The sequence below is a fragment of the Pseudomonas sp. GM30 genome (genome assembly GCF_000282275.2).
In the GTDB taxonomy this organism is placed as follows: Bacteria; Pseudomonadota; Gammaproteobacteria; order Pseudomonadales; family Pseudomonadaceae; genus Aquipseudomonas.
This window is the reverse complement of sequence record NZ_AKJP02000007.1, coordinates 54,134-111,804: the sequence shown is the minus strand read 5'-3', so window position 1 is coordinate 111,804 and position 57,671 is coordinate 54,134. Positions and strand designations below refer to the sequence as shown.

The window sequence follows — 57,671 nt, the reverse complement described above, 5'->3', positions numbered from 1 at the left end:
AATTCAGGGCAAAGCCACGAGATGCCAGACGATCCGCCACTTCCTGAAGGTTGCTACGTAACAGTTTAGGATCGAGCATATCGTTATCTCGCTGTGGTTAGTGCACGTCGCTTCGCATATGGCTGGATTGATCGATGATTCAAACCTGATGTGAAACCGAGATCATTTACCCAGAAGCAACCCTAATTTGGTCAAGGCATCCATCTCGGTGGCGTCATGGACGTGTGCGTAATCCTGTGGTGTCCACGTCGCAATTTCCGACCGTAACACCTCCAAAGATTTAAATGGCATGGTGGTCACGGCATCGAGCATTCCGACGCGTTTGTTGCTCCACCGATCGACGTCGCTCAGGCGAAGAAAGTAGGCATTGATATCTGGCGCATAAACCATTTCGGCATGAGCGCTCAGGCATAAAAACTCCCTCAGAAGTTGTAGAGCTGCCCCTTTCCACGCACAGCCTCAACCGTTTGTATGTAGTGGCCGGCGCACATAGGAAGCTCATTTCTTGGGTCAAACATTCGCGTTATCCGAGGATGAATAATGGAGAAAATTCTGGATAGCGCTCTGGCGAAACGAAGGCGTCAGGAAGGCTGCTATGCGCGAATACCAGTATTTCCATACGCATTCAGCGCTTGAAAAGCAGGCGAACTCACGTGCTTGCGAAAGCCTCTACCGGCCAAGATAAAGAGGGTCTCTTCGCTTTCAAGAAAACATCCGTAGTAGTCTTTTTGAAATCCAGTGATGAAACTGTCGCGTGCTGCAATTCGCCCTTCGCTGTCGAATACTGCTTCGTGGACGAGCAGAACAGTAGGTTGCAGGCCTCGTTTTCTGACGTCCCTCTCTTCGTTTTCAGGGAGCAAGATGTCCAGCATCATCCAGTTTCGAACGATGCAAAATGGTTGGCCATCGAACTCCTCGCGGGCCAATTTGATCAGCTCGTCATTCTCCAGTCGCGATCCTCCTAGCATGAGGGCCGGGCCGTACAGCACATCTTCAATCAATTTGGTTTGCACACTGCTGCCTAGTTCTTTGGAAATTTAAAGCTGCACGAAAGCCATCCAGGCTCCTGCTGGTGTTACATCGTTAGCTGCGCCTGCAGATCGAAAAGCCGGGGCTTCGTCAGTGGATCATGTTGATCTCCGGCATGGCACCATTTTCATGCCACCAATGACAGATGACATAACAACTGCCGTTGTGCGTCTCGCAAAGCTGATACCCCCGAAGCTCATACACTCTTTCGACAAACGACGTACGGATTGTCTTCCCATCCGCAAAACGCCCTCTCGTTTCAGAAAAAACGACTCCAGTCATGCATGGAAGCTGAAATTCAGCGCAGCATAGGTACCCACTAATCGGCACACCGAAATCGATTTCCTTTGCGTCCAGCACACATCGTGGAAGCCCCATTTTCCTGCCTTTTTTTGCCTGCAAACGCCATCAAATTTCAATAGTGAAATCCGGGATGAAGCCCGTGTCCTCCCGGGGGTAACCTCTTGGATTTGAGATAAGCCGGCACCCATCCAGTTCGATATCCACTGAACGATGCGTATGGCCAAAAATCCAAACGTCCACCTGCGGCAGAAGCGAGTGCCATCGATTTGTATAAGCCGCGTTCAGATGGCCATCGTGCTTGTCGCCTGCAACTTCCAAGATCGGACAATGGTGTGTCACTACGACGGTTTTACCCTCGAAAGGTTTGGCGAGTTCATCGCTCAGAAACTCAAACGCAATCCGGTTTCGCTCAATCACATCTGCTGGACGTAGCCGTCGAAAGCTCTCTTCAGCTCTGATCACCTGGAAGTCATTCATCCATTGGCCACACATCTTCGTCGCTGCCACAACATCTCCGCTCGATGAGAAATTCGTCCAAGCCGTCGTGATCAAAAAACGCGTTTGGTTGCAAACCCACGTCTCATTTTCCATGACGTGCAAATGAGCTGCTGCGTCTTTCATTTTGCGCAGGGTGTGGTCGATGTGGCCTCAGTAAAACTCGTGGTTGCCGGCGCAATAAATGACGGCTGGCTGAACACCTCGTTTGCCCACGCCACGCCTCGCGCCTTGGTGTCGATATCGCCGGCCAAGACGATTATGTCTGCGTCAGTCGGGGGTGGTTCGAATGGAGCGAATTCGTTGTGCAAATCTGAATAGACCAACATTTTCATGGCGCTGCCCCTTAGGGCTTGCTGGAATTCCCGTTCGACGATTAAGCGATATATTGGTAGTTCTCAACTCAAGATGCTCGGTGTCCGTCCGAGCACGAGGCTAGCCCAAATAGTTCCTTGTTTGACTATACGACATTGAGTGGAACTGCGCAAACCGGGCATACAGTCGTATTTTAGAGAATGGCCCAAATGCTCAGGCAATCCATCGCCGCTGCGTTGAGACATGTTCGCCGGCAACAGCAGGTGCTGCTGACCGATCTGGAGGAAGGCATAACTGCTTCCCACTTAAGTCGCATAGAGCGCTCAGAGCGTGGCGTTACGGTTGAAAAGCTAGATGAAATCGCTCGGCAACTGGGCGTTCATCCTCTGTCCATTCTTGCTCTGGCATACGGTGCTGAGGAAGTCGTACGCCCTAGCGAGCTCCTGAAGCGTCTATCTAAAGAGGTGTCTGCCCTTGGCGGATTGATAGACCCGCTCGCTGTCAAACCGGAAGACAGTCATTCCAGGGTCGTAGCTGCTGCAAAACGCCGTGAAGATGTGCAACGTTTAAAGGCTGAAGGACTATCAAAGGCCGAGGTTGCTCGAACGCTGGCCATATCGAAACAAACGGTGGCGAGACATTGGTAAACCGCTGAACCTGGCTCCTCGGTTTACTTTCTTGCAAGGTTCAAGTTTGACTTGCCCGCCAACCTCGAAGCCCTGGCAAGCCAGTACCCCAACCTGACATTCAAAAAGGATTCGATCCACAGCTCCAAAGGCAAAGAAGCGGACTACGTGATCATTTTGGGTCTCGGGAAGCCGCAGCCAGTGACGTCATTGCGCTCAGCTTAAGGCACGCTCTGGTGATCAATTCAGGCGTTCAGGGCCTGCGCAAGTACGGCGTCTGAGCAAGCGACTGGTAACCAGATTTGGCATTGGGAAAGCGTGTGAGGGAGGGTGCAGCTACCACCTAGGTACGTTCAATTAACGGCGCGGAAGGGAGCGCATGTGCGTGCACACGATCTCCCACTGCCCCAGCCGGAAACGGTTGTACTGGCGAACCAGGACAACTTTTCCATGATCGGTCATGGCGTATTCTCCATCTGATCTCAGCGGGCCGCTGATAGCCTTTACACGCCACGTGCAAAGCGAGCAGATGAGTGCCAGGCAGGAAGGAGAGTCCTTTGATGGTAGCTGCAGGCGCAATGCTATCAGTGCAAAGCCCGCGTGAAAAGGCCAGTATTTGCCTCGGTAAAATTTGCCCACTTACCCCTGATTGGCCTTCCAGCTCCCCTCCCCCCTGAACAACCTCACGCCATCATCTTGTCGAAATGCGCTTCGAAATTCGTTTCCACGAACACGTCCTTGAAGCGGTCGATGAAGGTGACAGGGTCGATCTCACCGAAGTCCGTGATGTTGACCGAGTCCGTATGGGACTCACGGTTGATGTAACGGAAAAACGCCCTGAATTCTGGCTTGTCCTCGCTGAGCTTCATCAGCGCCTGCCGCAGTGTGGGTGTCTGGTGCACGAAGCTGAAGTAATACTCCAAGATGTTGCGCATCATGTTCGGCAACACGTTGGGAGACGTCCTCCCCTGAAGGGCATCCTTGATCGTCTGCCAACACGCCTGGTAGTCATTTTGTATTTCCCGCTCCTCCATCGCCACCACCGAGCTGTATTCGGACTTGGTGATACGGAACAGCGCAAACGCTTTCTCTCCATCCTCTTTCAACAGCTTGACCATTTCATGGAAGAAGAAGAGGTTGTGCGTCAGGATGATCACCTGCTTGAAGCGCTCCTTCGGCATCAGCACCTGGCGCCTGATCAAGGACGCGATGTCGTAGACGTAGTTATGGGAAAGGCTCGAAATCGGATCGTCGATGACAATGATCCGGTCACTCTTGAGCTTCCCAGCCCCTGAGCCCATCTCTCCGTTGCAGACCTCCAGGAAGTAGAGGAATGAGATCAGCGTTTTCTCGCCCTCGCTCAGGGTCTTGAACACCCCTTCAGTCTGGGTTGGACGCTCAAGCCGATACTGGGGTACAGAGCCCTCCTCCTTGATCAGCTCGAAGCCTTTCAGACCCAACATCCGCAACCAATACCTAATGTTCTCGACCGCTTGGTCGGTATTGGTGATGGATGCTCTGGACGTCCTCACGATCTCCTGTTGCTCCTGGATACGACTTCTGAGGGTCTGCACCTCATCTTTGGCCGTCTGGCGTATGCGACCCTGGGCCTTCTCGACTTTGTCGAACGTTACGATGAACGCATTGCACGCCCCCCTGTACCAGCTCCAGAAGCGTTGCTTGATGCTGTCTTCATGCTGCTTTCGGTTCTTTATCTTCGCGTTGATCTCGTCGATCTTCTGTTGCTCAGCCGCGATTTCGCCATTCAACTTGGCCACCAGTGGGACAGTGGAATCCAGGGTAGTGATCAAGGATGGACTGGCGACTTTCTCTGCGATGGCTTGCAGGTTCTTTTGGAACGCCGCCTGCAGCTTGGTGACATACAGCTTGATCGCTTGGTGCTGGTACTCCGGGGCTTCGCACCGACGTAGAAACTGCTCGACACCGCCCCGGTACCGGGCTTCGAGTTGTCGCAGCACATCCAGACGTTCCTCGTAGGTTTTGTCGAAGACCTTACGAACCTCAGCATAGAAATCCGGAGGCAGGATTTGCTGGCAAAGAGGGCATTTGTCGTGCGCCTCTGTCTCATAGCGCAGGGCATGCTTGACCCAATCAGAGTTTCCCAGCTGCTGGATAAACTCTGAAAGATAAGAGTCACCTGACCCGGTGATGACCTCTTGCAGAATCGGATCGCCCTCCAGGCTCTGCACTTGAAACGCCAGCGGCGGAATGCCCGGCAGCTCCTGATCGCTGGTCTCCTTTAACGCAGCCGCCTCAGCCAACAGCCCTTGGGAGGTATCGGTAGAGGCCACCAGCGGCACGTTGCGAACGGCTTCCAGCAATCGCTCCTTCGTGTTGAGCAACTTGAAGCAATAGGCCAGTGCAGTCCCATCAAACTCGCGCTTCGGCTTCCAGACACTTTCCAGCAGTACTTCATACGCAGCGTCATGAACCTTCTTGCTGCTAACTCCCTTCTCCATTTCAGCATCATGGGCGACCGTTAAATCCGCAATGGATGCCTCTGCTGCTGCCAATGCCTCTTTGGCCTCAATGTTTCCCTCGTTGAGCGTGAATACCCCTGGCTGAGATGCCGCCTCCTGGAAGTTTTTCTCCATGAAGTGGTGGTTGTAGACCAGCACCTCGCGACCGGCCTTGACCGGCTCCACTCCGCAGACGCCATAACAGGCCTCGCCAGGGGCCTGTAGGAAGTTACCGATTGTGGTCTTGCCTGTACCGTTCTGGCCATAGAACAAGCTCACGCGCTTGAGCGGAGCAATGGACACGGCAGCGTCGGGCGAGTAACTGGAAACATTACGGAGAAGTATTTTTTCGAGCATGGCACAGTCCCTGGCAGAGGCAGATCCAGCTCAAAGATAGGCAGAAAGCTTGCGATTTCATAGGGCCACCATGCGCTTGAAATCAATTATTCGTTTCGCCTGGTGAGAGTTGCGGATGTGGCAAGTTCAACAGGCTCGCGCCGATCTGGCTCAGCGTCCATTCGCAGGGCTTATCCAGCTGACTCCACTGGGGGTCGGGTCGCTTGAATGGATGGTCAACAGAGGGCGCTCTGGGCTGAGCTCTGGTTTGCTCTGTGCATAGTTCGATCTCCAATAGCCCGAAGCTTTTTAATCGAAAGTTTAGTAACGGCAGCTAGAAGATAAGGGCTGCCGTTACAGTGAGATGAGTTGTGTGAACTCACAACTCAGAAATAGCCTCATGTCCCTGAATCAATCCTCACGATGAGCAGAATCTTCCGCTTGAGAATGCCAGAAGCAGCCAATCAGGCACGCAGGCAGCATCACCAGCCTGCGTAATGAGTTACAAGTAGTCCCCACTCCCTTAGCGCAGTTCCATCTGCTCGCAAAACTCGGAGCGCTTCAGCTGCAGAAATCTTGGTCGGGCAGCCACCTATCAGGTAGAAGTCGTCCTTTCCAGGGGAGTAGAGGTGAAGCAGCGTCAGAACCATCACACGCTGTAAATCGGTCATTTTTCTGTACGCACGGCGCATCGCTTTTAACCCCTCAGGGTCAGGCTCTGACCGATCATGATCGAAGCCGCAAGGACGCATGGTGTAATGACTCCCTTCTTGGATCCCCCACGGCCTACTTTGAGTAAAGCAGGCATCCAGCTCGTATCTCTTAACGATGTGCCAAGCGACATCTCCGAACTTTTTCCCTCGCTCCACGGGTGACCAGTCGATCGGTTGAGGTACCTGGCAAATCATCGCCAAGGCGGCATCTTCAGTGCCGTCCATGCAGCGCACTTTTTCAACCAGCTCGATCAGCGTGTATCCGGGAAAGCGACCGGCTGCAAACGTCGGATTGATGGCGGCGTAGGCAGCAAGAGCAACCGGCTGCTGAGAGTGATGCACATGGCCGTGGCTCGCGACCTCCACGTCCGTGAAAGCCCAGATCCCCGAAGACACTTCATGGACACCCAGTCGGTGTAGCAATGCCATCGCTTGTTCCGATAGGTCGTCGAAGATATCCATCTTGGGAATGCTCCTGATAAGGGTAAGAGATGCTGATCTGCCCTCCCCACACTACGCTACCAGCCAATTGCTGACGCTCGCTTCCTGCCCGATCTCGGAATGTGAGGCCAAGAGAGCCTGCCGGGAGGGAGCATGCGTCAGATAGGCAGCCGTTCAGCCGGCATAGATTCATATCGAATCACAGCGCGTGCCCATAGATCGCCCTTACTCGCTGCCCTTTGAATAGATGAAGGGGTTGTTACCAGCCACTTCCCAATTTTCGGTTTGACCAGAGGCTGACACATCCGGACTTGGCAGGCTGCCAGGAACGGCACCATCTTTTCGATGATATGCGGTTCGAGATGAGCTACCTCTGGCGATGCATATCGAGCTTCAGGAGCGTATTTCAGCCCTTTAGGCATGCGGTACCCCTTGTCCCAGTAAAGCGCCGGCATTTCAGAGGCCAGGAAGCTTGAACCGATAGGCAAATAGTAAGTGCCCAGGTCAATGATCCATCCATCGAGCTCAACCCAATAGTGTGAGTGTTCGCCGGAATCGGATGCATACCCTTGCATGGAGGCCTGGCGCTGATCCCGCGAGACGACAAAGGCTAAGAAACTTCCGCCCACTACCGCAGGGCTGTGCCCCAAGGCTCGAAGGAGAACGTGCACACCAAAGGATGCGTACAGGCATCGCTTGTAGTAATCCTCGGGAAACTGGCCCCTTAGGCATCGATCAACCACACACAGAACACGCTCAACAACCGCCGCATCAACCAAAGCAAGCTCCTTCTCGGAAACGATGACTACAAACGAATGCCGTGGCCATTACATGGCAATGGCTTGGTAAAATCTACTTCAATGGCTCTAGCACAGTCGCTTCCGCACCAGAGATCATGTTGGGATATTGGTGAATCTGGAGACCATCAGCCGCGCTAGTCGGACGTAAGCGGTGCGTATTTCGCAAGACCACAGATTGGAGGTTCGGCATGCAAGACTCGGAAGAATACATGTCGGAAGAAGCCTTTACTGACATGATGCAGGGCCACGTTCATCCGGTGATTCTCAGCAGTGAGCGCTACGACGAGTATTACTCCCATGGTGGGATTGGCACTGCTTTTGTGCTGGAGTACGAAGGTGAACTCTTCGTCGTAACCGCCCTGCACGTACTCAACAACCAATGCGCAGCGCATGACGATTTGCGGATTCTGCTGCGCAACGCCCATATCTCCATCGTGTTCGACTAACGCGCAGTCTTCCGTGATGAATCTAACCCTGATCTGGATTCAGATCTGGTCATTCGACGGATCGTAAAATCGCAGCATGCTGATTTGTACGCGGCAGGACTCACAAGCCTGGATGCGGCCCGCTATGTTGAGACCGAAGACTTCTGCCGCGCTAATATCTTCCACGTCTTTGGTTATCCGGACGAGGGCTGACACTACGACCACGAAGAAAGGGTTTTGGGGGCGAAGTTGCACTGGCTCAAAGGGCAACTTATCGAGCCAGGAATTCGGGGCCTTTCAACCATAAAAATCGTGGACGATCGTCCAGACGATTTCAATGGCATGAGTGGCTCGGTCGTCATCGCAGATGTCGATGACCTTTGGAAATTCGAAGGCTTGGTCACGCTCGCAAGCGAGCAACACGGGCTTCTGAACTTCATTCCGGCAGAGAAGATTGCGTACTACTTGAATAAAATGGTGATGATGGAAATGATCGGCGCCATGTTACCGGAGGATACGGACGTCCGACGTTGAATGGATGGAGAACGCCGCCTGGCAACTGATTGCGGTCGGTTGCGCTCGGGGAGTAGCTGGCGCACAACCGCCTGAAGACAATCCCCATAGGAAGGGCATACAAGAATGAACTCGCCGCTTTGGATAGCCACACGTGAAGGTCAAGATTGGATCGACCAACCTTGTCTTGATGCAATTGCGTGGTTTCGCTCGCTGCTCGAACAGCGTGACTGGGACGCCCGCATGGATACCGTGCAGGCTAACTACGAAAATGCCCTGACGAAGTGGGCACATGGTGAGCAGGTTCCACTGTTTGACAAGAACGACGCCGTCTTTTGGTACATCCATCAGACCAACGCTTTCGCTCAAGATCGGCGGAATTTCTTCGCACCTGAAGGTTTCCGTATCGCCCCATTGATGCATCGAATCGGGCATCTCTTGGTACATCTTCAGCGGGTAAAGGGAGTGAACGACAGAGTCGAAACTCTGCTCAAGAAAGGACGAAAGACCCCCGATGCTGGCCTCTACGAAATTCTGGTGGCAGGTGCATACAAAAGTCGGGATTGGGCAACCGTTCAGTTCGTTCCGGAGCAGTTGGGGGGTTCCAAGACACCCGACTTGCTCGTCAGCAGTAATCGCCGGCGCTGGGCGGTGGAGTGCAAGCGGATCAACCGTTCGGGCTACGAGGTGGAGGAACACGAATGCGCCGAGGCCTTGGCCAAACCTGTCCATGAACTGGCTCGACGCTTGGGCCGTCGGCTGGTCATAGATGTGCAATTCCGTCGCGAGCTCAAGCAATACCCGCCCGATACCCTGGTCAAGCACGTGGAGCGGTATATTGAAGACCCGCGTGCGCGCCTGGTACTGGAGGATGACATCTTGGCCGCGCATATCTGGGATGCCGACTGGACGAATCTGAACATGGTCATGGCGCATGACGACGTCTACTTTGGCTCAAGCCGGATGGTCGAGCTTATCAAAGGTGAGTACGACCTCTCGTACGACCATAGTTTCAGTGGCGAATGGGTACCCTCGACACGGATGCCACTGCATGCCGATCGGGTTCTTCACGCTAGCATCGTGAGTTGGCAAAGCGCGTCGTTTGACGCTGCAATGGCGAAAGCCAAGCATTTCCGAAGCACCGTTGGGCGTGCGGCTCAGCAGCTGACTCTGGGATTACCGGGTGCGGTGCATGTGGGCTACGAAGCGTTGGGCGGCTCATCGGAAGATGCGCTCCGTCATCAACTCAACGCGATGGAAATGCGCAACTTTGAGGCCGAGGGATCAAGGCTGCGTTATGTCTATGCCAACTACTTGCGCCCCGAGAATTCGACGGCTCGCATGGAGTCCTGGGCAGTGAGTGAAACCACCGCCTTTTACCGGATTGGGAAACATCGGACGCCTGAGCCCCTGCCTCACCACCTGCTACTTGGGGATGGTGATGGCACTCCGGGTAATCACTGGTAGAGAGCTTTCTCAAAGAGGGTTTTGAAGATACCAAAAGATTTAGTCTAAACGCGCAGCGCCTACTCCCAGTGTGGGAATAGGCACGACGCACTTCAAGCAATCGCGTCAGCTGCACGCTCTGCAATAAAACCTCGTTTTCTCCAAGTTGCACGCACGAATGATTGAAAGTTGGCCTCACCTTTCAGTGTCAAATCATCCGCATGGTCGGTCACGATGATCTGCGGCATGATCCCCGTGGACTTTTGGGTTTGCTCACAAAATTCCACGAGCCTATTGAACATGTTAGTGACCGATCTTAGGTCATCATCCAATCGATCAGTACTGGCTGTGAGCTCGGCCAAAGTTTTTGCATCAAAAGTCTGTCCATGATCGATTTTGGAGGGAAAGTAGACCTGCGTTGGCTGATCGAAAAACAAAATGGGTGGAATCTTGCACCCTTCTTCGTGCTTGAGTGCGAACACGGAATGCAACGCAAGGAACAACGTCAAATGGGAATAGAGCCAATTCGCCCCACTACCCATCGAGCGCAGATAAACGTTGCCCATGGTTGAACTCTCATGCCACAGGTCGAAGGTGTGAAGATCAAATTTTAAGTTTATCGGTTGGTAGGCTTCCTCAAAGTCAAAACCTGCGCCAATCCGCGCCATTTCACTGTTAATGAGATCACTCAGATCATTCATCTTTCCAGGGACATTGTAAGCATCCAACAGGGGCTTAATCTCGGAAATCCTGGATTTAAGGTGCTGGAGAGTCCCTTCAAATTCCGATTTTTGCTTATTTGCGTAGTCTTCAATGACGCCCTCAAGACGATGTTTGACACGCAGTGCGATCTCGTCAACTGTTTTGCTTTTCTTCAAGTCTTCAACTTGTTTTACGAGCTGCGTGATTTTCGCCTGGATACCAGAAAGAACCTCTTTCTGTTTATCAAGCGACTTCGCCAACTTGCTTTCCTCTTCTCGGAAGCTTTCGCGAGCATAAGAGGTGGTCTTCAGCTCCGTGTTCATCCATCCGATGGCCGCCGTTAGTTTATTCGCCTCATTCTCAACATGGTCACTAGGCGCAGCGCAAAATGGACATTGCGAGTCACTTACCTCTGCATACTCGGGAACTGGGATCTCGCTGATATTTTTGGCGAAGTCTTCCGTGAGGCTGATTGAGGACTTTACAGCGTGAAGTTTGTCCTGCAACTCTCGAACGACGATAGTCTGTTTAGAACGTTCATCTTCCAGAATTTTTTTACGCTCAGTGTAAGTATCAGCGATACTGTCGATTCGAACATTAGCATCCCTGATCCTCTTGAAAGAGGTTCTTACGCTGCCGGCGATCTGATCACCCGTCAATGCAATAAGATCCGTACCACTAATAGTTTTGTATTCAGCAAGCAGCTCATTGACCCTTGCAATGAACCGGTTTTTTTCCTCCTTGGTCTTGGGTATCTGAGCTTCAATTTTTTTTATTTCTGCTCTGAGCTGATTATTTTCCTGCGATAGCCAGAAATACTGCTGATCAACAAAATTCATAAAAATCTTTAGGTGCTCGATCGCCTGATCACGTTTTTCCTTCTCATCGAAGCGATAGAACAGTGCGTGTTTATTCGCCACCAAATTTTGATGCTGGAGCATATACGATGCGAAACTTCTAACTGAAGGGGTCGCGCTCTTCGACTTCCCGTACTCTCGGGGACTGAGATCCTCATCGATGTCGGTCATCGTAACCGCGAAATATCGGCCCAATTCTTTTTTGAAATCACGCAAAGGCAAGAACAAGCTGGGAGAGAAGAATTTTTTAGTATTCTTCATATTGAAAAATATTTCATCCAGCGATCCGCTCACCTCACCAATGAAAAGCCTATCGACATCTGGGTCGCGAGCGAGAAGAAGAACCTCCTCTTCGAACTCCAGGATGGTGAAATACATCTTGGATCGAGCAGTGATTACGCCCTTAGGAATTGTGTCGTCGCCATTTCCGAAGCAAAAGTCAAAAATCTCGATGATGGCACTTTTTCCCATCGATGATTTTCCGGTAATGACATTCAACCCTGGCTTAAATGTAACTTGATGAACCTCATTATCCCTATCAATCACACCAACAGACTTGACGAAACATTTCATAATTGAATAATCCCTAACGACTTGTATACACGCGGTGCTTCTCGATCCTCAAGAAGTTTTGCAAGATTGCGAGCGGACGTCACTTTTTGCCCCATACCCTGCAGGGGTGGAAAGGTCTTCCTGGTGGCTCTTACTACCATATCATCATCAACGGTTAAGTACTCTGCACTCACCAAACTCATCAGCGTAGTGTTGGTAATTTCCCTAAGAGAATGAATCCTTTTGTGCACACCCGCGATTCGTGTTTTGTCCGAAATCATGGTTCGCCAAGTGTTCCGCTCGCTAATACGGTGAAGATAAGATGCCGTGGCGTCATGCAGAACCAAGGGAAGAACGAGATAGCTAAACAGGATATTTTTCTGAGTGACCTTTAATTCGCTGTAAAAAGCATGAAGAATCGGTGCCATAATCAAAGGACTGCGATGCAGCGTATGAAGATGGTCAGTTGTCGTCAGCGCCATTACCAAAGCCTCCAGTGCAGCTTCTCATCATTATCTTCATCTTCGTCATCAGCGAGCATATGCCAAATTCCATTTCGAAAATCCACGGAAGTGTTATCAAAGGTAGGCATACCATCGACCGTCTCTCCACGACGCGTGTCGAAGAAAATTTGCGACTCGAAACACCAGTCTTGTTGAGGTTTTCGAGAGCAAAGCTTTACTTGTGCCGCCCTGATACTTCTGTGCCTTTTCAGCTGATCTAGCTTATAATTATCGACATCAACCTTCTCTAACGCGAAACGCTTGAACTCGTTGCTGATTGTGTGAACCGTCAACATATGCTCCAAAATGGCGGTAGGCACAATCTCGGCATATTCAATCTCATGCAGCTTTTTTACAAAAAGTCGATTTGAATAATCGGACACATCAACATTTTCAAATACAGACTTGTCAACAACAGGAAACTTTCGTGAGTTCCTGCCATAACGAGAGAACAACGTGGCAATTTTTAAATCAAAATCGTCGTAAGTGACTTTCCAGCCATCTTTTGATAGACAGGGTTCAATAAGATATCCCAATAAAGCCTCAAAATAATCTCCCCGCTTTGACGGATCGAGTCCTTTGCCATAGCGACTCTTAGCCTCCTCGGCACGCACCTCAAGACCTGGCTCTCCTGAAACAATCTTCACCTTTTCAATGATATCCAGTAAGACATTACGCCTCTCATTTGCCATTACAAACCTCTGCGTTTGTACAGCTTTCGATGCCTTATTGGCAGACGCAGCCAAGCGCGCCTCGCTATAAGTCAGGACATTTTCAAGAAGAGTCAGACGTTCCCCGGCAGTCAACTGGTTCCAATGACGAAGTTCCGCCGTTGCGCCATATGCTTGGGTTGTGAGCAAAATAAGCTCAGAATATTTATCTTGCTTAAACTTTGGAGACATCCAGTTTTTCAGAGTATTCCAAAAATTGATGTGTCCATCTGTGAGGTCTTCAATGAAGTTTTTTACTTCGACCTGAACACTTCTACTGACTGTGACATCGCCGAACACCTCCAGCCAAAGAGTCTGCCCTTCGACCAAGTCATGGCAATACTCCAGTGTCACTATCAGCTGATAGCCTATTGCTTCGAGCAGTCTAGTTGCATCGTTGGCGAGCTTTGCCACAACATTCTCCGCTTATTGCTTCACCGTTGCGGTACGAGTCGATTCGCGAGGAGAAAGTTGGCCATCCTGGCAAATCTGCTACCGCACCTGGAAAAATCGATTACGGTACAGTCATCGTGTACCTCGAAAACCCAAGCCACCAATACTGGATATATAATCAGCAATTTATGGCAATAGATTCCTGATTGTAGCGTGATGGCATTTTGTTGGCAAAAGGCCTTATTGTGCTATATAGGTGAATGTCTAAGGCTTGTATTCAAAGCGTTCAGCGAGGAGGACTGATGTCTTTCACAACAGACAACGGTGGTTTCAAATTCAAGTGTGAGGACGCCAAGATGTCGTATAACGCGAGCACTTGGTCAACGCGACTCAGCCAGCTCGCGAAGACCAAGGGACGTGTGAGCATACTGACGAGTGAGCTTCCGGATCCCGTTTATGTTTTAGAAGTACTGAGCAAGCGTCCACGCGACATTTACATCGTCACTCACATTAAGGCCCGAGCAGCAGCGGAACACATTAAGGCCGCGCTCCCCGAGGTTCGAATTGCCCTCCACCATGACCTCGGGGCCAAGGCGTTGATGGTTGCACCAGAGACTGTATGGATCATGAGCTCTGACTTTGGGGAAAAAAAGCACAGAATCGACTCAGGCGTGGGATTTCACTCACCTGAAATCTACGAGCAGACAGTATCGGAGTTGTTTGAAAGGGCCTGGCGAGAAGCGCTGGAAATCTACTAGGCCCTGCAAAGCGAGACATCACTCTGTGACAGCATGCAAGCCCTGCCATCTTTTAGCATGACGGCCATCGTTGACAACCAACTCAAAGGTTCTCCCGTCAAGCGACTCCATCATTTCCAATCGAAAGAGCGGGCTCACTTCACTCAACTGCTCAGAGGTAGCGGCTCATCAAGATCGCTTGTGTTTCTTAGAACAAGCCACGAGTCCTCCTCCCGAAGCAGTGTCGTTATTGTTGTTTTTTCAGTTGTGTACAGATTGATCTTGGGCTTGTCGCGAGCATCCAGATCACTGTGTAGGGTGAACTCTACTTCGGTGTAGATCGTCTCGACTCTTGGGGCAGTGACCACCTGACCAAACAGATCTAAGGTCATGCTATCTCTCTGAGCAAGCCGGATCACTTGCGGTACATCTGAAGAATCGAAACTAGATAGGTCGAACCCTTCGTGATAGGCGAACTCACCACTGCACAACCAACCGGCCTTACGAGTCGTAGCTACCGTTCCTGCGAGCAACCTTGCGTATTTTCGAAGTGCTGAGTACACATCATTGTCAAAATCGAAAGTTTTCAGGATGACAGGCTCTCTACACTGCTCTGCTACCTTGCGGGTGAAATCCAGATACTCAATCATCCAACGCAACTGAGCGTGGTACTCCTCATTGATAGGACTGGATTTGGTGTCGAAGGATGCAACGTTATTGCCAACCTCAATCTCCACGACCAAACGCCCCTTTCCAAAATATCGTGCAGCTCTTGCCAATCGTGGAAAACCTGGCAGTTCAAGGATGTTTTGGTCACGCCACGCGTCTAAGTTGAATGTCAGATCGAATTTCGTGTTTAGGCCATCATGGGCGAATGACGCTTTGATCCCAAAAAAGCCGCCCAATGCAGTGCCGTTGAAAACCGTACGAAGACTGCCAGAGGTGTAATGGCACGTGAACGTATCAATAGCCCATTCACCATCGGGAGTACGGACGTAGAGGTTGGCGGTCAGCGCGCGCTTTGGTGCTCCCATCGTGACCACACCCTGCCCTAATTGATTGGTTCTTTCATGGATGGCATCGAATAGCTTGGAGCCTTCAATCTTAAAATGAGCTCCAGGGATCTGCAGCTCTCTGCCTTCTTCAAAGAACGCTCTTTCCGCCTCCCAGAAGCCTTCCAGCTGATCCAGATCGCGCAGGATGAGTTGCAGGCTAACATTGTCCTGCGCAGCGCTGATGATGTGATGGGACTGGCCGCCCACTCTATCAACCTGGACATTGAATCGGGGATCAAGCTTTTCCAATCCAGTTTCATAGCCTTTCATGATCTCGGCTATGGGCGTATCGAAAGGGTCGTCGGATCTGTTCACCCAGCGCTGCAAAACCGAGACTGACCCATCTTCTACCGCAGCTTTCACTTCACTTTCTGTGAAGCTCTTCTGGTTGATGAGGCCGTTTGATCTTTTTTCTGCTTTTTGCTTCCAAACTCGTAACGTCTCGACGCTGAAAGCCGAATCGTCAGCGTCAACCAACTTCGAATGCGTTTGACACATCCAAATGCCGTTGTCCAAGTGACGACGCTCGACCTTGGTCTGTTTGGGGTCGTACCTTGGGCCGCCAGGCGCAGCCGCTTTGATATGGCAAGCTACCCCGACCCCCACAGCCTTATCACCGGTGAAAGCTGAGCCGTGCGTGTGTACATGGCAATCAGGAAATGAACAGACGTTACCGGCACGATCTCGCAAGCGTTGCACAGTTGACTGAAGAAAATCGTGACGTTCGTGGGCGACCTCCTCGGAAGCTTCGCCTGCTTTTTTCTGCTCGGATTTAGCGCCGCACATATCCATCCCCCCTCCTCTCTTTCCAGAACAATGCCGGTAAATCGATCCATTGCAAACGCTCAGCAGCTTTGCCGTATTCTCTATTATCCCATGGGCAAAGGGCGTGGACTGGCCTATTCGGAGCCTAAAGCTTGAGGGAGACCCTTTACTGAAAACCAGACTGGCGCGCGCGGATGCCGTGGAGATCAGAGGTTACCAGCGAAGGTTTGCTCTGATTTCAGCTCCCGTCAGCGATCCACCACACAAGTCTGATCTAAAATGCCAGTTGGGTGAAGCTGTAGCACTGCGCGCCACAGCATCACCATGATCTGACCGAGGCAAAGTGTTCTGAAGATCGATCTCAAGGAGTGAAGAATGGCTTTCAAGACCCCGCCCACCGCCTCATCGGTGCCAGAGACACCCGACAAGCTTTTTCGAGAGCTGACCCGTCGCAAATTCCCCGACGTACTGCCGCATCAGGCGAGCATGATGCAGGCTTATGCAGCTAAAGCAGTTGGCACCCCAGATGTTGCTCTCCAGCTACCGACGGGCAGTGGCAAAACCCTTGTAGGGTTGCTGATTGCAGAGTGGCGCCGCCGCAAGTTCCGAGAGAGAGTTGTGTACCTGTGCCCTACACGACAACTGGTTTACCAAGTCGTTGAACAAGCGAATGAGAAATACGGCCTCTCTGTGGCAACCTTCGTGGGCAAGAAGCGCGAATTCTCACCAGCGGATAAAACGGACTACCTGCAGGCTGAAAAAATTGCGGTCACAACTTACTCCAGTCTGTTCAACACGAACCCGTTCTTCGACCAAGCCGATATCATATTAGTCGACGATGCTCATGCTAGTGAAAACTACATCGCATCTCATTGGACATTGCGCATAGGCCGCATGGACGAGCGCTATGCAGGCCTTCACCAAGCGCTGTGCAACGCTTTCACCCCTCACCTGTCCGCTACCGATCTCTCCCGGCTGCGCGGTGTCTGGGAAGACGTAGTGGATCGTACCTGGGTCGACAAACTCGCGACGCCCACGGTCACTGCTCTGACTCCACAAATCATTGAGATTCTGGACGCACACACACCAGGCACCGACCTGACCTACCCCTGGTCACTGATCCGAGGTCACCTTGATGCCTGCCATATCTATCTGTCCTCCCAGGAAATCCTGATCCGCCCGCTGTTGCCTCCAACGTTCTCTCACCCTGCGTTCGAAAACGCCAAGCAGCGCATCTACATGTCGGCGACATTGGGTGCTGGTGGCGATCTAGAGCGTCTGACCGGACGAAAAACCATCCAGCGCCTTCCAGCCCCGGAAGGCTGGGATACACAAGGCGTCGGTCGCCGATTTTTCATCTTCCCCGAGATGTCGCTCACCACTGATGAAACCGCCGAGTTGCGAAAGCAACTGATGCAACGCGCGGGTCGTAGCGTTGTGCTTGTTCCCAGCGACAAGACCGCAGATGCCATCGCCGAAGAGATCGATGAGAAGCTCAAGTTCCCCGTATTCCGTGCGAGCGACATCGAAGAATCCAAGGCGGACTTCGTCGGACTCCACCAGGCAGTAGCCATTGTGGCCAACCGTTATGACGGCATTGATTTTGCCGGTGATGAATGCCGCTTGCTGTTCATTGAAGGGTTGCCCAAGGCCATGAACGCTCAGGAACGCTTCCTTATGACCCGCATGGGGGCAAATGCCCTGTACAACGAACGAATCCAGACACGAGTCGTACAGGCTATTGGCCGATGCACTCGATCGCTGGAAGACTATTCAGCGGTGGTTGTGTCCGGTGAGGAGTTGCCTGACTACCTGGCAGACCTTCGCCGCCGCCCGTTCTTCCATCCAGAGCTACAAGCCGAAATCACGTTTGGTGCCCTTCAATCAAAAGACACCGAGTTGGCCGATTTGGTAGAGAACTTCGAAACCTTTCTGGACAACGATCGAGATTGGGAGTACGTCAACCGGCAGATCCTGGACGAGCGAGATCGGGCACACCAGAAATTTCTGCCTGCGATCAACGAACTTTCCCAAGCAGTCCGGGCAGAAATTGACTACCAAACGGCGCTATGGCGACATGACTATGACGGCGCTGTAGCGGCTGCCGATCGTGTCCTGGGAACGCTGACAGCATCCGATCTGCGGGGCTATCGGGCGCTCTGGAATTACCTCGCGGGTTCCGCATGTCATCTCGCAGCTCAACGCGGCAATGGTGCCATGGCTGCAAAATCTCGGCAGTACTTCAAAGATGCCCATGGCTGCGCTCCAAACATTCCTTGGCTCACAGCCTTTGCGCGTAAAGAGGTTGGCGAAGCTGTATCAGCTCAGGCTGATGACCTCGCACTGCAACAGCAGGTGGAGCGCGTGGGAGCAGAACTGACACGGTTGGGCCCCACCCATGACCGCGATTTCGCAAAGCTGGAGCAGTCCATCCTTCAAGGGCTGCGGCACCACGAGACCTTCGAGCGTGCTCAGAAGGATCTTGGATCGCTGTTGGGCTTCAATGCAGGAAAGGTCGAAAGCGAAGGTTCTCCAGATCCTTGGTGGATCTCGGGTGGGCGGTGCATCGTGTTTGAGGACTACGTGAACACCGTTGACGGTACGCTCAGTGTCACCAAGGCTCGCCAAGCCACATCACATCCAGACTGGATGCGAGCAAACGTGGCCGAGTCCACAGAGTGCGAATTCCAAACGGTACTCGTTACGCCGGCAACCAAGATCAGCGGTGCCGCGACAGTCCACGCTGCAGGGCTGCTCTACTGGGGGCTCGAAGACTTCAGGGCCTTTGCCGCCCATGCATTACAGGTGATCAGGCAGTTGCGGACAACCTTCTTCGAACAGGGTGACCTAGTCTGGCAGGCTGAAGCCGCCGAGCAACTCAAACAGCAAGGCTTGGATTTTGCCTCCATCTGCAAGCGCTTGCAGGCCAAGCCTGTTGTGGAGTGCATGCAGGCGGTCTGAGCCAGCGAGAAGGCAACTTCAGGGGAAGGCTGCCCTTCCCCTTTTTTGATGATGGCGCCATGACAGGAAGGCACAAGCGCCGCCCCCTTGAGCTTGACCTCGACCCAGTTACACCAAGCGACGGGGGATCGCAAACCGGTGCCGGCCTGTTAAACGCCGGAGGCTTCTCGGCGTTGCCACAATTTCTTGGCTACCAGTTGTAAAATGTGCCCCGCTCGGTGATTGTCGAGCTCAGCAGTTGCACCCATCAGCATCGATAATCGACCTGGCCGTGCCTCAAACCGCTCCATGAGGGCTCTGCGCTCAATCTGAGCCAAGGCATTGAGCTTCACTGAACGAATAGTCCTGATCCCCTTCCTGGATTTGCCGATAAAAATCCAACCTTTCTGGATTTCAATGTTATCCGAGTACTGATCAAAGTAAGGATGAACCCAACGATAGCTTTCGGGCGTAGTGGGTAACGGTGCATTGGCAGGAATTTTCACGGCAAGCGCAGGGCAGTGCTTCTCAGCTTCCAGCTCCTTACGTTTTGCACGCTTTCTAATCAAACCATTTAAAGTTCGGTTGTACCCTTGTTTTTTCGAATTGCACGTCCCGCAGGACAAAGATAAATTTCTTACCTCGAACGTGTAATCTCCATGTATATTTTTTTCGATGAAGTGCTCCAAGTGGACGGCATAATCATCGTAGAGCATACGCCGACAGAGACTACATTTTGCCTTTTGCACCTTGCGCAACAATGGCTTCAAGGCACTCTTGAATGCCTTAACTGCGTTACCCTGACTATCCCAATCAAGACCTAACAGGTCTGCAACCACAATACCATCGGGCAGAACTGGGATCGGATGAATCCGTTCAAAACCAATATTAATCATCTCCAGATGCTCCAAGAATCGCCTCGATCACTTCAACGAGGGGGTCTTCGGATTTCAGAGCCGACTTAATAGACACCAATTCATCGGTCAAGGCGAGCAAATCTGGATGTTCAAACCCATCTTTTTCTATAATAGACACCGCGCGCTGAACCACATCCACTACGATCCGGTTTCGGCTGGAAGTGATACCGAACTGCTCCAGTAGAATGTCATCAGAAGAAGCGCCAAATGAAGCCACACTGACGATGGGCTCATCATTTGACAAGTCCACAATCGTGCTACCTTCCAGCGCGGCACCGACAATAAGCGGAGAATGGGTGCATACAATCAAATGCCCAAACTTCATCCCTACTTGGCAGATCCCATGGACTGCGGCCATGAAATCTCGCTGCCACTGGGGGTGAAGGCTATTATCGGGCTCATCCAAAAGCATCAGCGAACCTTCTTCCACACCAAAACCAAGCCCCATGAGGTTCGTGTACATATGATACTCACCAGAGCTTAACTCAAATATTGAGAAAGGCTGTTGGCTACCTACCCTTTGAACTTTCACATCTCGAAGCGAAAAAATATCAAGCATAAAGCCTAGGCGAACCACATCATTAGACGCAGTTTTACAGCGTATACCACCACTACCCATATTCAAAACAAATGTAGATCTAGACGAACGTATGAATTCGGAAAACTCCTTAAACACATGCTCATCAAACTCATTTAAAATGTTAATAGCCACGCTTTCTGAGAAATACCGCGAAAACTTAAAATCGTCAAGATCCAATGAGCGCCTCAGCGCCTCAACTGAAACACCCTGCTCTATTCTTGAAGGAGCTTTCGTAGTCCGAGTGATTTTATCTTTGTTCACAAAAACTGAAACTTCCAGCTCCGGAACAATATTGGCAAACTCATGTGCTCTATTATAAAACGGCCACTCATAGCGCTCGGACTTGTTTCCATCCAAAGCAAATACTAGCACCGTCTCAAAGGGTCTTTTCTTGCTGAGCAGATTCGCCCCAACCCTTTGCCCAATGTAAGCATACTGCTCTGTCGCGAACTCGGTGCTACCGCCACCCGCCTTTTCCTTAGAGGGGAATCTGTCTGCAACGGAACCTGAGGCGCAAATGACATGCTTCATGCTCAAGCCATCACTTACACTTACCATGGCCGACGTAGATTTAGGAGCAATCACCCCCGCGACCAACTCTCTCAGCATCGTACTTTTATAGGAACCGTTCTGCCCAGTAACGATGGTGCTTCTAAATCCGTACTGACCTAATAAGTCCTCCGCAGCCACGAACGGTATTGTTCTCCAAACCTCACCCCAATCTTGAAATTTGATAAAATCAATCATTCAGCTGAATTCCTTTTTCTAGACTTTACGCAATTAAAGACACTGACTTAAGAGCACTCTGGACACCCGCCAAGCTGTAGATCTGTATCGCCTCGGACTCTTCAGGCATCTTGCAAGATTACTGTGAAACGCTTTTAAAACTTTACCATCGGCAACCGATTGTTAACACCATGGCGACGCTTAGCGTTGAAGAACATCTTGATAGAATCGAATATATCAATGCGCACCTTGAGGTTTGCTGAAGTCCTTATCCAGAAATTCCGACTCAAAGCGCCCCCCAGATCAAAGGCAGAATCTTGTCGTCTCAACACCTCAACCAACTTCGTCAGAAGCTGAAGAAACCTGGCACCGCAGGTCGAGAAGCTTCGCCCGAGCCGGTGTGAAGAAGACGTGATGCGGTGGGCGATCGCGGAGATGAGATAGTCGTAGGGACTCTCCTACAGCAAGAGCTTGGGCGTACGATGGCTTGGTGGAGTACCTGTGTATGGTGATTACAGGTGCTCAGTTGAGAGGGGCGTCAGTGCTTGCGGGATTGGACGGATGAGCGGGGTGTCCATCGATATCGGGAAATATGGACATTGGACAGAAAAACTTAACCTACTGATCTGTAATGCTTTGCCATGTCCATTTCTGCTCCGAGCTCACACGTACAGAATTTCGACAAGACCATCGTCTCGATCCCGACCTGGCGCTTGATGTCCGAATCGTTCCGCAACTGGCGCGGCATGCAGCAGTCCGGCGGGCGACGGATCAAGCGCAGCCTGTTCATCGACGCCAGCGGCGTGCGCTTCATCCGCGACGATGAGGAGGAAAAACTCTCCCAGGTGCACCTGCTGACCGGCTACATGGGCCGCAAGAAAGCCGAACTCAAGGCGTGGAACGAAGCGCAGGGCAATGTCGCGGCGATGTCAGCCAACCGCCGGCGCATGACCAACATCGGCACCTTCCGCGCTTATGCGCTGGCGTATTTGAAGAGTCACCCGGAGGTGCAGCCGAACATGACCTGCATGGTTCGGCAGATGCAGACCACGGCGCAGGGCATTCCACTGGAAATCTACTGCTTCACCACCACCACGGTGTGGGCTGATTACGAGCGGATTCAGGGCGATATTTTCGATTATCTGCTGGCGGTGCTGCCGGAGTTTGGCTTGAGCCTGTATCAGCAGCCGAGTGGCGGGGATTTGCGTACCGGGTTGCTGCCGGCGGTGTTGGGTTCGGCGCACATTCCGGAACCCCAGAAACACCTGATGTAACGCACGCTTACCGTGTAGGAGCTGCCGCAGGCTCGGGCCGCGTTCGGACGATCTTTTGACTTTGATATTTTGAAGATCAAAAGATCGCAGCCTTCGGCAGCTCCTACACCGGGTTACGCGGTGCGTCTGATACCCAAACGGCTGATCCATACTGCGGCGAGGATGACGCTGCCGCCGAGCAACAATCGCCCCAGCTCTTCGTGCTGATTCCAGATCAGCAGGTTCAGCAGCAAGCCCACCGGCACATGCAGGTTGTTCATCACCGCCAGCGTGCCGCCGTTGACCATGCACGCGCCCTTGTTCCACCAGTACATCCCCAGCGCCGTCGAGACCAGTCCGAGGAACAGCAACACGCCCCATTGCAGCGGTGCTTCGGGCAGGAAGTTGGCTTTGCCGAACAGCAGAAATGCCGGCAATACCACCGCCAGTGCGCCGAGGTAGAAAAAGCCGAAACGCCGGTAATGCGGCAGATCGCTCGGGTGTTTCGCCACCAGATGCTTGTACAGCACCTGGCCTGCGGCGTAGGTGAAGTTGGCCAGTTGCAGCAGCAAAAAGCCCATGAAGAAGTCCGGGTTGATCCGGTCGAAGCGAATCACTGCTGCGCCACCCACCGCGACCAGTGCTGCGACCAGCGCCCATGGATTGAAGCGTCGGTTCAGCGCATCTTCGATCAGCGTCACGTGCAGCGGCGTGAGGATGGTGAACAGCAACACCTCCGGCACCGTCAGCACCCGGAAGCTCAGGTACAGGCAAACGTAGGTGATGCCGAACTGCAACGCACCGATCAGCAGCATGCCGCGCATGAACGCCGGCTCCACCGAGCGCCAGCGGGTCAGCGGGATGAACACCAGCCCGGCCAGCACCACACGCACCAGTACCGCGAAGTAGCTGTCGACATGTCCGGCGAGGTATTCGCCGATCAGACTGAAGGAAAACGCCTGGATCAGCGTGACGAAAAGTAGATAGCCCATGGTCGCCTCTGTTTCGAATGGCGGCGACGATAGCGGGTTTTACATTCCGCAACCAACACAAAATCCCCCTGTAGGAGTGAGCCTGCTCGCGATTGCTGTGTGTCAGTCAACATCGATGTGATTGAACGACCGCTATCGCGAGCAGGCTCACTCCTACAGGGAGTCCGTCGCTCACTGAATCCCAGGCAAAAAAAAGCCCGATCTCGCTAAAGCGTTCAATCGGGCTACAGCACTCAGGAGCAACAAGTGCAAAGGGAGGTTCGATGCGCGTAGAGCCTTGAAGGGTTGCGCCAGGTCACTTAAACAAGCGGCGATTATCTGGCGATTAACATATCAAGCGACCTGGGACAGTTTGGCGTTGGCCTGATTCAGGCCCTTCTCCTGGAAGTCGCCGCCCAGGTTCATGCCTTCAGCGTGAATGAAGGTCACGTCGTGGATGCCGATGAAACCCATGACCTGACGCAGGTACGGTTCCTGATGGTCGGCGGGGCCGCCGGCGTAGATGCCGCCGCGAGCGGTGAGCACGTAGGCACGCTTGCCGCTGAGCAGGCCTTGCGGGCCGGTTTCGGTGTACTTGAAGGTCACGCCGGCACGCAGCACATGGTCGAGCCACGCCTTGAGGGTGCTCGGGATCGCGAAGTTGTACATCGGCGCAGCCATCACCAGTACGTCGGCGGCGAGCAGCTCGTCGGTCAATTCGTTGGAGCGGTCCAGCGACGATTGTTCGTTGGCGCTGCGCTGCTCGGCAGGCTTCATCCAGCCGCCCAGCAGGTTGGCGTCCAGGTGTGGAACGGGATTCACGGCGAGGTCACGCACGGTGATCTGATCGTTGGGATGCGCCGCTTTCCACTGACCGATGAAGGTCTGGGTCAGTTGACGGGAAACCGAATCTTGCTGACGGGCGCTGCTTTCGATGATCAGAACGCGGGACATGGTGTGTAGTCTCCATCCGAGAATGTTGTAGGTCGATGGAGTGAAGGTTAAACAGGGATGGATCGATGAAAAAGCGCAAATAATTGCTGCAAAGCATCGAATAATTCGTTTAGATGCTGACACGCACCTTTGTAGGAGTGAGCTTGCTCGCGAAAGCGGTGTGTCATTCAACAATGATGTCGACTGAAACGGCCAATTCGCGAGCAAGCTCGCTCCCACAAGGGATTGACGGTGTTATTTCGGGCTGCAGCTCAAATCGATGCGCAGCCTGATGATCTCGCGGGAGAACTTAGCCGTAGCGTTCGTATGCTTGCGGGCCGGGACTTCGATGTTGCGCGTACGCGGTGCTTCCGGGCCATTGTTGAAAACGACTTTGCAGGTCGCATCGACATCACCGAAGTTGACGACTTTTATGGAGCCGATGTCTTTGTCGGTGTCGAAGGTCTCGTAGTCGACTTTCAAACCATTGAGGTTCTTCTGCACATCGATCGGGTAAGCAAACGCAGTCAGCGGCAGCAACGCGAGCACCACACAACAGAATTTTTTCATTCGCCAGTCTCCATGAGGGACGGCCAGCTTAGGACAAGAGGAGCTATTGATGAAAGCGCCCCGCGTGACCCTTGATCAATGGCGAACATTGCAGGCCGTGGTCGACCACGGCGGATTCGCCCAGGCCGCCGAGGTTCTGCACCGTTCGCAATCGTCGGTGAGTTACACCGTCGCCCGCATGCAGGACCAGCTCGGCGTGCCGTTGCTGCGCATCGACGGGCGCAAAGCGGTGCTCACCGAGGCCGGCGGCGTACTGCTGCGCCGCTCGCGACAACTGGTGAAACAGGCCAGCCAACTGGAAGACCTCGCCCATCACATGGAGCAAGGTTGGGAGGCCGAGGTGCGGCTGGTGGTCGATGCGGCTTACCCCAGCGCACGCATCGTGCGGGCGCTGACCGCGTTCATGCCGCAGAGTCGCGGCTGCCGCGTGCGTCTGCGCGAGGAGGTGTTGTCCGGGGTCGAAGAGGTATTGCTCGAGGGCGTGGCCGATCTGGCGATCACCGGTCTGAGCATTCCCGGTTACCTCGGCGCGGAATTGAGCGACGTCGAATTTGTCGCGGTCGCCCACCCCGATCACGCGCTGCATCGGCTCAATCGCGAACTGAACTTTCAGGACCTGGAAACCCAGATGCAGGTGGTGATTCGCGACTCCGGCCGCCAGCAACCACGCGACGTCGGCTGGCTTGGCGCCGAACAGCGCTGGACCGTCGGCAGCCTCGCCACGGCGGCCACGTTCGTCAGCAGCGGCCTGGGCTTTGCCTGGCTGCCACGACACATGATCGAACGGGAATTGAAGGAAGGCACACTCAAGCTGCTACCGTTGGATCAGGGCGGCAGCCGCAACCCGAGCTTTTATCTGTACTCGAACAAGGACAAACCGCTGGGCCCGGCGACACAAATCCTCATCGAACTGTTGCGTACCTTCGACACCTTGCCGCTGGACGCACCGTTCGCCGCCCCTGAGCAAGCCTGACACGGAGTTCACCGATGGCGTATTTCGAACATGAAGGTTGCAACCTGCACTACGAGGAATATGGCCACGGCACCCCGTTGCTACTGGTTCACGGACTCGGTTCGAGCACCCTGGACTGGGAAATGCAGATCCCGGCGCTGTCGGCGCACTACCGGGTGATCGTCCCCGACATACGCGGTCACGGTCGCTCGGACAAACCCCGCGAGCGCTACAGCATCGCCGGATTCAGCGCTGACCTGCTGGCCCTGATCGAACACTTGCACCTCGGTCCGGTGCACTACATTGGGCTGTCGATGGGCGGGATGATCGGCTTTCAATTCGCCGTCGATCAGCCGCACATGCTGAAAAGTCTGACCATCGTCAACAGCGCCCCCGAGGTCAAACTCCGCAGCCGCGACGACTACTGGCAGTGGTTCAAGCGCTGGAGCCTGATGCGCGTGCTGAGTCTGGCGACCATCGGCAAGGCGCTGGGCGGCAAACTTTTTCCCAAGCCTGAACAAGCTGATCTGCGGCAGAAAATGGCCGAACGCTGGGCAAAAAACGACAAACGTGCTTATCTCGCCAGCTTCGATGCAATTGTTGGCTGGGGCGTTCAGGAACGACTTTCCCGGATGACCTGTCCAACCCTCATCGTCACCGCCGACCGTGACTACACACCGGTGGCACTGAAAGAAACCTATGTAAAACTGCTGCCCGATGCGCGGCTGGTGGTCATAGCCGATTCGCGCCACGCCACCCCGCTCGATCAACCCGAACGCTTCAACCAAACGCTGCTGGAGTTCCTTGCCACAGCTGATACTCAATCTCAGGATCACTGACCCATGCTGAAAAAACTCGCCCTCGCCGCCGGCACCGTGCTGTTTGCTGCCAACCTGATGGCTGCCACCCCGGCCAAAGCGCCGCACGTGCTGCTGGACACCACCAACGGCCAGATCGAAATCGAACTGGATCCGGTCAAGGCGCCGATCAGTACCAAGAACTTTCTGGACTACGTCAACAGCGGCTTTTACACCAACACCATTTTCCACCGCGTGATCCCGGGCTTCATGGCGCAGGGCGGCGGCTTCACCCCACAGATGCAGCAAAAAGACACCAAGGCACCGATCAAGAACGAAGCCAGCAATGGCCTGCACAACGTTCGCGGTACCTTGTCGATGGCACGCACCTCCAACCCGGATTCGGCCACCAGCCAGTTCTTCATCAACGTGGCGGACAACGCTTTCCTCGATCCGGGCCGTGACGCCGGTTACGCGGTATTCGCCAAAGTGGTCAAGGGCATGGACGTGGTCGACATCATTGTCAACTCGCAGACCACTACCAAACAGGGCATGCAAAACGTGCCTGTCGACCCTGTGATCATCAAGTCGGCCAAAGTCATCGACTAAGCTGTACAGGGCGTTTCGAGCGGCGCGGGCCTGACGCCACGCCGCTCACACCGATAAAAGGAGAGCCCGGCATCCGGGCGGTTATCTGATGCTCTATCGCCGTTTCGAACAACTGATCGACATATTCCGCGACGCTCCGACGGCGTCTCCTCCAGATCGTGTCTGGCCCTTCTACACCTATTACCTCAAGCAGGTCTGGCCGAGTTTCGCCGCCCTGCTGGTGGTCGGCCTGTTTGCCGCGTTGATCGAAGTCGCGCTGTTCAGTTACCTGAGCCGCATCATCGACCTGGCCCAGGGCACACCCAACCCGAATTTCTTCAGCGACCATGCCCTCGAACTGACGTGGATGGTGGTGGTCGCCCTGGTACTGCGGCCGATCTTTTTCGGCCTGCACGACCTGCTGGTGCATCAGACCCTGAGCCCGGGGATGACCAGCATGATCCGCTGGCAGAACCACAGCTACGTGCTCAAGCAGAGCCTGAATTTCTTCCAGAACGACTTCGCCGGGCGCATCGCCCAACGCATCATGCAGACCGGCAACTCGCTGCGTGACTCGGCGGTGCAGGCGGTGGATGCGCTGTGGCACGTGGTGATCTACGCGATCAGCTCGCTGGTGCTGTTCGCCGAAGCCGACTGGCGCCTGATGATTCCGCTGCTGACGTGGATCGCCGCCTACATCGGCGCGCTGTATTACTTCGTGCCACGGGTGAAAGAGCGTTCGGTGGAGGCCTCCGACGCGCGCTCGAAACTCATGGGGCGGATCGTCGACGGCTACACCAACATCGCCACCCTCAAGCTGTTCGCCCACACCAACTTCGAACAGCACTACGCCAAGGAAGCCATCGAAGAACAGACGGTCAAGGCACAGATGGCCGGCCGCGTGGTGACCAGCATGGACGTGGCAATCACCACCATGAACGGCCTGCTGATCGTCGGCACCACTGCGCTGGCGCTGTGGCTGTGGACGCAGTCGCTGATCACTGTCGGCGCGATCGCGCTGGCCACCGGTCTGGTGATCCGCATCGTTAACATGTCCGGCTGGATCATGTGGGTGGTCACCGGCATTTTCGAGAACATCGGCATGGTTCAGGACGGTCTGCAGACCATCTCGCAACCGGTCAGCGTCACCGATCACGAGCAGGCCAAACCGCTGGCCGTGGCCCGTGGCGAAGTGCGTTTCGAGCACGTGGATTTTCACTACGGCAAGAAGAAAGGCATCATCGGCGACCTCAACCTGACCATCAAACCGGGTGAGAAAATCGGCCTGATCGGCCCGTCCGGTGCCGGCAAATCGACCCTGGTCAACCTGCTGCTGCGCCTGTATGACGTCGAGGGCGGACGCATCCTGATCGATGGGCAGAACATCGCCGAAGTCGGCCAGGAAAGCCTGCGCGCACGCATCGGCATGATTACGCAGGACACCTCCCTGCTGCACCGCTCGATCCGCGACAACCTGCTGTACGGCAAGCCTGACGCCACCGACGCCGAACTGTGGGATGCGGTGCACAAGGCCCGTGCCGACGAGTTCATTCCGTTACTGTCGGACGCAGAGGGCCGCACCGGCTTCGACGCGCACGTCGGCGAGCGCGGGGTCAAACTGTCCGGCGGTCAGCGTCAGCGCATCGCGATTGCCCGGGTGCTGCTCAAGGACGCGCCGATCCTGATCATGGACGAAGCGACCTCGGCACTCGACTCGGAGGTCGAAGCGGCGATTCAGGAAAGCCTGGAAACCCTGATGCAAGGCAAAACCGTGATCGCCATCGCCCACCGCCTCTCGACCATCGCCCGTATGGATCGGCTGGTGGTGCTGGAAAACGGCAAGATCGCCGAGAGCGGCACCCACGCCGAACTGCTGGCCCATCGCGGCTTGTATGCGCGGTTGTGGGCGCACCAGACCGGAGGATTTGTCGGGATCGATTGATCACAAAAAACCCGATTCTGTGAGCTTTTGTGGCGAGGGAGCTTGCTCCCGCTCGGCTGCGCAGCAGACGCAAAGCCCGCCAACTGTGCGAGTCTGACACTACCGGTGCAGATAGTGTTGGGACAGCTTCGCTGTCCAGCGGGAGCAAGCTCCCTCGCCACACAATGCCTGCCCGCCAGAAAACCGCCCCAGCCCGCCAAACACAGGCTCTGGCGGTTTTTTTGCGCCTGCTGGAAATCCATCCAAAGCCTGCTGTACTCAGCCAAGGTTCCAGCGCGGAACCTGTCGTAAATCGGCAAGGAAGCACAACGCAACACAGTCTCGATAGCACGCCTATCAAGGACTCTCTCATGTCTCTGTTCAAACGTTCAGTCACTGAGTTGTTGGGTACGTTCTGGCTGGTTCTGGGTGGTTGTGGCAGTGCGGTGCTTGCGGCGTCTTCGCCGTTGGGCATCGGGGTGCTGGGGGTGGCCCTGGCGTTTGGTCTGACGGTGCTGACCATGGCGTTCGCCATCGGCCACATCAGCGGATGTCATCTCAATCCGGCGGTATCGGTCGGGTTGGTGGTCGGCGGACGGTTTCCAGCAAAAGAGCTACCCGCCTACATCATCGCCCAGGTGCTCGGCGGGATACTCGCCGCCGCGCTGCTCTATTACATCGCCAGTGGCAAGGAAGGTTTCGACATCGCAGCAGGTCTGGCGTCCAATGGGTACGGCGAGCACTCGCCCGGCAAATACTCGATGTCGGCTGGCTTTGTCACCGAGCTGGTGATGACCGGGATGTTCGTGATCATCATCCTCGGCGCCACCGACAAACGCGCCCCGGCGGGCCTCGCACCGATCGCCATCGGCCTGGGCCTGACGCTGATTCACCTGATCTCGATTCCGGTCACCAACACCTCGGTCAACCCGGCACGCAGCACCGGGCCGGCGCTGATGGTTGGCGGCTGGGCGATTGCGCAGTTGTGGATGTTCTGGGTCGCGCCGCTGCTGGGCGCGGTAGTGGGTGGGACGATTTATCGCTGGCTGGGCAAAGAGGAAACCTGAAACCACCGCCTCCCCTGTAGGAGCTGCCGCAGGCTCGGGCCGCGATCGGACGATCTTTTGATGTTGTTTTTAAGATCAAAAAATCGCAGCCTGCGGCAGCTCCTACAAGGGGATCTAGGTTTGGCGGTAGGGCAAGGCTGTTCTGGCTTCCTCGGCGTACGCAAGAACGCCGGCACGTTCCTGTTGCAGGAAGTCTTTGACTGCGGCTTTCAGACCGGGATGACGCAGGTAGTGCCACGAGTGGGTGATCACCGGTTCAAAGCCGCGAATAAGCTTGTGCTCGCCCTGAGCACCGGCATCAAAGCGCTGGTAACCGTGGGCAATCGCATAGTCCATGCCCTGATAGAAACAGGTCTCGAAATGCAGCCGGTCAAATTCGGCCAGACAGCCCCAATAACGTCCGTAGAAGCTGTCGCCCCCGACCAGACTGAACGCCATCGCCACCGGCCGTGAACCCTGCCTGGCGAAGACCACCCGAATCGCCTCTGGCATCCGCGCAGCCAGCAGACTGAAAAACTCGCGCGTCAAGTACGGCGCCTGACGCCGCACCGCGTAGGTGTTGGCATAGCAGGCGTAGACAAAATCCCATTGCGACTCGTCCAGTTCGCGCCCCTGCAGCCATTCGAACTCGAAGCCCTGCCCCGCCACCTGTTCGCGCTCCTTGCGCATCTGCTTGCGCTTGCGTGAACTGAGCACGTCGAGAAAATCCTCGAAGTCCCGGTAACCGCGATTCTGCCAGTGATACTGACAGCCGATACGCTGCAACCAACCCGGTTGCTCGGCCATTGCGGCGTCGGTGAACGGATCGGTGAAGTTGATGTGCGCGCTGGAAAGTTCTTCGATTTCCAGATAGCCCGGCAAGCTCTTGAGCAGTTCGAAACCGTCCTCGACCTTTGCCGCCAACAGCCGTGGGCCGCTGACCGGGCTGAACGGCACCGCCGTCAGCAGCTTGGGATAGTAATCGATGCCGGCCCGGGCACAGGCATCGGCCCAACCGTGATCGAACACGTACTCACCGTAGGAATGCCACTTGCGATAACTGGGCAGCGCCGCGATCAGCTGATCATCTTCGACGTGCAGCAGATGCTCGGCTTGCCACCCCGTATGCGGGCCGACGCTGCCACTGTCTTCCAGTGCACTCAAGAACGCATGACGCAGAAACGGCTGGTTCTCGGGCACCAACGCGTCCCATGTCGCCGGGGCGATTTCTGACAGGCTTTGCAGGCGTTGCAACGGCATCCACTGACTCTCCACTTCCGGGCTTCAAAGCCCCGCGAGTATCGCTTATCGCTGCCCTTTGCACACGAGCAATCGGACGACAGCGCTCTAGATCAATAGTTCAGGGCAACTTTGTATCGTCATCGACATGACATCACTTAGCCACTGCTCTGTCATAAACCATCGCGATACTCGCTCCTGTTTTTAGAGCGCCGGGTTCTACCCGGACACTGTTTTCCGACGTGCGCGTCGGTGTGCCCCGGATGGTTCTGCCATCCCTCTCATCTTCGGAGATTGCTATGCGTCTTGCTTCCACGAAAACTGCGGCGGCCCTGTGCGGTGGCCTGTTGCTGGCCATGAGCGTTCCGGCCAGTGCTGCAGTCGACGCCAAACTGCTCGACATGCTCAAGGCCAACGGTTCCATTTCCCAGGCGCAGTACATCGAACTGCAAACTGAACTGGCCAAGGATCAGAAGGCTCAGCAAATCGCGCAGCAGGCGCAGCAAGAGACCAACGAGCAGATCGCGGCGACCGCGAAGAAAACCAATGAGCTGAGCTCCTTCGACCAGAAACTCGCCTGGGCCGCCAAGACCCAGTTCAAGGGTGACGTGCGTATTCGTCAGGAGACCGTCAAGATCGACGGCGAATCCAACAACGGCGGCCGAGACAAGGATCGCCAGCGCATCCGCGCCCGCCTCGGCGCCTACACCGAGATCAACCCGCAAGTCGACACCGGTATCCGTATCGCTACCGGCGGCGGCGACGATGCCCGTTCGACCAACCAGGACATGGACAACTACTTCGACAAGAAGCAGATCTGGCTCGACCTGGGCTACATCGACTACCACCCCGATGCGATCAAGAACCTGCACGTGATCGGCGGCAAGATGCTGCAACCGTGGGTCAGCATGGGCGACGTGATCTGGGACAGCGACATCAACCCGGAAGGTCTGGCCGTCACCTACAAATATCCACTGGGCAGCAGCGCCGAACTGTTCGGCAGCCTGGGTAACTACACCCTCAAAGACAACGTCGACGGCGAAGGCGTGCAATTCCGTCACGACCTGCGTCTGACTGCCGGGCAGTTGGGCAGCCGTTTCGCGATCACCGACAACCTGAAACTGACCCTGGGCGGCAGCGTCTACGCCTACCAGAACGACGAAGACAGCCGCTGCACCGGGACGTCCACACCGTGCGCGCTGTCGGTCAACGGCAACTCGGCGAACAACGAGTTCCGCCTGTACGAAGGTTTCAGCCAGATCGACATCGGCGGTCTGCCAATGCCACTGTCGTTCTACGGTCAATACGTGAAGAACAACGACGCCGTGACCGACGCCGATACCGCGTGGCTGGTCGGCGCCAAGTCGAAAGTCTTCGGTCTGAATCTGGACTACAACTATCGCGACGTACAGCGTGACGCCGTGGTCGGCGCGTTTACCGACTCCGACTTCGCCAACGGCACCACCGGTTCCCGTGGGCACAAGTTCAAGGTCGGTTACGACATCGACAAGAACTTCGCCATCGGCGCCACGTACTTCCTGACCAAGGCCGACTTCTCCAGCCGCACCCAGCGCGACGCAGACACCAACACCCTGCAACTGGATGCGGAAGCCAAGTTCTAAAACGCGTCACCCTATAGCCTGACGCGGGCGGGACGATCCCCATCATCCGTTCGTGTCGTCCGCGCCGGGCTAGTTCTGCAGTAAGCAAAAAAAACCTGTAGGAGCTGCCGCAGGCTGCGATCTTTTGATCTTCAAAAACAAGATCAAAAGATCGCAGCCTGCGGCAGCTCCTACAGGAGATTATCCTTGCGGCGTTGCTCGGCCAGACGCTCGGCCAGCGCATCCACACCCTCTTGCGGCTTCTCCGGCATCGCCTTCAACGTGGACTGCATCAAACGCATCTGACGAATGAACCGCCGACAGTTCGGGCAGAACATCAGGTGATGGCGCACCAGCAGTTTCTCGCGAAAGCTCAACTGGCCATCGAGATAATCGCTGGAGCGTGCCACTTGTTCCTTGCAGGTCAGCATTCGCCGGTCTCCTCAAAATGCTCCACCGTGGCGAAGACTTTCAGCCGCGCCCGATGCAGCAGCACACGTACATTGGAGAGCGAGATCTCCAGAAGATTACAGATCTCTTCCAGCTCCAGGCCCTGACGCTCGCGTAGCAGCAACACGCTGCTTTGCAGTTCCGACAGGCTGAGCAAGGTGTGCTCCAGGCAGTCACGCAACTCGCTTTCGGTGAGCAAGGCTTCCGGGGTGTCCTGATGCCAGGCGAATGGCGCCACCAGCCAATGGCCGTCACCGGGAGAGAAGCGATCGTCGTCGATGGTGCCGTGGGGAGACGGCAGATCATCCATCAACACTTCGCGGCGGTTTTGTTTGTAGCGGCTCTTGGCCGAGTTGGCGGTGATGGTCAGCAGCCAGGTCTTGAGACTGGAACGGCCCTCGAAGCTGCCGATATGGCGCACCACAGAGAGCCACGCGTCCTGCACCACTTCTTCGACATGGCGCTGGCCGACAATCGCATAAGCCACCGCGCGCATCGCGCTCTGGTAGGTGCTGACCAGTTCCTTGAAAGCCTTTTGCTCACCGGCGAGCAGACGTTCGAGCAGTTGGGTGTCGTCCATTGCGGCCATGCACGCCTCGTTTGCAAATACCGATTAACGTTAACGCACTCGACCCTGTGGCGAGCGAGCTTGCTCGCGCTCGGCTGCGCAGCAGACGCAAAACCGGCGATTGCGGTTCTTCAGCAAGACCGCAATCGCCGGTTTTGGGAGCGCTACGCACTCCAGCGGGAGCAAGCTCCCTCGCCACAAGGGCGGGTGCCTCAGCGTTTGCGCAGGATCACGCTACCGATCGAGTAACCGGCGCCGAACGAGCTCAATACCGCCAGCGAACCGCTGGCCAGATCGTCCTGATATTTGTGGAAGGCAATCACCGACCCGGCAGAGCTGGTGTTGGCGTAGGTGTCGAGAATCACCGGCGCTTCTTCTTCAGTGGCTTCACGGCCCAGCAGCTTGCGCACGATCAGGTGGTTCATGCTCAGGTTGGCCTGGTGCAGCCAGAAGCGCTTGACGTCGCCGACGTTGAGTTTGTTCTCTTCCAGGTGCTCACCGATCAGCTCGGCGACCATCGGGCAGACGTCCTTGAACACCTTGCGACCTTCCTGCACGAACAGCTTGTCGCGGGCGCCGATGCCCTCTTCCGCGGCGCGGTTGAGGAAGCCGAAGTTGTTGCGGATGTTGTTGGAGAACTTGGTCAGCAGTTTGGTGCTGACCACGTCGAACTGGTACTTGGACGTCGCCAGGTCAGCGCGTTCGATGATCACTGCCGTTGCGGCGTCACCGAAGATGAAGTGGCTGTCGCGGTCACGGAAGTTCAGGTGCCCGGTGCAGACTTCCGGGTTGACCATCAGGATCGCCCGGGCCTGGCCCAGTTGCACGCTGTTGGCCGCGGCCTGAATGCCGAAGGTCGCCGAGGAGCAGGCGACGTTCATGTCGAAACCGAAACCCTGAATGCCCAGTGCTTCCTGGACTTCGATGGCGATGGCCGGGTAGGCGCGTTGCAGATTGGAGCAGGCAACGATCACGCCGTCGATGTCGGCGGCGGTCTTGCCGGCACGTTGCAGCGCCTGTTCAGCGGCGCCGATGGCCATCTGGCACAGCACCGACCATTCGTCGTTGGAACGCTCCGGCAGGCGCGGGGCCATGCGCGCAGGATCAAGGATGCCGTCCTTGTCCATGACAAAGCGGCTCTTGATGCCCGAGGCTTTTTCGATGAATGCAGCACTGGACTCGGTCAGCGCCTGGACTTCACCGCTGGCGATGGCGTCGGCGTTGTCGGCGTTGAACTGCGCGACGTAGGTATTGAAAGACTGCACCAGCTCTTCGTTGGAGATGCTGTTGGCCGGGGTGTATAGGCCGGTGCCGCTGATGACGACGTTATGCATGGTCGTTTCTCTAATCTGTTCAGGCAGAAAGCGCTGGCACCGACGTACCAACACACAAAGGGTCTGTTCCCGTCCGGGGACGCTGACCTGGCATCTTTTAGTCCGATCCGCGAACTCGCCAAAGGCTCTGGGTCGCGAAAACGGCATTTATGGTCGCGAAGTTTGCCATAAACCCAAGGTTTTGGCGCCTTTCTCAAGCACAACCCAGATCCAATGTGGGAGCGAGCCTGCTCGCGAAGGCAGTGTGTCAGTCACGAGAATGGTGTCTGATATACCGCTTTCGCGAGCAGGCTCGCTCCCACACGGGATCGTGTACGACTCAAGATCAGGCCTCGACCTGACTCCATTGCTTGCTCAGCCGTTTGTCCGAGATCGGCGCTTTCGTCCCCAACTGCTGGGCGAACAGCGACACGCGGTATTCCTCCAGCCACCAACGGTACAGTTCAAGCTGCGGATCGCGTTTGCCTTCCTGGGCATGTTTCGCCGCGCGTGTCTGGTATTGCGCCCAGAGGCCGGCCAGTTCACCGCTCCAGACGCGATCCTTCTGCACTTGCGCACCGAGTTTCTCGAAACGCTGCTCGACCGCCTTCAGATAACGCGGCAACTCTTTGAGCCATTGCATCGGTGTTTCCCGGACGAAACCCGGATACACCAGATTGCTGATTTGCTGCTTGATGTCATTCAGCGCCACAGCCTGCGCCAGATCGATCTTGCCCTTGAAGCGTTTTTGCAGGCCGTGCCACAGCTTGAGGATCTCCAGCGTCAGCCTTGCCACGCGCTCGGCGTGTTCGGTCCAACTGCCGCGTTTGCGTTCGGCCAATGCCGCCAGCCCGGCGCCGTCACGGGGTAACGGGTCTTCACCTTCAAGGATGCAACTGTCGAGGCTGGCCAGCAGAATGTCTTCGACCAGCGCATCCACTCGGCCCAGCTCGCGATACAGCAGGCCCAACTCGGTGATGCCCGGCAGCTTGCTGCGCAGGAACTTCGCCGGCTCGGCCAGTTGCTGCAGCAGCAGGCGCTGCAAGGCGCGGCGATGCTGGAATTCGGCTTCAGCCGGGGTCGAGAACCGCCCTTCCTTGACCGTGCCGCCCTCCTCCACCAGCGCCGGATAGACCGTCATCGACAGGCCGGCGATCTTCTGCTGGGTCTTTTCCGCCACCGGGGCGAAGACCTTGGCCTCCACCGGTTGCTGACTTTTCGCACTCTGCGGCACGGCCAATGCCGCTTGGCTGGCTTCGGCAAAACGCGCGGTCAGCTCCGCCAGATCGCGGCCCTCGCCGAGGAACTTGCCCTGGCCGTCGACAATTTCCAGGTTCATCCGCAGATGGCTTTCGACCTGCTGCGCCGCTTCCGCCCATGCTTCATCGCTGACGCGCGCACCGGTCATGCGCAGCAACTCGCGACCGAGCGCTTGCGGCAATGAGCCTTCAGCGAAGGTCATGCGCTGCAACGCCGCCTTGATGAAATCCGGCACCGGCACGAAGTTCTTGCGCAAGGCTTTCGGCAGATTGCGCACCAGCGCAATGCACTTGGCCTCGATCAGCCCCGGCACCAGCCATTCCAGGCGTTCCGGCGGCAGCATCGGCAGCAGCGGCGCGGGCACGCGCAGGGTCACGCCGTCGCGCGGGTGATTGGGTTCGAAGTGGTAACTGAGGGCCAGCTCCAGATCGCCGATGTGCAACGTGTCCGGGTAATCCCGGGCGGTGACTTCACTGGCCTCGCGGGCCAGCACGTCTTCTTCGCGCATGATCAGCAGTTGCGGGTCTTTCTGACTGTTGACCCGATACCAGCTGTCGAACGTCGCGGTCTGATGAATCTCCGCCGGCAAGCGCGCATCGTAGAACGCGTACAAGGTTTCTTCGTCAGCGAGAATGTCACGGCGCCGGGCCTTGGCCTCCAGTTCGTCGAGCTGTTCGAGCAACTGCTTGTTGGCGGTCAGGCACTTGGCTTTCGACTGAATCTCGCCACGCACCAGACCTTCGCGGATAAACAGCTCACGCGCGACCACCGGATCCACCGGGCCGTAATGCACCGGGCGGCGACCGACCACGATCAACCCGAACAGTGTGATCTGCTCGTAGGCCACGACCTGGCCGCGCTTCTTCTCCCAGTGCGGTTCGAAATGGTTTTTCTTGATCAGGTGCCCGGCCAGCGGCTCGATCCAGTCGGCGTCGATCTTGGCGACCATCCGCGCGTAAAGCTTGGTGGTTTCCACCAGTTCGGCGGTCATCAGCCACTGCGGGCGTTTCTTGCCGATACCCGACGACGGATGAATCCAGAAGCGCCGCTGACGGGCGCCGAGGTAATCGCCGTCTTCGGTTTTCTGGCCGATCTGGCTGAGCAGGCCGACCAATACTGCTTTGTGCAGTTTCGGGTAATCCGCCGGTTCTTTATTGAGGCTCAGCTGCATGTCGCGGCAGATCAGACTCAACTGACGATGGGAATCACGCCACTCGCGCAGACGCAGGTAGTTGAGGAAATTCTTCCGGCACCAGTTGCGCAGCGGGCTGGCGGTCAGCGCCTGGCGCTGTTCTTCAAAACCGCGCCACAGATTGACCAGCCCGGCGAAGTCCGAATCGCTGTCTTTCCATTGTGCGTGGGCCTGATCGGCTGCTTGCTGACGCTCCGGCGGACGCTCGCGCGGGTCCTGAATCGACATGGCGCTGGCGACGATCAGTACTTCCTGCAGGCTGCCGAGTTTCGCCGCTTCCAGCAGCATGCGGCCCATCCGCGGATCCACCGGCAGCCGCGCCAGTTGGCGCCCGAGCGGGGTCAACTGACTGTTGCGATCCACCGCCGAGAGTTCTTGCAGCAGGTTGAAACCGTCGCTGATCGCCTTGCCGTCCGGCGGCTCGATGAACGGGAACGCGGTGATTTCGCCGAGGCGCAGATGCAGCATCTGCAAGATCACGGCGGCAAGGTTGGTGCGCAGAATTTCCGGATCGGTGAATTCCGGGCGACCGAGAAAATCCTCTTCGCTATACAAGCGTACGCAAATCCCCGGCTCGACCCGGCCGCAACGACCTTTACGCTGATTGGCGCTGGCCTGGGAAATCGCTTCGATCGGCAGCCGCTGGACCTTGGCGCGATAGCTGTAGCGACTGATGCGCGCGGTGCCACTGTCGATCACATAACGGATGCCCGGCACGGTCAGCGAGGTCTCGGCGACGTTGGTCGCCAGCACCACGCGGCGTCCCGGGTGCGACTGGAAAATCCGCTGCTGTTCGGCCGGCGACAGGCGCGCGTACAGCGGCAGGATTTCGGTGTGCTTGAGCTGGGCCTTGCGCAGCATGTCGGCGGCGTCGCGAATCTCGCGCTCGCCGGGCAGGAACACCAGCACATCGCCGGGGCTGCGGCGTTCGCTGCGCTCGTAGGCGGCGATTTCGTCGAGAGTGGCGAGGATCGCCTGATCCACGGTCAGGTCGTCCTCGACGCGGTTGCCCTCTTCGTCCTGCTCCAGGGTCAGCGGGCGATACCAGGTGTCTACCGGGAAGGTGCGCCCGGAGACCTCGACAATCGGCGCATCATCGAAATGCTTGGAGAAGCGCTCCAGATCGATGGTCGCCGAGGTGATGATGACTTTCAGATCGGGGCGACGCGGCAGCAGGGTTTTCAGGTAACCGAGCAGGAAGTCGATGTTGAGGCTGCGTTCGTGGGCTTCGTCGACGATGATCGTGTCGTAGCGCTCGAGGTAGCGGTCGTTCTGGGTTTCCGCCAGCAGGATGCCGTCGGTCATCAGTTTGATCAGGGTGTTGGAATCGCTCTGATCTTCGAAGCGCACCTGATAGCCGACCAGCGAGCCGAGCGGTGTACCGAGTTCTTCGGCCACCCGGCTGGCGACACTGCGCGCAGCGATTCGGCGTGGCTGGGTGTGACCGATCAAACCATGCTGGCCGCGACCGATTTCCAGGCAGATTTTCGGCAACTGGGTGGTTTTACCCGAGCCGGTTTCGCCAGCGATGATCAGCACCTGATGTTTTTCCAGCGCTACCTTGATTTCATCGCGCTTGGCGGCGATCGGCAGGCTGTCGTCGTAACGAATCACCGGCAGGCTGGCACGGCGCGCCAGCACCTGATCGCAGGACGCCTGCATGCGCGCCACCCACTGGGCCAGTTTGGCCTCGTCGGGTTTCTTGCGCAGCTCAAGCAACTGCCGCCGCAGCCGGTGACGGTCGGCGAGCATGGCGTGATCGAGGTTTTTCAGCAGTTTGTCGATGGAGGGCGATTCGTCGGTCATCGGGTACGCAATTCGGTCGTCTGTTTATGCAGGGGGGCGATTGTCGCAGATTTGCCTCCTACTGTGGCGAGGGAGCTTGCTCCCGCTCGGTTGCGCAGCAATCGTAATCCGGTTGTCGGGAGGTCACTGACAGGACGCGGCGGATGGTTTCGGGGCCGCTTCGCAGCCCAGCGGGAGCAAGCTCCCTCGCCACAAATTCGTCATGCTCCGGGATTATTCGTTATCGAGGCCCTTGCGGCGGTAGGGGAAGACGTCGATGACTTTGCCGGCGCGGATCGCCTCCTGCAGGCCCTTCCAGTAATCGGCGTTGTACAGCTCGCCATGCAGTTGATCGAACAGCTTGCGCTGCCCGGCATCGGCGAACAGAAACGGCGGGAATTCCTCCGGGAATACATCCAGCGGCCCGATCGAGTACCACGGTTCGGAAGCCATTTCGTCCTCGGGGGTACGCGGCGCGGGGATGTGGCGGAAGTTGGCTTCGGTCAGGAAGCAGATCTCGTCGTAGTCGTAGAACACCACCCGACCATGACGGGTGACGCCGAAGTTCTTCAGCAACATGTCACCGGGAAAGATGTTGGCCGCCGCCAGTTGCTTGATCGCCAGCCCGTAATCTTCCAGCGCTTCGCGCACCTGAGCTTCGTTGGCGTTGTCCAGATAGAGGTTGAGCGGGGTCATGCGGCGCTCGGTCCAGCAGTGGCGGATCAGCACCGTGTCGCCTTCGACCGAGACCGTCGATGGCGCGACTTCCAGCAGTTCCTCCAGGCACGCCGGATCGAACTTGCTCAGGGGAAAGCGGAAATCGGCGAACTCCTGGGTATCGGCCATGCGCCCGACCCGGTCGACGCTTTTCACTAGCCGGTACTTTTCGATGACCGTTGCGCGGTCGACGTTTTTCGACGGCGAGAAACGGTCCTTGATGATCTTGAACACGGTATTGAAGCCCGGCAGGGTAAACACACTCATGACCATGCCGCGCACGCCGGGGGCCATGATGAACTGGTCGTCGGTGTTGGCCAGATGATTGATCAATGCCCGGTAAAACTCGGATTTTCCGTGCTTGTAGAAACCGATCGAGGTGTACAACTCGGCGATGTGTTTGCCCGGCAGGATGCGCCGCAGGAAGCCGATGAACTCCGCCGGCACCGGCACATCGACCATGAAATAGGAACGGGTGAAGGAGAAGATGATCGACACATCGGCTTCGTCGGTGATCAACGCGTCGATCTGAATCCCGCGGCCCTCGCGGTGCAGCAACGGAATCACCAGCGGCCACTGCTCGTCGCGGGTGTAGATGCGCCCGACCAGATAGGCGCCCTTGTTGCGGTACAACACCGAGGAAAACAGCTCGACGCTTAGCTCCGGATCCTTGCACACCCAGTCCGGCAGGTTCTCGCGCAGTTGCGACTCGAGGCGCTGCAGGTCGCCGGGCAGATCGGCGTAATCCTCGCTGAAGCGATAGTCAGCAAAGATGCTGGCGAGCATCGACGACAGTTGCCCTTGCGGCTTGTAGGTGCGGGTTTGCGCAGCCCGGGCGCGGCGCAGGCTCGGCCGCGTGGTGTGGATGAACATGCAACCGTCGCTGATCAGGTCGTGGCTGAACAGCCCGCAGAAGATCGAGTTGTACCAGGTCTCGGACAGCTCATCGTCGAAGCGCAAGTCGATCACGCTGATGTAGGCGCTTTTGACCAACGGCCAGCAACTGACATTCATCAGCGTCTCATCGTCGAAATGCTCGCGCAGGCGGGCGATGGTTTCGCCGACCTTTTCTTCGTAGAGATTGATCCGCGCCGCCGACGCGGTCTGCGTCTCCTGCCAGCGCGCCTGCTCGAAGCGCTCGCGCGCACCGTCGGTAATGCGCCGGAAATGCTCGCGGTAATCGTCAAAGCCATCGAGGATCATGCGGGCGATGTCGGTGGCTGGCCATTGCTGCGGCATAGATGAGACCTCGGCGTGCAAGTGGAAATCTGTGCCTGAGCTTAGCCACGGATGCACGCGCAGGAGAAGTGCAATTTCTGCCAAAAGCGCGGCAGGGTTGTACAGCGACACAGTTTTTAGCAAAGTTTTTTGAGTCGACCGTTCGGTCAGTTAATCGCCCGCTCAGTCTCACCTGCCGTCCCACGCCAGCCCGCGAATTCTCTGGGATTCGGATCCAATCACTGCCCCACCGCTCTGGCTCGCGGTTTTACCGCTGAGTTCCTGCCTGTCGATGGAAGACATGAACTGCTCACAGATTGGTCTTACCAAAATAGTGGCACTTTGATATACAGCCCGCCAGCACCCGCCTCACAACAAGATCCTCGGCCCACGAGGACGACCTCCCCCCAATAGATCAAGGAGCACATTGATGTCTATCCGCAATCTGCGCATCGGTTTGCGCGCCAGTTTAAGTTTTGCCGTATTGGCCGGCCTGCTGGTGGTGGTCGGCCTGTTCGGCCTGGGCCAGATGAAAAACCTGCGTGAGAGCGCAACGGTGATCGAGGAATCGTGGATGCCCAGTATCGAGAGCATTCACGATGCGGCGGCGAACATCGCCAACATACGCCTCGAATCCCTGCGCCTGATCACCAGCACCCAGCCGGCGGTACGCGACACAAGCAAAGGCATCATCAAGGTGCAGCGCGAAGAATTGTCGAAGCGCCTGAAGGATCATACCGCTCTGCTGGCCAGCGATGCGGAACGGGCGATGCTCGACGGTTTGAATAGCGACGTCGCCAAGTACATGAGCATCCTGGACCAGATCATCGCTCAGATCGACGCCGGGCAAAGTGAACAGGCCTATGCCCGCTTGAACAATGAACTGGCGCCACAGGGCCGGACCCTCGACAAGACGCTGGAGCAGATGATCAGCTTCAACCAGCAAGGCGCCGACAGCGCCGCCGAAGCTGCTGCCGGGGTTTATCAGCAGGCGCTGTGGATTGTCGCGACGATCATCGTGGTCGCCCTGATCGCTACCCTGCTGCTGGCCTGGCTGCTGACCCGCAGCATCACCGCACCGATCAATCAGGCCCTGTCCGTCGCGCAAAAAATTGCCGCCGGCGACCTCAGCGGCCAGATTGCCGATCACGGTCGCGATGAGGCAGCGCAGTTGCTCAGCGCCCTCGCCGGGATGCAAAACAACCTGCGCTCAACCATCCGGGGCATCAGCGAATCGGCGCAGCAACTGGCCTCCGCCGCCGAAGAAATGAGCTCGGTGATGGAGCAAAGCACCCGTGGCCTGCAGCAGCAGAACGATCAGATCGAACAGGCCGCCACCGCCGTCACCGAGATGAGCACGGCGGTGGATGAAGTTGCGGCCAATGCGGTGTCCAGCGCCGAGGCCTCCGAGGCCTCGAACGAGGACAGCAAGCACGGCCATGTGCAGGTCAGCGAAACCATCAGCTCGATTCAGGAACTGGTCGGTGCGGTACTCGACGCCTCGGAACAGGCCGAGGGCCTCGCCACTCAAGCCCAGGACATCAGCAAAGTGCTAGAGGTGATTCGCGGCATCGCCGGGCAAACCAACCTGCTGGCGCTCAACGCCGCCATCGAAGCGGCGCGAGCCGGTGAGGCCGGACGCGGCTTTGCGGTGGTCGCCGATGAAGTGCGCTCGCTGGCGCTACGTACGCAGAACTCCACCGAAGAAATCGAGCTGATGATCAGCAGCATCCAGCAAGGCACCGGCGCCACCGTCGGCGCCTTGCAAAGCAGTGCCGAGCAGGCCAGCCACACGTTGCGCCGGGCGAACAGTGCCGGTCAGGCACTGGAGAAAATCACCGCGTCGATCTCGCAGATCAACCAGCGCAACCTGGTGATCGCCAGCGCGGCCGAGCAGCAAGCGCTGGTGGCGCGCGAGGTTGATCAGAATCTGGTGACCATCCGCGATCTCTCGACCCAGACTGCCGCCGGCGCTACCCAAACGTCCGCTGCCAGTCAGGAACTGTCGCGCCTGGCGATCGACCTCAACGGCCTGGTGACGCGCTTCGTGCTCTGAATGAAAAATTAAATGCCCGATTGACGGTTGCCATCGACGGGGCGCTCGGCAACACTCTCGTCCCGATCAAGGAAGGAGTGCCATCGTGAGCGCTGTCGATATTTTCCGCATGCTGTCGCTGGCAGCCATCTGGGGCGCGAGCTTCCTGTTCATGCGCATTATTGCGCCAGTGATCGGCACCATTCCGACCGCGTTCTTCCGGGTGTCGATTGCTGCCGCCGGTCTGCTGGTGATTCTCGGGCTGATGCGCATCAGCTGGGATTTCAAGGGCAAGCTGAAAACCGTGATGCTGCTGGGGGTGATCAACTCGGGGATCCCGGCAACGCTGTATTCGGTGGCGGCGCAGGTGCTGCCGGCCGGTTACTCGGCGATCTTCAACGCCACCACACCGTTGATGGGCGTATTGATTGGCGGGCTGTTTTTCAGCGAAAAACTCACTGTCGCGAAGCTGACGGGTGTGTTTCTCGGCCTGTTCGGTGTCGGCGTGCTGACGCGCGCAGGTCCCGTGGCTTTCGATCTGCAATTGCTGATGGGCGCCCTCGCCTGCCTGCTCGCCACCACTTGCTACGGTTTCGCCGGATTCCTCACCCGTCGCTGGCTGGACCATAGCGGCGGGCTCGACAGTCGCCTTTCGGCGGTGGGCAGCATGCTCGGCGCCTCGCTGTTTCTGTTGCCGCTGTTCGGCTACAGCGTGATCACCGCGCCACCGGCAAGCTGGGGCGGGTGGAATGTCTGGCTGTCGCTGCTGGGCCTGGGTCTGGGTTGCACGGCGTTTGCCTACATCATCTATTTCCGCCTGCTCAGCTCCATCGGCCCGGTCAAATCGATGACCGTGACCTTCATGATTCCGGCGTTCGGCGTGTTGTGGGGCGCGTTGCTGCTGGATGAGCCATTGTCGATGGCGCACCTGTATGGCGGAGTGTTGATTGCGCTGGCGTTGTGGCTGGTGTTGAAGCCGGCGGTGGTGAAGCCTGCTGCCGCAACAGTCCGCTGATTTTGCTGCGTTAACAAGTCAGTCTTCGCGGGCAAGCCCGCTCCCACAGTGATTGATGTCGTCCATATCATGGTGTTCAACACAAAACCCTGTGGGAGCGGGTTTGCCCGCAATGGCGGCCGAACAGCCGCCATCGGTTTACAGATCAGCTGGATTTACGGAACACAAACGCCAGCCCAACAATGATCAACAGCATCCCCAGCACACTTAACGCCGCCAGACGATTGCCGAAAATCAGGTAATCCATTACCGCCGTCACCGCCGGCACCAGATAGAACAGACTGGTGACATTCACCAGATTGCCCCGGGCGATCAGGCGATAGAGCAACAGTGTCGCCAGTACCGACACCACCAGCCCCATCCACAACACCGGCACGATGAAACCCGTGCTCTGTTCAAAGTGGAACGGCTGAAACGGCACGAACATCGCGCACAACAACAGCCCGGCCAGGTACTGCACCGGCAATGTGCCGAGGGGATTGTCGGTGATGCGCTTCTGCATGATCGAGCCCACCGTCATGCTCGCCAGCGCCAATAGACCGAACAGCATGCCCGCCCAGGACATCCCCGCCAGTCCGATCCCCTGATAAACCACCATGATCAGCCCGGCCAGCCCCAGAGCCAGACCGAACATCCGGCTCGCCGAGCGCTGGCGCTCCATCAACACCACAGTGAGGATCGGCTGTACGCCCATGATGGTCGCCATCACCCCCGGCGTGACTTTGGTGTTGAGGGCCAGCAGATAGAAAATCTGATACGCCCCCAACAACACCACGCCCGTTGCAATCGCAAACAGCATCGGCCGACCGCCCTTGGGCAGCTTCAACTTGAGCAGCGGCACCAACAACAGCAGCCCGCACAGGGCGATCACAAAGCGAATCAGCAGAAAGGCAAAGGGCGAAGCGTGGGACAACCCCCATTTGGAGAAGATCGCCCCGCTGCTCCACAGCAGAACGAACAGGCTCGTGGACGTCGCCGCGAGCGCGGACTTTTTCGAAAGGACAAACATGAATACCACCTGTAGTCAGGCAAATAGCCAACTCAGCCGTAGCTGAAATTCAGTAGTTGTTCTGGCGGGCGCAGGGGTCAGCAGAGAATGCCGATCAGCCCGAAACGCCAACGCCCGGCGGTGATACGACTGCGCACACCGGCGTGCTACTGACAGGTGGAGGGTAATGACTGATCTGCCCGGGCTGCTGATTCCCGCACGGCACGACGCCAGCGTTGACCGCTGAATCGACTACCGCGCTGATGAGGGATGCAGGCATTGGGACTGATCTTTTTTGAAGGGTTTGAAACGTGAATCAGCTGATTCACGAGCGCCGACTATAACCAGCGCGGGACATGGATTGCAACGATTTGGACAAAGGGCCAGCAGGGACAGCTCGATGGCGGGCGCATAGGCTGATGAGCAACGGATAGGCCCATTGATGGGGAGACAGGGAATGCTCGGGATCACATGCCAAGGGAACGGACATATTTGCGGTATCAGTTGTACAAATCGCAGGCCAGAAAACAGGCAAGCATCGCTAAAGCTCTATTACAGCTTCCAGCAGGGCAAGACTTGTCGAAAGTACGCTTCGAACCCATTGATGCCATAGCACTTAGCGCGTTCGAGCTTTGGGAGAATCCACTTTTTTGCTGGCGAGAGGTTGCCGCATGGAAGTCACGAGAACCCCTGTCCCTGGATATCGCGATCTGGTTTGAAGAACAGCTTTGCGGACTGTGTTTCGTCAATCCAAACAAAAGCCGCCAACGTATTCGAATCGTACGATTAGAAGGGCGACCCGGGGATTCTCACCCGCTGAAAAATCGTATCGGGACCTTGGCGATGATGGTCATCGACGAGTTCGCCCAAATAATCGGTAGCAATTTCATAGAAGTCCAGGAGCCGATGCAAGGAGCAATTCCTGTTTATACAAAGCTCGGCTTCAAATTTGATTTGGAAGGTCGTCTTGTCCTCGCAGTGGAGAGTATCGTATGGTGAAAACAGCTCAAGTAATGATCAATGAGGGAGGGAACATGCGCAAATCAGTCAAGAAATCCCCCACCAGGAAAAGATCAACCAAAGCGGAAGGAACGATTGTCTCCTCCAAGCTATCTGCCAATCAGCAGCGTTTTCTGCAACTACTGATTACAGGCATAGAAGACGAACCCAACGTTCTCGCTGGACGCCGCTGACTCACAGACAATAAAAAACCGCTCACAAGGAGCGGTTTTTTCATTTCAACATCCGGCCTCAACCAAACAGCCAATACCCCAGCAAGGTCAGCACCAACACCGCCAGAATCGGACGCAGGATGCGGTAAGCCTTGGGATTGCGGCGCTTCCACTGTTTGACCACGCCGCTGAACCGGTCGCTGAAGTTCTTGCTCCAGGCGTAGGCCTGGTTGATGCCGCCGACACGTTCGTCATCAAGGTTCTGCGGCGCAGTGGCACGGCCCAGCCAAGCACTGATGGCGCGGTTGATGCGGGTCATCAGACGGTTGCTCAATGGCCGTTCGACGTCGCAGAACAGGATGACGCGAGTCTGTTCGGTTTCGTTCTTGACCCAGTGCACGTAGGTCTCGTCGAACATCACGTCTTCACCGTCGCGCCAGGCGTAAACCTGACCGTCGACGAAGATCCGGCAATCGTCGGAGTTCGGCGTCGACAGGCCCAGGTGATAACGCAGCGAGCCGGCAAACGGGTCACGGTGCGGGTTCAGATGGCTGCCACCGGGCAACAGCGCGAACATGGCGCCCTTGACGTTAGGGATCGCACTGACCAGCGCCACGGTTTTCGGGCACAGGGTTTCGGCCGACGGCAGCGGTTTGTCGTACCACTTGAGGTAGAAACGCTTCCAGCCTTTCTTGAAGAACGAGCCGAAACCGGCGTCATTGTTCTTTTCGGCGGCGCGGATATAGCCCTCGTCGAACAAGTGCATGGCTTCGTCGCGAATGGTTTCCCAGTTATCGCGCAGCACATCCAGTTCCGGAAACTTGCTGCGATCCAGATACGGCTTGGACGGCACACCGGAGAACAGGTACATCAGCGCATTGTACGGAGCGAACAGCGCCGAGTGGTTGACGAACTGACGCAGGACCGGCAGACGCGCCTTGCCGCGCAAATGCACATAGAGGATGCTGCCCACAAACAGCAGCAACACCAACACCTTGGCGGCTAACGAAAAGGTCATCAACGACTCCTTGAATAAAGACAACGCTGCGCAATGCCTAATACCCAGGCTGGCAGCCGGCCATGATAAACACTACCGGCCTCGGGAAAAACCCGTCCAACCCAAGATTCAGTGTTAAGAATTGCGCAACAAAGCATTTATTAGCATAACGATCCTGAACACCGGCTGATCTGAGTCAATTGGACTACTGCTGATTCTCCTGTTCGGTGAACAGATCGCTGAACAACATGCTCGACAAATAGCGCTCACCGGAGTCCGGCAGAATCACCACGATGGTCTTGCCCTGCATTTCCGGCTTCTCGGCCAGGCGCACCGCTACGGCCATGGCCGCGCCGCACGAGATACCGCACAAAATCCCTTCTTCCTGCATCAGGCGCAGCGCCATGGCCTTGGACTCGTCATCGGTGACCTGTTCCACGCGATCGACCATCGACAAATCGAGGTTCTTCGGCACGAAACCGGCGCCAATCCCCTGAATCTTGTGTGGGCTCGGCTTGATCTCTTCACCCGCCAGCGCCTGGCTGATCACCGGCGAAGACACCGGCTCCACCGCCACCGACAGGATCGGTTTGCCCTGGGTATTCTTGATATAGCGCGACACGCCGGTGATGGTGCCACCGGTTCCGACGCCGGCCACCAGCACATCCACCGCACCATCGGTGTCATTCCAGATTTCCGGACCGGTGGTTTTTTCATGAATCGCCGGGTTGGCCGGATTGTCGAACTGCGACGGCATAAAGTATTTGTCGGCGTCGCTGGCAACAATTTCGGCGGCCTTCTCGATCGCGCCTTTCATGCCCTTGGCCGGTTCGGTCAGAACCAGTTCCGCGCCCAGTGCTTTCAAGACTTTGCGCCGTTCGATGCTCATTGAGGCCGGCATGGTCAGCATCAATTTATAACCACGGGCCGCCGCAACGAAAGCCAGACCAATGCCGGTATTGCCGGAAGTCGGCTCGACAATGGTCATGCCCGGCTTGAGTTTGCCGCTGCTTTCGGCGTCCCAGATCATGTTCGCGCCGATCCGGCACTTGACCGAATAACCGGGGTTGCGCCCCTCGATCTTGGCCAGGATGGTCACGCCACGCGGCGCGATGCGGTTGATCTGCACCAGCGGCGTGTTGCCGATGGAATGGGCGTTGTCAGCAAAAATACGGCTCATGGCTGGGTCCTTATGCAGCGTTGAATTCAGCCTTTCAAGGTATGCCTGTTGCCGGGCGCAGTCCAGTCGGGTCGAACGTCTGCGCCGCGCCACAGTCAATCGCTTACATCGTCAGGGAATTTTTGCCATGAAGCGTCGCTATAGCTGGCCAATAGGGATCTTTGTCGTCGTCGTTGTGCTGCTGATCGCCCTGCACATTGCCCTGCCCTACGTGGTGCGCGATTACCTGAACGGCAAACTGGCCGACATGGGTGATTACCGCGGCCAGATCACCGATGTCGATCTGGCCTTGTGGCGCGGCGCCTACAAGATCAACGGGCTGAAAATCGTCAAGGTCGACGGCAAGGTGCCGGTGCCGTTCGTCAACGCACCCGTGATCGATCTGGCGGTCAGTTGGCACTCGCTGTGGTACGACCATGCCGTGGTGGCACAGGTGCAGTTCTTCAATCCCGAGATCAACTTCGTCGACGGCGGAGCCAACAAGCAGAATTCCCAGACCGGTAAAGGCACCGACTGGCGGGCGCAACTGGGCAAGTTGCTGCCGATCACCCTTGATGAAGTGCAGATCCATGACGGCAAGATCAGTTTCCGCAATTTCAACTCCAAGCCGCCGGTCAACATGAACGCCAGCAACGTCGATGCCAGCATCTACAACCTGACCAACGTGGTCGACAAACAGGGCAAGCGCGATGCCCGTTTCGAAGGCAAGGCCAAGCTGCTCGGCCACGCACCACTGGAAACCACGGCCACTTTCGATCCGCTGAGCAATTTCGAGGACTTCCAGTTCCGCCTGCGCGCCCGCGACATCGAACTCAAGAGCATGAACGACTTCGCCTCGGCCTACGGCAAGTTCGACTTCAACGCCGGGCATGGAGACGTAGTGATCGAAGCCCAGGCGAAAAAAGCCCAGGTCAGCGGCTACATCAAACCGCTTTTGCGCGATGTCGAGGTGTTCAACTGGCAGCAGGACGTGGAGAACAAGGACAAGAGCATCTTCCGCTCAGTCTGGGAGGCTATCGTCGGCGGCACGGAAACCGTACTGAAAAACCAGGCCAAAAACCAGTTCGCCACCAAGGTCGAACTCAGTGGCAACGTGCATCAGCAAAATATCAGTGCGTTCGAAGCGTTTTTGCAGATTTTGCGCAATGGCTTCATTCAGGCTTTCAATGCGCGGTATGAGCGGCCGAAGCCGGATGCGGGGTAGTTCTTGAAAATCCACGCTGCTTTGCAGCTATCGGGGATGAATCCCCTCGCCACAGGGGCGTTGTCTGGCGTCAGGCCGAAACTGAGTCAACATGTGACGCCCCATTCAGAGACTGAATAAGCCGTCTGCGTTCACAGTCGACCGGGCTGCGCGTTATAGTCGGGGCATCCGATTTTTTCGCCTCCGCCCTGCCCGTGCAGGTCGGCGTTACCGTTCGAGGATTAGCAGATGAAGTTCGAAGGCACCCAGGCCTACGTCGCCACCGATGACCTGAAGCTGGCGGTCAATGCCGCCATCACCCTGGAGCGGCCACTGCTGGTCAAGGGCGAACCGGGCACCGGCAAGACCATGCTCGCCGAGCAGCTAGCCGAATCGTTCGGCGCCAAGCTGATCACCTGGCACATCAAGTCCACCACCAAGGCTCATCAGGGCCTGTACGAGTACGATGCGGTCAGCCGTCTGCGCGACTCGCAACTGGGCAACGAAAAAGTCCACGACGTGCGCAACTACCTGAAGAAGGGCAAGTTGTGGGAGGCGTTCGAGTCCGAAGAACGCGTCATTCTGCTGATCGATGAAATCGACAAGGCCGACATCGAGTTCCCCAACGACTTGCTGCAAGAACTCGACAAGATGGAGTTCTACGTTTACGAGATCGACGAGACCATCAAGGCCAAGAAACGTCCGATCATCATCATTACCTCGAACAACGAGAAAGAGCTGCCGGACGCCTTCCTGCGCCGCTGCTTCTTTCACTACATCGCCTTCCCCGACCGCAGCACCCTGCAGAAAATCGTCGACGTGCACTACCCGGACATCAAGAAGGACCTGGTCAGCGAAGCGCTGGACGTGTTCTTCGACGTGCGCAAGGTGCCGGGCCTGAAGAAGAAGCCGTCGACCTCGGAACTGGTCGACTGGTTGAAGCTGCTGATGGCCGACAACATCGGCGAAGCAGTGCTGCGCGAGCGCGATCCGACCAAGGCCATTCCACCGCTGGCCGGTGCGCTGGTGAAGAACGAGCAGGACGTGCAGTTGCTTGAGCGCCTGGCGTTCATGAGCCGTCGCGGTTCTCGCTGAGGCTGATGCCATGTTGCTCAACCTGTTCAATGAAATGCGTGCAGCCAAGGTGCCAGTGTCGGTACGCGAGCTGCTCGACCTGATCAACGCGCTGAAACAGCGCGTGACCTTCGCCGACATGGACGAGTTCTACTACTTGTCGCGGGCGATTCTGGTCAAGGACGAACGGCATTTCGACAAGTTCGACCGTGCTTTCGGCGCCTACTTCAATGGCCTGGAAAAGCTCGACGATCACTTGCAGGCGCTGATTCCCGAAGACTGGTTGCGCAAGGAATTCGAGCGCTCGCTGACCGACGAGGAACGTGCACAAATCCAGTCCCTCGGCGGGCTGGACAAGCTGATCGAAGAGTTCAAGAAGCGTCTGGAAGAACAGAAAGAGCGCCACGCCGGCGGCAACAAATGGATCGGCACCGGCGGCACCAGCCCGTTCGGTTCCGGCGGCTTCAATCCGGAAGGCATTCGGGTCGGCGATGCCGGCAAGCGTCAGGGCAAAGCGGTCAAGGTCTGGGATCAGCGCGAGTACAAGAACCTCGACGATTCGGTGGAGCTGGGCACGCGCAACATCAAGGTCGCCCTGCGTCGTCTGCGTAAATTCGCCCGTCAGGGTGCGGCGGAAGAGCTGGACATCGACGGCACCATCGACCACACCGCCAAAGACGCCGGCCTGCTGAATATCCAGATGCGTCCGGAACGGCGCAACACGGTCAAGCTGTTGCTGCTGTTCGACATCGGCGGTTCGATGGACGCGCACGTGAAGATCTGCGAGGAGCTGTTCTCGGCCTGCAAGACCGAGTTCAAGCATCTGGAGTATTTCTACTTCCACAACTTCATTTATGAGTCGGTGTGGAAGAACAATCTGCGCCGCACGTCCGAGCGTTTCTCGACCCAGGATTTGCTGCACAAGTACGGCGCCGACTACAAAGTGATCTTCATCGGTGACGCCGCCATGGCGCCCTACGAAATCACCCAGGCCGGCGGCAGCGTCGAGCACTGGAACGAAGAGCCGGGTTACCTGTGGATGCAGCGCTTCATGGAGAAGTACAAGAAGCTCATCTGGATCAATCCGTATCCGAAGGACACGTGGGGCTACACCTCGTCGACCAATATCGTGCGCGATTTGATCGAGGACCAGATGTATCCGTTGACCCTGCGCGGGTTGGAAGAAGGGATGCGGTTTTTGTCCAAATAATCCAATGAGTGCGTGGCGAGGGAGCTTGCTCCCGCTGGACTGCGTAGCAGTCCCATACTTTTTTCAGATTAGAGGGGGCCGCTTCGCGTCCCAGCGGGAGCAAGCTCCCTCGCCACATCTAAAACCGCTGTAGATATTCGATGTGCTCCCGGTGCGCGACGTCCTGCACCACCGGCCGCAACCGCACCTGCGCCCCCGGCAGACACTGCGCCAGTCGCGCCAGCGCCAACGGCGTCAACGCTCCCAACCGTGGATAGCCGCCAATCGTCTGTCGATCATTGAGCAACACGATCGGCTGCCCATCCGGCGGCACCTGCACCGCCCCCAGCGGAATGCCCTCGGAAATCATCGGCCGGCCCTGATACTGCAACGCCTTGCCCAACAACCGAATACCCATGCGGTCGGCGCGACTGTCGAGCGTCCACGGACTGTTGAACACATCGAACAGACTCTGCCCGCTGAACTGGCCAATCTGTGCGCCGAGCACCAGATCCAGCGGCGTATTCAGGCGCAGATCAGGTCGATGCGCCAGCGGCACTTCACGCACCTGCAGAACCGCGCCGCGATAACTCAACGTCGCACCCTTGGTCAGCGGCAACCCCATGCCATCCAGCCCGCCAAGTTCTTCACGCACCACCGTGGCACTGCTGCCCAGCACCTGCGGCGCGTCGAAACCACCGGGCGCCGCCAGATAAGCCCGGGCCCCGAGCAGCGGTTGAGCGAACCTCAATGTCTGGCCCTTGCCCAGTTTGAAACTGCGCCACGGCGCCAGCGCCTGCCCGTCAATCTGCGCGCCGAGATCCGCCCCGGCCAGCGCCAGCAGGCAATCTTCCTGCGCCACCACGGCAAACCCGCCGAGGGTGATTTCGATCACCGGCGCATTTAATCCGTTACCCAATAACCAGTTGGCCCAGCTCATCGAGCACCAGTCCGCCGCGCCGCCCTGGGTCACGCCCAAATGGCGCACGCCGAAGCGCCCGGCGTCCTGCAACAGACACAGCGGCGTGCTCGCCTCAATCGTCAGTCGGCTCATGCCAGCGCCTCCAGTGGCGTGTCATCGCCGCCCAGGTTGATGAACTCGGCGTGGCTCACTGCTTCGAAGCGCACGGTGTCGCCGGGCTGCATCAGGCTGTAGCCGTCGCGATAACGGTCGAACAGTTTCGCCGGGGTGCGGCCGATCAGGTTCCAGCCGCCGGGGGACACCACCGGATAAGCGGCGGTCTGCCGTTCGGCGATGCCGACACTGCCGGCTGCGACTTTCTTGCGCGGGGTGTCCAGACGGGGCGCTGCCAGCACCTCCTCCACCAGCCCCATGAAGGCGAACCCCGGCGCAAAACCGAGGGCAAACACCTGGTATTCGCGAGCGCTGTGGCGGCGGATCACCTCCTCCACCGCCAACCCGCTGCGCTGCGCCAACAGGCTAAGTTCGGGGCCGACACTCAGGTCGTACCAGACCGGCAGCACATGGCACTGGCCGCTGGTTCGGGCATTCGGCGACAGGTCGATCAACGCTTCAGCGATCAATTCACGCGCCTGGCCCGGATTCAATAATGTCAGGTCGTAATGCACCATCAACGTGGTGTAAGACGGCACCAGATCGATCAACTGTGCACCGAACACCGCGCGCAAACGCTCACTGGCGGCAAGCATCCAAGGCATGTTTGCTTCGGCGATTTCATCGAACAGACGCAGCATCAGGCAGTCCAGGGCCACCACTTCAATCCGTGGGTTCATGGCGCACTCTGCTGATTCAGGGCCTCACGGATGCGCTGCACGGCGGCCACCGAACTGGCGTTGTCGCCATGTACGCACAAGGTGTTGGCCTGCAATTGCAATGCGCTGCCGTCGCTGGCCACGAGGTCGCCGCCACGGGCGATGGTCAGGGCTTGTTCGATGATTTTTTCCGGGTCGTGATGCACCGCGCCCGGCAGTTGTCGCGAAACCAGTTTGCCGGCGCTGTCGTAGGCACGGTCGGCGAAGGCTTCGAACCACAGGGTCACGCCGTATTCATCGCCGAGTTGCTGCGCCGCCGCATTGTCGCGAGTGGCCATCAGCATCAGCGGCAACGAGCGATCGTAAGCGGCGACAGCCTGAATCACCGCGCGCAACTGCGCCGGGTTGGCCATCATGTCGTTGTACATCGCGCCGTGAGGTTTGACGTAACTGACCCGCCCGCCCTGCGCCTTGCAGATGCCATCGAGGGCGCCAATCTGGTAATGCAGGATGTCTTGCAGCTCTTGCGCGGAATAAGCCATGGAACGCCGGCCGAAACCCACCAGATCCTGATAGGCCGGATGCGCACCGATCTGCACGCCGTGGCTCAGTGCCAGGCTGACGGTTTTGCGCATGATGCCTGGGTCGCCGGCGTGGAACCCGCAGGCGACGTTAGCGCAATCGATGAAGGGCATCACCTCGGCGTCCAGACCCATGGTCCAGTTGCCGAAACTCTCGCCGATATCACAATTCAATAGCAGGCGGCTCACGGTGAACACTCCTGTAGCTTCTTGTCTTTTTATCTGTAGGACGCTTGCCCGGCAGGTTATCAGTTACTGCGCATCCAGTTGCTTGCCACGGGTCTCCGGCAGGCTCAATGCGGCGAGGATCACCACGCCGTAGGACACCGCAGCAAACGCGCCGATACCCACACTCAACGGGACTTTCTGGCTGAGCAAACCAATCAACAGCGGAAACAATGCCGCCAGCGCCCGACCGATGTTGTAGCAGAAGCCCTGCCCTGAGCCACGAATCCGCGTCGGAAACAGCTCGGTGAGAAACGCGCCCATGCCGCTGAAAATCCCCGAGGCGAAGAAGCCCAGCGGAAAGCCCAACCACAGCATCACCCCGTTGCTGACCGGCATCTGCGTGTACAGCAGAACGATGGTGAACGAGCCGACCGCAAACAGGATGAAGTTCTTTTTCCGTCCCAGCAGATCGGTCAGATAGGCGCTGATCACATAGCCGACGTAGGAACCGACGATCACCATCGCCAGATACCCGCCAGTGCCCAGCACACTCAAGCCGCGTTCATTCTTCAGGAAGGTCGGCAGCCACGAGGTGATCGCGTAGTAACCGCCGAGCGCCCCGGTGGTCAGCAAGGAAGCGCGGAACGTGGTGAACAGCATCCCCGGGGCGAAGATCTCGTAGAACTTCGCCGGATTCTGCGGAGTTTGCGCAGCTTTGGCTTCACGGTAGATCTCCGGGTCTTTCACCAGACGCCGGACGAAGATCACGAAAATCGCCGGGACGATGCCGAGAATGAACAGCGCTCGCCAGGCATCTTCCGGTGGCAACACCGAGAACAGCAACGCATACAGAATCGCCGTCAGCCCCCACCCCAGCGCCCAGCCGGATTGCACCATGCCCACCGCTTTGCCGCGATCCTTGGCGCGGATCACTTCACCGATCAGCACCGCGCCGGCGGTCCATTCGCCGCCGAAACCGAAGCCCATCAGGGTGCGAGCGATTAGCAGCTGTTCGTAGTTCTGCGCGAAACCACAAAGAAACGTGAAGAAGGCGAACCACAGCACCGTCAGTTGCAGGGTGCGCACGCGGCCGATGCGGTCGGAGAGAATCCCCGCGACCCAGCCGCCGATGGCCGAGGCGATCAGGGTGCTGGTGTGAATCAGCCCGGCCTGTCCGGTGGTGATGCCCCACATGGCGATCAGGGTCGGCACCACGAAGCTGAGCATCTGCGTGTCCATGCCGTCCAGGCCATAGCCGATCTTGCAGCTCCAGAAGGTACGACGCTCTTGCTGATTGATGTTGCGATACCAGTCGAACGGGCCGGGGCGGGCCGTGCTCTTGGGGAGGTCGAGGGTGTCGGGCGCACGCATGGCAAGTCTCCGCAGGCTTTTATTGGTCTTGTTCGAAGTTCCGACGACGCCTATCGTGGGAACCGGATGCGCCGATTTTTCGTCGCCCGGCCCTGCTGCGTCCAACGAATAAAAACCCGCCTTAGGCATAAGAAAAATTTGTCACCCGAGCCGTTGCCATGAACCTGAAGTTTCTCGAGACCTTTGTCTGGGTCGCCCGGCTGAAGAGTTTTCGCCTGACCGCCGACAAGCTGTTCACCACCCAGGCGTCGATTTCCAGCCGCATCGCGGTGCTCGAAGGCGAGCTGGGGGTGAAGCTGTTTCTGCGTGATTCACGCGGCGTCAGCCTGACGCCCGAAGGCCTGAAAGTGCTGGATTATGCCGAGCAGATGCTCGATACGATGTCAGCCCTCAAGCAATCGATCGAGACCCGTTCGAGCAAGGTCGGCCGGGTGCGCATCGGTGTGATGGACACGGTGATCCACACCTGGCTCAGCCCGTTGGTGGCGCAGATGACCGATCTGTATCCACGGGTGGAAATCGAGCTGGTGGCGGATACCTCGCTGAACCTCTGCGATCAGCTGCAAAAAGGCTTTCTCGACATCGTTCTGCAAACCGATCTGGTGCGCCACGAAAGCGTGCGCAGTCTGGAGCTGGCCAGCCATCCGCTGGGCTGGATCGTCGCCAGCAACTCGATCTATAACCGCGACTACGCCGACCTCGCTGAACTGGCGCAGGAACGGATCATCACCTACTCGAAAAACTCCCGACCGCATCAGGATCTGCTGGCATTGATGCAGGCCAACGGTGTGCTGGCGCCGCGCCTGAACTGCGTGAATTCGGTGTCGGCGATTACCCGGTTGTTGCGCGATGGTTTTGGTATTGGCGTACTGCCGCCGGTGCTGGTGGCCGAGGAACTGGCGCGGGGTGAGCTGACCTTGCTCGACATCGAGCAACACCCGCCGAATCTGCAGGTGGTGGTGTCGTGGCGAGTCGGCGTGGAGTGGGTCGAGGAGATGGTGACGTTGTGTCAGCAGGTGCTGGAGGGGTATGCGCGCAAGGTGGGTGAAAAGTACATCACCCTCACTCAGTAATCACACCTGTGGTGAGGGGATTTATCCCCGATGGGCTGCGCAGCAGTCCTGAAACCTGAGCAATCAGGTTGATCTGACACACCATTGAGGGCCGCTTCGCGCCCCATCGGGGATAAATCCCCTCGCCACGGGGTTGGCCAGCCTTACAAGCCGCGCACGTCGCGGTCTTCTATCGGCC

48 protein-coding genes and 2 pseudogenes (2 of these 50 running past the window's edge) are annotated in these 57,671 nt (G+C 57.0%); 21 read left to right on the top strand and 29 right to left on the bottom strand.

Annotated features, from left to right (window positions below; translation table 11 throughout):
- The 3 genes and pseudogenes from serS to PMI25_RS05940 form a co-directional block, all read right to left on the bottom strand.
- On the bottom strand, window positions 1-79 hold the start of the coding sequence (serS, locus tag PMI25_RS05955) for a serine--tRNA ligase (protein WP_007962501.1). It extends 1,202 nt beyond the left edge of the window; the window shows 79 of its 1,281 coding nt (coding positions 1-79); the start codon lies at window positions 77-79; the stop codon falls past the left edge of the window.
- Between the two features lie 514 nt (window positions 80-593).
- Window positions 594-1,013, bottom strand: a complete 420-nt coding sequence (locus PMI25_RS05945) for a DUF6957 family protein (protein ID WP_007962496.1) — start codon at window positions 1,011-1,013, stop codon at window positions 594-596.
- 424 nt (window positions 1,014-1,437) lie between these two features.
- Window positions 1,438-2,162, bottom strand: a pseudogene (locus PMI25_RS05940) (metallophosphoesterase).
- A gap of 189 nt (window positions 2,163-2,351) precedes the next feature.
- On the opposite strand from PMI25_RS05940, the gene PMI25_RS29610 reads away from it, so the two are divergent.
- On the top strand, window positions 2,352-2,789 hold the full coding sequence (locus tag PMI25_RS29610; RefSeq protein WP_045121996.1) for a helix-turn-helix domain-containing protein: 438 nt from the start codon (window positions 2,352-2,354) through the stop codon (window positions 2,787-2,789).
- Between the two features lie 662 nt (window positions 2,790-3,451).
- On the opposite strand, the gene PMI25_RS05930 is transcribed toward PMI25_RS29610, so the two are convergent.
- The 3 genes from PMI25_RS05930 to PMI25_RS05920 all read right to left on the bottom strand — a co-directional run bounded on the left by PMI25_RS05930 (window position 3,452) and on the right by PMI25_RS05920 (window position 7,517).
- A complete protein-coding gene (locus PMI25_RS05930) occupies window positions 3,452-5,605 on the bottom strand; it encodes an AAA family ATPase (protein ID WP_007962492.1) in 2,154 nt (717 codons plus the stop codon).
- Window positions 5,606-6,066: 461 nt separating this feature from the next.
- The gene (locus tag PMI25_RS05925; protein ID WP_007962491.1) at window positions 6,067-6,759 is read right to left on the bottom strand and encodes a hypothetical protein; all 693 of its coding nucleotides are present in this window, start codon (window positions 6,757-6,759) and stop codon (window positions 6,067-6,069) included.
- Window positions 6,760-6,896: 137 nt separating this feature from the next.
- Entirely contained in the window at window positions 6,897-7,517 is a 621-nt protein-coding gene (locus PMI25_RS05920; protein ID WP_007962490.1) for a hypothetical protein, read from the bottom strand.
- Between the two features lie 209 nt (window positions 7,518-7,726).
- Between PMI25_RS05920 and PMI25_RS05915 the strand changes: the two genes are divergently transcribed.
- The 3 genes from PMI25_RS05915 to PMI25_RS05905 all read left to right on the top strand — a co-directional run bounded on the left by PMI25_RS05915 (window position 7,727) and on the right by PMI25_RS05905 (window position 9,943).
- On the top strand, window positions 7,727-7,984 hold the full coding sequence (locus PMI25_RS05915; protein WP_007962489.1) for a hypothetical protein: 258 nt from the start codon (window positions 7,727-7,729) through the stop codon (window positions 7,982-7,984).
- Window positions 7,985-8,200: 216 nt separating this feature from the next.
- Window positions 8,201-8,497, top strand: coding sequence for a hypothetical protein (locus PMI25_RS29605; protein ID WP_238547069.1), 297 nt, complete (start codon window positions 8,201-8,203; stop codon window positions 8,495-8,497).
- 105 nt (window positions 8,498-8,602) lie between these two features.
- Window positions 8,603-9,943: a hypothetical protein gene (locus tag PMI25_RS05905; RefSeq protein ID WP_007962487.1), complete on the top strand. Its 1,341-nt coding sequence runs from the start codon at window positions 8,603-8,605 to the stop codon at window positions 9,941-9,943.
- Between the two features lie 92 nt (window positions 9,944-10,035).
- Here the strand turns inward: PMI25_RS05905 and PMI25_RS05900 are convergent, their stop codons facing one another.
- Genes PMI25_RS05900 through PMI25_RS05890 form a run of 3 tightly spaced genes read right to left on the bottom strand, consistent with a single transcriptional unit; the run spans window position 10,036 to window position 13,660 of the window.
- Entirely contained in the window at window positions 10,036-12,054 is a 2,019-nt protein-coding gene (locus PMI25_RS05900; RefSeq protein ID WP_045121995.1) for a DUF3732 domain-containing protein, read from the bottom strand.
- Window positions 12,051-12,515: a three component ABC system middle component gene (locus tag PMI25_RS05895; RefSeq protein WP_007962485.1), complete on the bottom strand. Its 465-nt coding sequence runs from the start codon at window positions 12,513-12,515 to the stop codon at window positions 12,051-12,053. Before PMI25_RS05895 ends, PMI25_RS05900 begins: the two co-directional genes overlap by 4 nt.
- On the bottom strand, window positions 12,515-13,660 hold the full coding sequence (locus PMI25_RS05890) for a hypothetical protein (RefSeq protein WP_007962484.1): 1,146 nt from the start codon (window positions 13,658-13,660) through the stop codon (window positions 12,515-12,517). The genes PMI25_RS05895 and PMI25_RS05890 overlap by 1 nt, the downstream gene beginning before the upstream one ends.
- 281 nt (window positions 13,661-13,941) lie before the next feature.
- Here PMI25_RS05890 and PMI25_RS05885 point away from each other — a divergent pair, with 281 nt between their 5' ends.
- A complete protein-coding gene (locus PMI25_RS05885) occupies window positions 13,942-14,397 on the top strand; it encodes a hypothetical protein (RefSeq protein ID WP_007962483.1) in 456 nt (151 codons plus the stop codon).
- 143 nt (window positions 14,398-14,540) lie between these two features.
- On the opposite strand, the gene PMI25_RS05880 is transcribed toward PMI25_RS05885, so the two are convergent.
- Window positions 14,541-16,223 (bottom strand): hypothetical protein, encoded by a 1,683-nt coding sequence (locus tag PMI25_RS05880; protein WP_007962482.1) that lies wholly within the window; start codon window positions 16,221-16,223, stop codon window positions 14,541-14,543.
- Window positions 16,224-16,571: 348 nt separating this feature from the next.
- Here PMI25_RS05880 and PMI25_RS05875 point away from each other — a divergent pair, with 348 nt between their 5' ends.
- Complete coding sequence (locus PMI25_RS05875; RefSeq protein WP_024164430.1) at window positions 16,572-19,157, top strand: DEAD/DEAH box helicase; 2,586 nt, start codon at window positions 16,572-16,574, stop codon at window positions 19,155-19,157.
- A gap of 149 nt (window positions 19,158-19,306) precedes the next feature.
- Here PMI25_RS05875 and PMI25_RS05870 read toward each other — a convergent pair whose 3' ends face one another.
- A complete protein-coding gene (locus tag PMI25_RS05870; RefSeq protein ID WP_007965989.1) occupies window positions 19,307-20,032 on the bottom strand; it encodes a hypothetical protein in 726 nt (241 codons plus the stop codon).
- Window positions 20,025-21,380, bottom strand: a complete 1,356-nt coding sequence (locus PMI25_RS29440; RefSeq protein WP_007965990.1) for an AAA family ATPase — start codon at window positions 21,378-21,380, stop codon at window positions 20,025-20,027. The genes PMI25_RS05870 and PMI25_RS29440 overlap by 8 nt, the downstream gene beginning before the upstream one ends.
- Before the next feature lie 647 nt (window positions 21,381-22,027).
- Between PMI25_RS29440 and PMI25_RS05860 the strand changes: the two are divergent.
- A pseudogene (locus PMI25_RS05860) lies at window positions 22,028-22,633 on the top strand (mechanosensitive ion channel family protein); the annotation flags it as partial.
- A gap of 113 nt (window positions 22,634-22,746) precedes the next feature.
- Here PMI25_RS05860 and PMI25_RS05855 read toward each other — a convergent pair.
- The 3 genes from PMI25_RS05855 to PMI25_RS05845 form a co-directional block, all read right to left on the bottom strand.
- Window positions 22,747-23,604 carry a carboxylate/amino acid/amine transporter gene (locus PMI25_RS05855; RefSeq protein ID WP_007965993.1) on the bottom strand — a complete coding sequence of 286 codons (858 nt, stop codon included), beginning with the start codon at window positions 23,602-23,604 and terminating at the stop codon, window positions 22,747-22,749.
- A 333-nt stretch (window positions 23,605-23,937) separates the two neighbouring features.
- Complete coding sequence (locus PMI25_RS05850) at window positions 23,938-24,537, bottom strand: FMN-dependent NADH-azoreductase (protein WP_007965995.1); 600 nt, start codon at window positions 24,535-24,537, stop codon at window positions 23,938-23,940.
- A gap of 234 nt (window positions 24,538-24,771) precedes the next feature.
- Window positions 24,772-25,086 carry a hypothetical protein gene (locus tag PMI25_RS05845; protein ID WP_007965997.1) on the bottom strand — a complete coding sequence of 105 codons (315 nt, stop codon included), beginning with the start codon at window positions 25,084-25,086 and terminating at the stop codon, window positions 24,772-24,774.
- Window positions 25,087-25,135: 49 nt separating this feature from the next.
- Between PMI25_RS05845 and PMI25_RS05840 the strand changes: the two genes are divergently transcribed.
- The 5 genes from PMI25_RS05840 to aqpZ all read left to right on the top strand — a co-directional run bounded on the left by PMI25_RS05840 (window position 25,136) and on the right by aqpZ (window position 30,411).
- Window positions 25,136-26,059 carry a LysR family transcriptional regulator gene (locus PMI25_RS05840; protein ID WP_007965998.1) on the top strand — a complete coding sequence of 308 codons (924 nt, stop codon included), beginning with the start codon at window positions 25,136-25,138 and terminating at the stop codon, window positions 26,057-26,059.
- A gap of 14 nt (window positions 26,060-26,073) precedes the next feature.
- Window positions 26,074-26,877 carry an alpha/beta fold hydrolase gene (locus tag PMI25_RS05835; protein ID WP_007966000.1) on the top strand — a complete coding sequence of 268 codons (804 nt, stop codon included), beginning with the start codon at window positions 26,074-26,076 and terminating at the stop codon, window positions 26,875-26,877.
- Between the two features lie 3 nt (window positions 26,878-26,880).
- Window positions 26,881-27,444 carry a peptidylprolyl isomerase gene (locus PMI25_RS05830; RefSeq protein WP_007966001.1) on the top strand — a complete coding sequence of 188 codons (564 nt, stop codon included), beginning with the start codon at window positions 26,881-26,883 and terminating at the stop codon, window positions 27,442-27,444.
- Window positions 27,445-27,532: 88 nt separating this feature from the next.
- The gene (locus PMI25_RS05825; RefSeq protein ID WP_007966002.1) at window positions 27,533-29,365 is read left to right on the top strand and encodes an ABC transporter ATP-binding protein; all 1,833 of its coding nucleotides are present in this window, start codon (window positions 27,533-27,535) and stop codon (window positions 29,363-29,365) included.
- A 350-nt stretch (window positions 29,366-29,715) separates the two neighbouring features.
- Window positions 29,716-30,411, top strand: coding sequence for an aquaporin Z (gene aqpZ, locus PMI25_RS05820; protein ID WP_007966003.1), 696 nt, complete (start codon window positions 29,716-29,718; stop codon window positions 30,409-30,411).
- A 114-nt stretch (window positions 30,412-30,525) separates the two neighbouring features.
- Here the strand turns inward: aqpZ and PMI25_RS05815 are convergent, their stop codons facing one another.
- Window positions 30,526-31,650 (bottom strand): GNAT family N-acetyltransferase, encoded by a 1,125-nt coding sequence (locus PMI25_RS05815; protein WP_007966004.1) that lies wholly within the window; start codon window positions 31,648-31,650, stop codon window positions 30,526-30,528.
- A gap of 278 nt (window positions 31,651-31,928) precedes the next feature.
- Between PMI25_RS05815 and PMI25_RS05810 the strand changes: the two genes are divergently transcribed.
- Window positions 31,929-33,251, top strand: a complete 1,323-nt coding sequence (locus PMI25_RS05810) for a putative porin (RefSeq protein WP_007966005.1) — start codon at window positions 31,929-31,931, stop codon at window positions 33,249-33,251.
- A 170-nt stretch (window positions 33,252-33,421) separates the two neighbouring features.
- Here PMI25_RS05810 and PMI25_RS05805 read toward each other — a convergent pair whose 3' ends face one another.
- The 5 genes from PMI25_RS05805 to aceK form a co-directional block, all read right to left on the bottom strand.
- Window positions 33,422-33,661, bottom strand: coding sequence for an anti-sigma factor family protein (locus tag PMI25_RS05805; RefSeq protein WP_007969630.1), 240 nt, complete (start codon window positions 33,659-33,661; stop codon window positions 33,422-33,424).
- Window positions 33,655-34,269: an RNA polymerase sigma factor gene (locus tag PMI25_RS05800; RefSeq protein ID WP_007969628.1), complete on the bottom strand. Its 615-nt coding sequence runs from the start codon at window positions 34,267-34,269 to the stop codon at window positions 33,655-33,657. Before PMI25_RS05800 ends, PMI25_RS05805 begins: the two co-directional genes overlap by 7 nt.
- Window positions 34,270-34,460: 191 nt before the next feature.
- Complete coding sequence (locus PMI25_RS05795; protein WP_007969627.1) at window positions 34,461-35,582, bottom strand: beta-ketoacyl-ACP synthase III; 1,122 nt, start codon at window positions 35,580-35,582, stop codon at window positions 34,461-34,463.
- A gap of 325 nt (window positions 35,583-35,907) precedes the next feature.
- A complete protein-coding gene (hrpA, locus tag PMI25_RS05790; RefSeq protein ID WP_007969626.1) occupies window positions 35,908-39,819 on the bottom strand; it encodes an ATP-dependent RNA helicase HrpA in 3,912 nt (1,303 codons plus the stop codon).
- A 213-nt stretch (window positions 39,820-40,032) separates the two neighbouring features.
- A complete protein-coding gene (gene aceK, locus PMI25_RS05785; protein ID WP_007969625.1) occupies window positions 40,033-41,754 on the bottom strand; it encodes a bifunctional isocitrate dehydrogenase kinase/phosphatase in 1,722 nt (573 codons plus the stop codon).
- Between the two features lie 409 nt (window positions 41,755-42,163).
- Between aceK and PMI25_RS05780 the strand changes: the two genes are divergently transcribed.
- Together PMI25_RS05780 and PMI25_RS05775 are read left to right on the top strand one after the other, a co-directional pair.
- Complete coding sequence (locus tag PMI25_RS05780; RefSeq protein WP_007969623.1) at window positions 42,164-43,789, top strand: methyl-accepting chemotaxis protein; 1,626 nt, start codon at window positions 42,164-42,166, stop codon at window positions 43,787-43,789.
- A gap of 85 nt (window positions 43,790-43,874) precedes the next feature.
- A complete protein-coding gene (locus tag PMI25_RS05775; RefSeq protein WP_007969622.1) occupies window positions 43,875-44,783 on the top strand; it encodes a DMT family transporter in 909 nt (302 codons plus the stop codon).
- Between the two features lie 145 nt (window positions 44,784-44,928).
- Here the strand turns inward: PMI25_RS05775 and PMI25_RS05770 are convergent, their stop codons facing one another.
- Window positions 44,929-45,792, bottom strand: a complete 864-nt coding sequence (locus PMI25_RS05770) for a DMT family transporter (protein ID WP_007969620.1) — start codon at window positions 45,790-45,792, stop codon at window positions 44,929-44,931.
- A gap of 471 nt (window positions 45,793-46,263) precedes the next feature.
- On the opposite strand from PMI25_RS05770, the gene PMI25_RS05765 reads away from it, so the two are divergent.
- Window positions 46,264-46,770: a hypothetical protein gene (locus tag PMI25_RS05765; RefSeq protein WP_443200887.1), complete on the top strand. Its 507-nt coding sequence runs from the start codon at window positions 46,264-46,266 to the stop codon at window positions 46,768-46,770.
- 35 nt (window positions 46,771-46,805) lie between these two features.
- The gene (locus PMI25_RS29435) at window positions 46,806-46,964 is read left to right on the top strand and encodes a hypothetical protein (RefSeq protein WP_177325696.1); all 159 of its coding nucleotides are present in this window, start codon (window positions 46,806-46,808) and stop codon (window positions 46,962-46,964) included.
- Between the two features lie 58 nt (window positions 46,965-47,022).
- Here the strand turns inward: PMI25_RS29435 and PMI25_RS05755 are convergent, their stop codons facing one another.
- Together PMI25_RS05755 and cysK are read right to left on the bottom strand one after the other, a co-directional pair.
- Window positions 47,023-47,961: an aspartyl/asparaginyl beta-hydroxylase domain-containing protein gene (locus PMI25_RS05755; RefSeq protein WP_007969614.1), complete on the bottom strand. Its 939-nt coding sequence runs from the start codon at window positions 47,959-47,961 to the stop codon at window positions 47,023-47,025.
- A gap of 184 nt (window positions 47,962-48,145) precedes the next feature.
- Window positions 48,146-49,120 (bottom strand): cysteine synthase A, encoded by a 975-nt coding sequence (gene cysK / locus PMI25_RS05750; RefSeq protein ID WP_007969612.1) that lies wholly within the window; start codon window positions 49,118-49,120, stop codon window positions 48,146-48,148.
- 127 nt (window positions 49,121-49,247) lie between these two features.
- Between cysK and PMI25_RS05745 the strand changes: the two genes are divergently transcribed.
- The 3 genes from PMI25_RS05745 to PMI25_RS05735 all read left to right on the top strand — a co-directional run bounded on the left by PMI25_RS05745 (window position 49,248) and on the right by PMI25_RS05735 (window position 52,587).
- Window positions 49,248-50,324 carry a DUF748 domain-containing protein gene (locus PMI25_RS05745; RefSeq protein WP_007969610.1) on the top strand — a complete coding sequence of 359 codons (1,077 nt, stop codon included), beginning with the start codon at window positions 49,248-49,250 and terminating at the stop codon, window positions 50,322-50,324.
- Between the two features lie 228 nt (window positions 50,325-50,552).
- Window positions 50,553-51,398, top strand: a complete 846-nt coding sequence (locus tag PMI25_RS05740; protein WP_003222636.1) for an AAA family ATPase — start codon at window positions 50,553-50,555, stop codon at window positions 51,396-51,398.
- Between the two features lie 10 nt (window positions 51,399-51,408).
- Complete coding sequence (locus tag PMI25_RS05735) at window positions 51,409-52,587, top strand: vWA domain-containing protein (protein ID WP_007969609.1); 1,179 nt, start codon at window positions 51,409-51,411, stop codon at window positions 52,585-52,587.
- 118 nt (window positions 52,588-52,705) lie between these two features.
- Here PMI25_RS05735 and PMI25_RS05730 read toward each other — a convergent pair whose 3' ends face one another.
- From PMI25_RS05730 to PMI25_RS05715, 4 genes are all read right to left on the bottom strand, one after another.
- Complete coding sequence (locus PMI25_RS05730; protein WP_007969608.1) at window positions 52,706-53,620, bottom strand: biotin-dependent carboxyltransferase family protein; 915 nt, start codon at window positions 53,618-53,620, stop codon at window positions 52,706-52,708.
- Window positions 53,617-54,321 (bottom strand): 5-oxoprolinase subunit B family protein, encoded by a 705-nt coding sequence (locus PMI25_RS05725; RefSeq protein WP_007969607.1) that lies wholly within the window; start codon window positions 54,319-54,321, stop codon window positions 53,617-53,619. Before PMI25_RS05725 ends, PMI25_RS05730 begins: the two co-directional genes overlap by 4 nt.
- Window positions 54,318-55,070 (bottom strand): 5-oxoprolinase subunit PxpA, encoded by a 753-nt coding sequence (locus PMI25_RS05720; protein ID WP_007969606.1) that lies wholly within the window; start codon window positions 55,068-55,070, stop codon window positions 54,318-54,320. Before PMI25_RS05720 ends, PMI25_RS05725 begins: the two co-directional genes overlap by 4 nt.
- Window positions 55,071-55,133: 63 nt before the next feature.
- Window positions 55,134-56,420 (bottom strand): MFS transporter, encoded by a 1,287-nt coding sequence (locus tag PMI25_RS05715; protein ID WP_007969604.1) that lies wholly within the window; start codon window positions 56,418-56,420, stop codon window positions 55,134-55,136.
- A gap of 158 nt (window positions 56,421-56,578) precedes the next feature.
- On the opposite strand from PMI25_RS05715, the gene PMI25_RS05710 reads away from it, so the two are divergent.
- The gene (locus PMI25_RS05710) at window positions 56,579-57,493 is read left to right on the top strand and encodes a LysR family transcriptional regulator (protein WP_007969602.1); all 915 of its coding nucleotides are present in this window, start codon (window positions 56,579-56,581) and stop codon (window positions 57,491-57,493) included.
- 143 nt (window positions 57,494-57,636) lie between these two features.
- Here PMI25_RS05710 and PMI25_RS05705 read toward each other — a convergent pair whose 3' ends face one another.
- Window positions 57,637-57,671, bottom strand: the 3' portion of a protein-coding gene (locus PMI25_RS05705; protein ID WP_007969600.1) for a DUF2937 family protein. 508 nt of this gene lie beyond the right edge of the window; 35 of the gene's 543 nt are visible here — the last part of the coding sequence; its start codon lies off the right edge, out of view; its stop codon occupies window positions 57,637-57,639.

Excerpts from the sequence above, each read along its gene's own strand:
- PMI25_RS29610 (WP_045121996.1), top strand. The coding sequence starts at position 2,352 with ATGCTCAGGCAATCCATCGCCGCTGCGTTGAGACATGTTCGCCGGCAA.
- PMI25_RS05930 (WP_007962492.1), bottom strand. The coding sequence starts at position 5,605 with ATGCTCGAAAAAATACTTCTCCGTAATGTTTCCAGTTACTCGCCCGAC.
- PMI25_RS05925 (WP_007962491.1), bottom strand. The coding sequence starts at position 6,759 with ATGGATATCTTCGACGACCTATCGGAACAAGCGATGGCATTGCTACAC.
- PMI25_RS05915 (WP_007962489.1), top strand. The coding sequence starts at position 7,727 with ATGCAAGACTCGGAAGAATACATGTCGGAAGAAGCCTTTACTGACATG.
- PMI25_RS05905 (WP_007962487.1), top strand. The coding sequence starts at position 8,603 with ATGAACTCGCCGCTTTGGATAGCCACACGTGAAGGTCAAGATTGGATC.
- PMI25_RS05900 (WP_045121995.1), bottom strand. The coding sequence starts at position 12,054 with ATGAAATGTTTCGTCAAGTCTGTTGGTGTGATTGATAGGGATAATGAG.
- PMI25_RS05895 (WP_007962485.1), bottom strand. The coding sequence starts at position 12,515 with ATGGCGCTGACGACAACTGACCATCTTCATACGCTGCATCGCAGTCCT.
- PMI25_RS05885 (WP_007962483.1), top strand. The coding sequence starts at position 13,942 with ATGTCTTTCACAACAGACAACGGTGGTTTCAAATTCAAGTGTGAGGAC.
- PMI25_RS05880 (WP_007962482.1), bottom strand. The coding sequence starts at position 16,223 with ATGGATATGTGCGGCGCTAAATCCGAGCAGAAAAAAGCAGGCGAAGCT.
- PMI25_RS05875 (WP_024164430.1), top strand. The coding sequence starts at position 16,572 with ATGGCTTTCAAGACCCCGCCCACCGCCTCATCGGTGCCAGAGACACCC.
- PMI25_RS05870 (WP_007965989.1), bottom strand. The coding sequence starts at position 20,032 with ATGATTAATATTGGTTTTGAACGGATTCATCCGATCCCAGTTCTGCCC.
- PMI25_RS29440 (WP_007965990.1), bottom strand. The coding sequence starts at position 21,380 with ATGATTGATTTTATCAAATTTCAAGATTGGGGTGAGGTTTGGAGAACA.
- PMI25_RS05855 (WP_007965993.1), bottom strand. The coding sequence starts at position 23,604 with ATGGGCTATCTACTTTTCGTCACGCTGATCCAGGCGTTTTCCTTCAGT.
- PMI25_RS05850 (WP_007965995.1), bottom strand. The coding sequence starts at position 24,537 with ATGTCCCGCGTTCTGATCATCGAAAGCAGCGCCCGTCAGCAAGATTCG.
- PMI25_RS05845 (WP_007965997.1), bottom strand. The coding sequence starts at position 25,086 with ATGAAAAAATTCTGTTGTGTGGTGCTCGCGTTGCTGCCGCTGACTGCG.
- PMI25_RS05840 (WP_007965998.1), top strand. The coding sequence starts at position 25,136 with ATGAAAGCGCCCCGCGTGACCCTTGATCAATGGCGAACATTGCAGGCC.
- PMI25_RS05835 (WP_007966000.1), top strand. The coding sequence starts at position 26,074 with ATGGCGTATTTCGAACATGAAGGTTGCAACCTGCACTACGAGGAATAT.
- PMI25_RS05830 (WP_007966001.1), top strand. The coding sequence starts at position 26,881 with ATGCTGAAAAAACTCGCCCTCGCCGCCGGCACCGTGCTGTTTGCTGCC.
- PMI25_RS05825 (WP_007966002.1), top strand. The coding sequence starts at position 27,533 with ATGCTCTATCGCCGTTTCGAACAACTGATCGACATATTCCGCGACGCT.
- aqpZ (WP_007966003.1), top strand. The coding sequence starts at position 29,716 with ATGTCTCTGTTCAAACGTTCAGTCACTGAGTTGTTGGGTACGTTCTGG.
- PMI25_RS05815 (WP_007966004.1), bottom strand. The coding sequence starts at position 31,650 with ATGCCGTTGCAACGCCTGCAAAGCCTGTCAGAAATCGCCCCGGCGACA.
- PMI25_RS05810 (WP_007966005.1), top strand. The coding sequence starts at position 31,929 with ATGCGTCTTGCTTCCACGAAAACTGCGGCGGCCCTGTGCGGTGGCCTG.
- PMI25_RS05805 (WP_007969630.1), bottom strand. The coding sequence starts at position 33,661 with ATGCTGACCTGCAAGGAACAAGTGGCACGCTCCAGCGATTATCTCGAT.
- PMI25_RS05800 (WP_007969628.1), bottom strand. The coding sequence starts at position 34,269 with ATGGCCGCAATGGACGACACCCAACTGCTCGAACGTCTGCTCGCCGGT.
- PMI25_RS05795 (WP_007969627.1), bottom strand. The coding sequence starts at position 35,582 with ATGCATAACGTCGTCATCAGCGGCACCGGCCTATACACCCCGGCCAAC.
- hrpA (WP_007969626.1), bottom strand. The coding sequence starts at position 39,819 with ATGACCGACGAATCGCCCTCCATCGACAAACTGCTGAAAAACCTCGAT.
- aceK (WP_007969625.1), bottom strand. The coding sequence starts at position 41,754 with ATGCCGCAGCAATGGCCAGCCACCGACATCGCCCGCATGATCCTCGAT.
- PMI25_RS05780 (WP_007969623.1), top strand. The coding sequence starts at position 42,164 with ATGTCTATCCGCAATCTGCGCATCGGTTTGCGCGCCAGTTTAAGTTTT.
- PMI25_RS05770 (WP_007969620.1), bottom strand. The coding sequence starts at position 45,792 with ATGTTTGTCCTTTCGAAAAAGTCCGCGCTCGCGGCGACGTCCACGAGC.
- PMI25_RS29435 (WP_177325696.1), top strand. The coding sequence starts at position 46,806 with ATGCGCAAATCAGTCAAGAAATCCCCCACCAGGAAAAGATCAACCAAA.
- PMI25_RS05755 (WP_007969614.1), bottom strand. The coding sequence starts at position 47,961 with ATGACCTTTTCGTTAGCCGCCAAGGTGTTGGTGTTGCTGCTGTTTGTG.
- cysK (WP_007969612.1), bottom strand. The coding sequence starts at position 49,120 with ATGAGCCGTATTTTTGCTGACAACGCCCATTCCATCGGCAACACGCCG.
- PMI25_RS05745 (WP_007969610.1), top strand. The coding sequence starts at position 49,248 with ATGAAGCGTCGCTATAGCTGGCCAATAGGGATCTTTGTCGTCGTCGTT.
- PMI25_RS05740 (WP_003222636.1), top strand. The coding sequence starts at position 50,553 with ATGAAGTTCGAAGGCACCCAGGCCTACGTCGCCACCGATGACCTGAAG.
- PMI25_RS05735 (WP_007969609.1), top strand. The coding sequence starts at position 51,409 with ATGTTGCTCAACCTGTTCAATGAAATGCGTGCAGCCAAGGTGCCAGTG.
- PMI25_RS05730 (WP_007969608.1), bottom strand. The coding sequence starts at position 53,620 with ATGAGCCGACTGACGATTGAGGCGAGCACGCCGCTGTGTCTGTTGCAG.
- PMI25_RS05725 (WP_007969607.1), bottom strand. The coding sequence starts at position 54,321 with ATGAACCCACGGATTGAAGTGGTGGCCCTGGACTGCCTGATGCTGCGT.
- PMI25_RS05715 (WP_007969604.1), bottom strand. The coding sequence starts at position 56,420 with ATGCGTGCGCCCGACACCCTCGACCTCCCCAAGAGCACGGCCCGCCCC.
- PMI25_RS05710 (WP_007969602.1), top strand. The coding sequence starts at position 56,579 with ATGAACCTGAAGTTTCTCGAGACCTTTGTCTGGGTCGCCCGGCTGAAG.